The organism is Cytophagaceae bacterium ABcell3 (genome assembly GCA_030913385.1).
Taxonomy (GTDB): domain Bacteria; phylum Bacteroidota; class Bacteroidia; order Cytophagales; family Cytophagaceae; genus ABcell3.
The window spans coordinates 2,598,328-2,655,998 of the sequence record CP133159.1 but is presented as its reverse complement, the minus strand read 5'-3'; the positions used below and the strand labels follow the sequence as shown (position 1 = coordinate 2,655,998).

General features: G+C 39.1%; 60 protein-coding genes (2 of these 60 only partly in view). 34 read left to right on the top strand and 26 right to left on the bottom strand.

What is annotated here, in order from left to right; translation table 11 throughout:
• The 8 genes from bioB to RCC89_10785 all read left to right on the top strand — a co-directional run.
• Positions 1–423, top strand: the 3' end of a protein-coding gene (gene bioB, locus RCC89_10820; protein WMJ73651.1) for a biotin synthase BioB. Its footprint begins 546 nt before the window's first position; 423 of the gene's 969 nt are visible here — the last part of the coding sequence; its start codon lies off the left edge, out of view; it ends in the stop codon at positions 421–423.
• 2 nt (positions 424–425) lie between these two features.
• A complete protein-coding gene (locus RCC89_10815) occupies positions 426–1,829 on the top strand; it encodes a nitronate monooxygenase (GenBank protein ID WMJ73650.1) in 1,404 nt (467 codons plus the stop codon).
• Positions 1,830–1,972: 143 nt separating this feature from the next.
• Positions 1,973–2,920, top strand: coding sequence for a radical SAM protein (locus RCC89_10810; protein WMJ73649.1), 948 nt, complete (start codon positions 1,973–1,975; stop codon positions 2,918–2,920).
• Positions 2,921–2,947: 27 nt separating this feature from the next.
• A complete protein-coding gene (locus RCC89_10805) occupies positions 2,948–3,406 on the top strand; it encodes a hypothetical protein (GenBank protein ID WMJ73648.1) in 459 nt (152 codons plus the stop codon).
• A 413-nt stretch (positions 3,407–3,819) separates the two neighbouring features.
• Complete coding sequence (locus tag RCC89_10800) at positions 3,820–4,257, top strand: cytochrome c (protein WMJ73647.1); 438 nt, start codon at positions 3,820–3,822, stop codon at positions 4,255–4,257.
• 25 nt (positions 4,258–4,282) lie between these two features.
• Positions 4,283–5,680, top strand: a complete 1,398-nt coding sequence (locus RCC89_10795) for a cbb3-type cytochrome c oxidase subunit I (protein WMJ73646.1) — start codon at positions 4,283–4,285, stop codon at positions 5,678–5,680.
• A gap of 78 nt (positions 5,681–5,758) precedes the next feature.
• The gene (locus RCC89_10790) at positions 5,759–6,541 is read left to right on the top strand and encodes a CbbQ/NirQ/NorQ/GpvN family protein (GenBank protein WMJ73645.1); all 783 of its coding nucleotides are present in this window, start codon (positions 5,759–5,761) and stop codon (positions 6,539–6,541) included.
• Entirely contained in the window at positions 6,541–8,319 is a 1,779-nt protein-coding gene (locus RCC89_10785) for a VWA domain-containing protein (protein ID WMJ73644.1), read from the top strand. Before RCC89_10790 ends, RCC89_10785 begins: the two co-directional genes overlap by 1 nt.
• A 228-nt stretch (positions 8,320–8,547) precedes the next feature.
• Here RCC89_10785 and RCC89_10780 read toward each other — a convergent pair whose 3' ends face one another.
• On the bottom strand, positions 8,548–9,249 hold the full coding sequence (locus tag RCC89_10780) for a Crp/Fnr family transcriptional regulator (protein WMJ73643.1): 702 nt from the start codon (positions 9,247–9,249) through the stop codon (positions 8,548–8,550).
• Positions 9,250–9,470: 221 nt separating this feature from the next.
• Here RCC89_10780 and RCC89_10775 point away from each other — a divergent pair, with 221 nt between their 5' ends.
• Entirely contained in the window at positions 9,471–10,271 is an 801-nt protein-coding gene (locus tag RCC89_10775) for a hypothetical protein (GenBank protein WMJ73642.1), read from the top strand.
• Positions 10,272–10,320: 49 nt separating this feature from the next.
• Here RCC89_10775 and RCC89_10770 read toward each other — a convergent pair whose 3' ends face one another.
• Entirely contained in the window at positions 10,321–10,962 is a 642-nt protein-coding gene (locus tag RCC89_10770) for a hemolysin III family protein (GenBank protein WMJ73641.1), read from the bottom strand.
• A 369-nt stretch (positions 10,963–11,331) separates the two neighbouring features.
• Here RCC89_10770 and RCC89_10765 point away from each other — a divergent pair, with 369 nt between their 5' ends.
• From RCC89_10765 to RCC89_10755, 3 genes are read left to right on the top strand one after another with little or no spacing between them, the layout of a single operon-like run.
• Positions 11,332–13,074, top strand: coding sequence for a sterol desaturase family protein (locus RCC89_10765; GenBank protein ID WMJ73640.1), 1,743 nt, complete (start codon positions 11,332–11,334; stop codon positions 13,072–13,074).
• A gap of 17 nt (positions 13,075–13,091) precedes the next feature.
• The gene (locus RCC89_10760) at positions 13,092–14,018 is read left to right on the top strand and encodes an SDR family NAD(P)-dependent oxidoreductase (GenBank protein WMJ73639.1); all 927 of its coding nucleotides are present in this window, start codon (positions 13,092–13,094) and stop codon (positions 14,016–14,018) included.
• A complete protein-coding gene (locus RCC89_10755) occupies positions 14,008–14,466 on the top strand; it encodes a hypothetical protein (GenBank protein ID WMJ73638.1) in 459 nt (152 codons plus the stop codon). Before RCC89_10760 ends, RCC89_10755 begins: the two co-directional genes overlap by 11 nt.
• Before the next feature lie 77 nt (positions 14,467–14,543).
• Here RCC89_10755 and RCC89_10750 read toward each other — a convergent pair whose 3' ends face one another.
• The 12 genes from RCC89_10750 to ric (RCC89_10695) all read right to left on the bottom strand — a co-directional run bounded on the left by RCC89_10750 (position 14,544) and on the right by ric (RCC89_10695) (position 24,743).
• On the bottom strand, positions 14,544–15,158 hold the full coding sequence (locus RCC89_10750; GenBank protein WMJ73637.1) for an SCO family protein: 615 nt from the start codon (positions 15,156–15,158) through the stop codon (positions 14,544–14,546).
• A 19-nt stretch (positions 15,159–15,177) separates the two neighbouring features.
• Complete coding sequence (locus RCC89_10745) at positions 15,178–15,972, bottom strand: formylglycine-generating enzyme family protein (GenBank protein ID WMJ73636.1); 795 nt, start codon at positions 15,970–15,972, stop codon at positions 15,178–15,180.
• A 25-nt stretch (positions 15,973–15,997) separates the two neighbouring features.
• Positions 15,998–17,464 (bottom strand): copper-containing nitrite reductase, encoded by a 1,467-nt coding sequence (gene nirK, locus RCC89_10740; GenBank protein WMJ73635.1) that lies wholly within the window; start codon positions 17,462–17,464, stop codon positions 15,998–16,000.
• Positions 17,465–17,782: 318 nt separating this feature from the next.
• Positions 17,783–18,244: a hemerythrin domain-containing protein gene (locus RCC89_10735; protein ID WMJ73634.1), complete on the bottom strand. Its 462-nt coding sequence runs from the start codon at positions 18,242–18,244 to the stop codon at positions 17,783–17,785.
• 36 nt (positions 18,245–18,280) lie between these two features.
• Positions 18,281–18,853, bottom strand: coding sequence for a molybdenum cofactor guanylyltransferase (locus tag RCC89_10730; protein ID WMJ73633.1), 573 nt, complete (start codon positions 18,851–18,853; stop codon positions 18,281–18,283).
• A gap of 57 nt (positions 18,854–18,910) precedes the next feature.
• Complete coding sequence (locus tag RCC89_10725) at positions 18,911–20,287, bottom strand: alginate export family protein (protein ID WMJ73632.1); 1,377 nt, start codon at positions 20,285–20,287, stop codon at positions 18,911–18,913.
• A gap of 31 nt (positions 20,288–20,318) precedes the next feature.
• Positions 20,319–20,561, bottom strand: a complete 243-nt coding sequence (locus tag RCC89_10720; protein ID WMJ73631.1) for a twin-arginine translocase TatA/TatE family subunit — start codon at positions 20,559–20,561, stop codon at positions 20,319–20,321.
• A gap of 240 nt (positions 20,562–20,801) precedes the next feature.
• Positions 20,802–21,239 carry an Rrf2 family transcriptional regulator gene (locus RCC89_10715; protein WMJ73630.1) on the bottom strand — a complete coding sequence of 146 codons (438 nt, stop codon included), beginning with the start codon at positions 21,237–21,239 and terminating at the stop codon, positions 20,802–20,804.
• Positions 21,240–21,260: 21 nt separating this feature from the next.
• Positions 21,261–21,584, bottom strand: a complete 324-nt coding sequence (locus RCC89_10710; protein WMJ73629.1) for a metal-sulfur cluster assembly factor — start codon at positions 21,582–21,584, stop codon at positions 21,261–21,263.
• A gap of 82 nt (positions 21,585–21,666) precedes the next feature.
• On the bottom strand, positions 21,667–22,956 hold the full coding sequence (locus RCC89_10705) for a hypothetical protein (GenBank protein WMJ73628.1): 1,290 nt from the start codon (positions 22,954–22,956) through the stop codon (positions 21,667–21,669).
• 43 nt (positions 22,957–22,999) lie between these two features.
• Positions 23,000–23,791, bottom strand: coding sequence for a DUF2249 domain-containing protein (locus RCC89_10700; GenBank protein WMJ73627.1), 792 nt, complete (start codon positions 23,789–23,791; stop codon positions 23,000–23,002).
• A 4-nt stretch (positions 23,792–23,795) separates the two neighbouring features.
• Positions 23,796–24,743 carry an iron-sulfur cluster repair di-iron protein gene (ric, locus tag RCC89_10695; protein WMJ73626.1) on the bottom strand — a complete coding sequence of 316 codons (948 nt, stop codon included), beginning with the start codon at positions 24,741–24,743 and terminating at the stop codon, positions 23,796–23,798.
• Between the two features lie 244 nt (positions 24,744–24,987).
• Between ric (RCC89_10695) and RCC89_10690 the strand changes: the two genes are divergently transcribed.
• Together RCC89_10690 and RCC89_10685 are read left to right on the top strand one after the other, a co-directional pair.
• A complete protein-coding gene (locus RCC89_10690) occupies positions 24,988–26,160 on the top strand; it encodes a COX15/CtaA family protein (GenBank protein WMJ73625.1) in 1,173 nt (390 codons plus the stop codon).
• Positions 26,161–26,341: 181 nt separating this feature from the next.
• Positions 26,342–27,031 (top strand): hypothetical protein, encoded by a 690-nt coding sequence (locus RCC89_10685; protein ID WMJ73624.1) that lies wholly within the window; start codon positions 26,342–26,344, stop codon positions 27,029–27,031.
• A 194-nt stretch (positions 27,032–27,225) separates the two neighbouring features.
• Here RCC89_10685 and RCC89_10680 read toward each other — a convergent pair whose 3' ends face one another.
• The 5 genes from RCC89_10680 to RCC89_10660 all read right to left on the bottom strand — a co-directional run bounded on the left by RCC89_10680 (position 27,226) and on the right by RCC89_10660 (position 30,463).
• Complete coding sequence (locus tag RCC89_10680; GenBank protein WMJ73623.1) at positions 27,226–28,185, bottom strand: rod shape-determining protein; 960 nt, start codon at positions 28,183–28,185, stop codon at positions 27,226–27,228.
• A gap of 50 nt (positions 28,186–28,235) precedes the next feature.
• Entirely contained in the window at positions 28,236–28,736 is a 501-nt protein-coding gene (locus RCC89_10675; GenBank protein WMJ73622.1) for a hypothetical protein, read from the bottom strand.
• Between the two features lie 79 nt (positions 28,737–28,815).
• Positions 28,816–29,667 (bottom strand): hypothetical protein, encoded by an 852-nt coding sequence (locus RCC89_10670; protein ID WMJ73621.1) that lies wholly within the window; start codon positions 29,665–29,667, stop codon positions 28,816–28,818.
• A 29-nt stretch (positions 29,668–29,696) separates the two neighbouring features.
• Complete coding sequence (locus tag RCC89_10665) at positions 29,697–29,852, bottom strand: hypothetical protein (protein WMJ73620.1); 156 nt, start codon at positions 29,850–29,852, stop codon at positions 29,697–29,699.
• 95 nt (positions 29,853–29,947) lie between these two features.
• A complete protein-coding gene (locus tag RCC89_10660) occupies positions 29,948–30,463 on the bottom strand; it encodes a hypothetical protein (protein ID WMJ73619.1) in 516 nt (171 codons plus the stop codon).
• Between the two features lie 433 nt (positions 30,464–30,896).
• On the opposite strand from RCC89_10660, the gene RCC89_10655 reads away from it, so the two are divergent.
• The 3 genes from RCC89_10655 to RCC89_10645 are packed head-to-tail and all read left to right on the top strand — an operon-like array spanning position 30,897 to position 31,724.
• On the top strand, positions 30,897–31,061 hold the full coding sequence (locus tag RCC89_10655) for a hypothetical protein (GenBank protein WMJ73618.1): 165 nt from the start codon (positions 30,897–30,899) through the stop codon (positions 31,059–31,061).
• A 60-nt stretch (positions 31,062–31,121) separates the two neighbouring features.
• Positions 31,122–31,268 (top strand): hypothetical protein, encoded by a 147-nt coding sequence (locus tag RCC89_10650; GenBank protein WMJ73617.1) that lies wholly within the window; start codon positions 31,122–31,124, stop codon positions 31,266–31,268.
• A gap of 12 nt (positions 31,269–31,280) precedes the next feature.
• Positions 31,281–31,724, top strand: coding sequence for a hypothetical protein (locus tag RCC89_10645; GenBank protein ID WMJ73616.1), 444 nt, complete (start codon positions 31,281–31,283; stop codon positions 31,722–31,724).
• 74 nt (positions 31,725–31,798) lie between these two features.
• On the opposite strand, the gene RCC89_10640 is transcribed toward RCC89_10645, so the two are convergent.
• The 4 genes from RCC89_10640 to RCC89_10625 form a co-directional block, all read right to left on the bottom strand.
• Positions 31,799–32,275 (bottom strand): cytochrome c, encoded by a 477-nt coding sequence (locus tag RCC89_10640; GenBank protein WMJ73615.1) that lies wholly within the window; start codon positions 32,273–32,275, stop codon positions 31,799–31,801.
• A gap of 46 nt (positions 32,276–32,321) precedes the next feature.
• Complete coding sequence (gene moaA, locus RCC89_10635) at positions 32,322–33,305, bottom strand: GTP 3',8-cyclase MoaA (GenBank protein ID WMJ73614.1); 984 nt, start codon at positions 33,303–33,305, stop codon at positions 32,322–32,324.
• A gap of 244 nt (positions 33,306–33,549) precedes the next feature.
• The gene (locus RCC89_10630) at positions 33,550–34,893 is read right to left on the bottom strand and encodes an MFS transporter (protein WMJ73613.1); all 1,344 of its coding nucleotides are present in this window, start codon (positions 34,891–34,893) and stop codon (positions 33,550–33,552) included.
• A complete protein-coding gene (locus RCC89_10625) occupies positions 34,893–36,374 on the bottom strand; it encodes an MFS transporter (protein ID WMJ73612.1) in 1,482 nt (493 codons plus the stop codon). Before RCC89_10625 ends, RCC89_10630 begins: the two co-directional genes overlap by 1 nt.
• Before the next feature lie 154 nt (positions 36,375–36,528).
• Here RCC89_10625 and RCC89_10620 point away from each other — a divergent pair, with 154 nt between their 5' ends.
• The 7 genes from RCC89_10620 (at position 36,529) to RCC89_10590 (ending at position 42,924) form a co-directional block, all read left to right on the top strand.
• Positions 36,529–36,846, top strand: a complete 318-nt coding sequence (locus tag RCC89_10620) for a transposase (GenBank protein ID WMJ73611.1) — start codon at positions 36,529–36,531, stop codon at positions 36,844–36,846.
• Positions 36,846–37,700 (top strand): IS3 family transposase, encoded by an 855-nt coding sequence (locus tag RCC89_10615; GenBank protein WMJ73610.1) that lies wholly within the window; start codon positions 36,846–36,848, stop codon positions 37,698–37,700. The genes RCC89_10620 and RCC89_10615 overlap by 1 nt, the downstream gene beginning before the upstream one ends.
• A gap of 501 nt (positions 37,701–38,201) precedes the next feature.
• Positions 38,202–39,257 (top strand): MFS transporter, encoded by a 1,056-nt coding sequence (locus tag RCC89_10610; protein WMJ73609.1) that lies wholly within the window; start codon positions 38,202–38,204, stop codon positions 39,255–39,257.
• A gap of 15 nt (positions 39,258–39,272) precedes the next feature.
• Positions 39,273–41,489 (top strand): molybdopterin oxidoreductase family protein, encoded by a 2,217-nt coding sequence (locus RCC89_10605; protein ID WMJ73608.1) that lies wholly within the window; start codon positions 39,273–39,275, stop codon positions 41,487–41,489.
• Between the two features lie 36 nt (positions 41,490–41,525).
• A complete protein-coding gene (locus tag RCC89_10600; protein WMJ73607.1) occupies positions 41,526–42,101 on the top strand; it encodes a 4Fe-4S dicluster domain-containing protein in 576 nt (191 codons plus the stop codon).
• A gap of 16 nt (positions 42,102–42,117) precedes the next feature.
• Positions 42,118–42,648, top strand: coding sequence for a Rieske (2Fe-2S) protein (locus RCC89_10595; GenBank protein WMJ73606.1), 531 nt, complete (start codon positions 42,118–42,120; stop codon positions 42,646–42,648).
• 3 nt (positions 42,649–42,651) lie between these two features.
• A complete protein-coding gene (locus RCC89_10590) occupies positions 42,652–42,924 on the top strand; it encodes a hypothetical protein (GenBank protein ID WMJ73605.1) in 273 nt (90 codons plus the stop codon).
• A 60-nt stretch (positions 42,925–42,984) separates the two neighbouring features.
• Here RCC89_10590 and RCC89_10585 read toward each other — a convergent pair whose 3' ends face one another.
• Together RCC89_10585 and RCC89_10580 are read right to left on the bottom strand one after the other, a co-directional pair.
• Complete coding sequence (locus RCC89_10585) at positions 42,985–43,416, bottom strand: Rrf2 family transcriptional regulator (protein WMJ73604.1); 432 nt, start codon at positions 43,414–43,416, stop codon at positions 42,985–42,987.
• 93 nt (positions 43,417–43,509) lie between these two features.
• On the bottom strand, positions 43,510–44,379 hold the full coding sequence (locus RCC89_10580) for a hemerythrin domain-containing protein (protein WMJ73603.1): 870 nt from the start codon (positions 44,377–44,379) through the stop codon (positions 43,510–43,512).
• A 450-nt stretch (positions 44,380–44,829) separates the two neighbouring features.
• Here RCC89_10580 and ric (RCC89_10575) point away from each other — a divergent pair, with 450 nt between their 5' ends.
• Together ric (RCC89_10575) and RCC89_10570 are read left to right on the top strand one after the other, a co-directional pair.
• Positions 44,830–45,555: an iron-sulfur cluster repair di-iron protein gene (gene ric / locus RCC89_10575; GenBank protein WMJ73602.1), complete on the top strand. Its 726-nt coding sequence runs from the start codon at positions 44,830–44,832 to the stop codon at positions 45,553–45,555.
• A 5-nt stretch (positions 45,556–45,560) separates the two neighbouring features.
• Positions 45,561–46,340, top strand: coding sequence for a methyltransferase domain-containing protein (locus tag RCC89_10570; protein ID WMJ73601.1), 780 nt, complete (start codon positions 45,561–45,563; stop codon positions 46,338–46,340).
• A gap of 61 nt (positions 46,341–46,401) precedes the next feature.
• On the opposite strand, the gene RCC89_10565 is transcribed toward RCC89_10570, so the two are convergent.
• Positions 46,402–48,702 carry a nitric-oxide reductase large subunit gene (locus RCC89_10565; GenBank protein ID WMJ73600.1) on the bottom strand — a complete coding sequence of 767 codons (2,301 nt, stop codon included), beginning with the start codon at positions 48,700–48,702 and terminating at the stop codon, positions 46,402–46,404.
• Positions 48,703–49,093: 391 nt separating this feature from the next.
• Between RCC89_10565 and RCC89_10560 the strand changes: the two genes are divergently transcribed.
• The 8 genes from RCC89_10560 to RCC89_10525 all read left to right on the top strand — a co-directional run.
• A complete protein-coding gene (locus tag RCC89_10560) occupies positions 49,094–49,330 on the top strand; it encodes a hypothetical protein (protein ID WMJ73599.1) in 237 nt (78 codons plus the stop codon).
• A 13-nt stretch (positions 49,331–49,343) separates the two neighbouring features.
• Positions 49,344–51,668 (top strand): molybdopterin-dependent oxidoreductase, encoded by a 2,325-nt coding sequence (locus tag RCC89_10555; protein ID WMJ73598.1) that lies wholly within the window; start codon positions 49,344–49,346, stop codon positions 51,666–51,668.
• Positions 51,669–51,680: 12 nt separating this feature from the next.
• Positions 51,681–52,382, top strand: coding sequence for a nitrate reductase cytochrome c-type subunit (locus tag RCC89_10550; GenBank protein ID WMJ73597.1), 702 nt, complete (start codon positions 51,681–51,683; stop codon positions 52,380–52,382).
• Positions 52,375–53,019, top strand: a complete 645-nt coding sequence (locus RCC89_10545; GenBank protein ID WMJ73596.1) for a hypothetical protein — start codon at positions 52,375–52,377, stop codon at positions 53,017–53,019. Before RCC89_10550 ends, RCC89_10545 begins: the two co-directional genes overlap by 8 nt.
• Positions 53,020–53,036: 17 nt before the next feature.
• Positions 53,037–54,074: a 4Fe-4S dicluster domain-containing protein gene (locus RCC89_10540; protein ID WMJ73595.1), complete on the top strand. Its 1,038-nt coding sequence runs from the start codon at positions 53,037–53,039 to the stop codon at positions 54,072–54,074.
• 14 nt (positions 54,075–54,088) lie between these two features.
• Positions 54,089–55,342: an NrfD/PsrC family molybdoenzyme membrane anchor subunit gene (gene nrfD, locus RCC89_10535; GenBank protein WMJ73594.1), complete on the top strand. Its 1,254-nt coding sequence runs from the start codon at positions 54,089–54,091 to the stop codon at positions 55,340–55,342.
• A 37-nt stretch (positions 55,343–55,379) separates the two neighbouring features.
• Positions 55,380–56,360 carry a GTP 3',8-cyclase MoaA gene (moaA, locus tag RCC89_10530; protein WMJ73593.1) on the top strand — a complete coding sequence of 327 codons (981 nt, stop codon included), beginning with the start codon at positions 55,380–55,382 and terminating at the stop codon, positions 56,358–56,360.
• Positions 56,361–56,576: 216 nt separating this feature from the next.
• A protein-coding gene (locus RCC89_10525; GenBank protein ID WMJ73592.1) for a glycoside hydrolase family 5 protein crosses the window boundary here: on the top strand, positions 56,577–57,671 show its 5' portion. Its footprint extends 18 nt past the window's final position; the window shows 1,095 of its 1,113 coding nt (coding positions 1–1,095); the start codon lies at positions 56,577–56,579; the stop codon falls past the right edge of the window.

Below are 57,671 nucleotides of genomic sequence, written 5' to 3'. Positions count from 1 at the left end.
GCAGGTATAAATATTTGCTCTGGCGGGATCCTTGGCTTAGGAGAAAGTAATGAAGACAGGATATCTATGATCCATACTTTTGCCACCATGCCTATTCACCCAGAGTCTGTACCGGTCAACATACTGGTACCCATAAAAGGAACACCACTCGAGAATGTAGAAAAAATAACGATTTGGGAAACCCTGCGGGTCATTGCCACCATGCGGATGGTCATGCCCGCTTCAAGAATCAGATTGGCCGCAGGAAGATCGTCGCTGTCGGAATCTGAGCAAGCTCTTTGTTTTATGGCCGGAGCCAATTCAATTTTTTCCGGAGAAAAACTTTTAACAACACCAAATACCAAATTAACAAAAGATCAGGAATTATTTAAAAACCTTGGATTTCAAAATGCAAAACCTGAAACCACGGAAGAACAAATCTGAATATGAAAAAGCTACAAAAAATAAAACTCTCAGGCGTCGAAGTCTATCCGATTATAGAAGGTGGGAAAGGAATAGGAGTCAGCAACGGGCAAACCGCAGGGGCTTTTGCCGCCGCTGATGCCGTAGGAACATTGTCTGGCGTGATGCCTCCCGCAAGAGACGAAGAAGGAAACAATTACCACCTCGAATTTTCTGGAAAAACCCGTAAAGACCGCAGCGCAGAAATTATACAGCACTCCATCAACGGAAGTGTAAGAGAAATCAAGACTGCATATAAAGTCTCTGGCGGAAAAGGTCGGATCCATATGAACATCCTGTGGGGAATAGCAGGTGCAGAAACCATCATACACGAGGTGCTAAAACAGACCAAAGGCATGATCCACGGAATCACCTGTGGTGCTGGCATGCCATATCGTTTGGCTGAAATTGCCGCTAAATACAATGTATACTACTACCCTATCGTTTCCTCCGACCGGGCTTTTACTGCCTTATGGAACCGTTCATATAAAAATGTGCCAGACCTTCTTGGTGGAGTGGTTTACGAAGACCCATGGAAAGCAGGTGGACACAATGGTTTGACCAATAAAGAAAACCCTGCACAACCTGAACCGCCTATAAACCGCATTATCAGTTTGAGAAAAGCGATGAACAAACTGGGTAGAGAACACGTCCCTATTATTATGGCTGGAGGAGTTTGGGACTTAAAACCTTTTGAGGATTGGATAGACAACCCTGAAATTGCACCAATAGCTTTTCAGTTAGGAACCAGACCTTTGCTGACAAAGGAAAGTCCCATTTCGGAACAGTGGAAAGAAAAACTTCTTTCATTGCAAAAAGGTGATGTCGTACTGAACAAGTATAGCTCAACAGGATTTTACTCTTCGGCCGTAAAAAATCAATTTATGACCGAGCTACAGGAAAGAGCTTCAAGGCAAATAGAATATAAAGAACAAGCAGAGGAGGGCTTTGTTGTTCCTTTCTTCTATTCTAAACATAAGCCACAGGTTTATATCCGTGACAAAGATTATCTGAAAACACAAAGCTGGGAAGCTTCTGGCTACAACAAAAAGTTAATAACCCCTGATGAAACTTTACTTTTTGTTACCCAAGAAAAAGCTTCCGAAATACAGAAAGACCAGACCAATTGTAAAGGCTGTCTGGCAGCATGTAAATTCAGCAGCTGGTCAGCAAACCCTGAAACGAATTACTCAACCGGGCGTAGGGCTGACCCAAGGAGCTTTTGTATATTCAAAACACTAGAAAACTTGATTTGCGGACATGATATAGAACAAGAGTTGTTATTCTCAGGACATAACAGCTACAATTTTGCTCATGACCCTCTATATAAAGATGGAAATGTACCCACTGTCAAAGAACTTATAGATACTTTCATTTCAGGTAACTGATGTATGACTTAATGTTTTTCAGAACAAGGGTCAGGTATTTTATGGCATTTTTGCCATACCTTACCTGTCGAAGGCTTATGCTCTTAACCATAAGCCTTTTTTCTTTTCTGACACGTCGAAAAACTTCAGCAAAAATACCACCTGTGCTTATCCTAATCCTTACCTATAAGTGCAATTACGCTTGTATTATGTGCCGAAAAAGCTCGCTGGATGACAATGAGTACAAAAGACCTGGTGAAATGGACTATAAAAAACTAGAAGAAACATTAAGGAAATACAGAAAGGATTTATGTTTGGTACAACTGTTTGGAGGAGAACCCATACATTATAAGCAGTTTTTAAAGACAATAAAACTCCTTCAAGAGCTCAAAATCCCCTATTGTATTTGTACCAATGGATACTTGTTAAGCCAAGAAATTTCTCATGAGTTACTCAAAGGCTGCCTGTGGGTTAGCTTTTCTTTGGATGCGGCAGACCCAAACTTGTACAAAAAAATAAGAGTTGGCGGAAACTTACAAACTGTAAGCAGTAACATCATGTTCCTCAACCAACTCAAAGAGCGAAAAAAGCAGCATACTCCAATCCTCAATGCAAACACAACTGTATTCTCATATAATATCCATGACGTTCCCAACTTACTATATTTCTGTAAACGACATGGCATATCCTCACTGTCTGTAGGTGGAGGTCGCTTATACAACTCACCCAAAGTAAAAGAAGAGCATCTAATTAAAAACAATAAGGATAAAGCGGTCCATTATATCGCAAAAGCGAAAGAAACAGCTAAATCACTAGGTATTGTCTTAAGGGTACGCTTGAGAAGTATTCAAAACACTACCCCTAAACCCCTAGAAACCAAACCAAAACACCAGACTTCTTTTCTGAGAAAATTTGGACTCTATTTTGAAACCACCTTACAACCGGACTTTAATGTCGTGGCCGCTAGTGAAAATTACAAAACCATGGGAAACATGTCTACAGAAAGCTTAGAAAGTATTTGGAATGGAGCGAAAGGTAAGTATAGTAATATAAGAAGCCGTATACCTGTCCAGGAAGAAAACACCAAACACCTGTATTACAAGCAACGTTAGCTTATAACTAAATAACAAAATTTAAATATGAATCCAATTTTTAAAAAACTCAATTACAAAGAGCAAAGCAAAGTATTTATAATAAATGCCCCTGAGTCCTTTGAAGAAAACATAAAATCCATTTCCGAAAAAGCTGAAGTCCACCGAAAGGCAGCCAAAAACATTGAATTCGCCATAGGGTTTGCCACAAAACAAAACGAGCCTAATAACATCATTAAGGAAGTAGCTCCACAACTAAAAGGTGATACTATCTTTTGGGTATGCTACCCTAAAGCATCTTCAAAAAAATATAAATGTGAGTTTAACCGAGACTCAGGCTGGCAATCAATGGGGGAATATGACTTGGAAGCTGTTAGGCAAGTTGTCATTAATGAAGACTGGAGCGCATTGCGTTTTAGAAAGGTAGAATTTATAAAAAACCTCACACGAAGTGATAAAATGACCCTTTCTAAAAAAAGTAAAGAGAAGAAACACCAAGGTACTTAAGATAAAAAAACACCCAAACGAGCTATGGTATCATCTTCCGAATCTTGGCAACATCACCCTCATAATAAATTCTTCCATAAGTACAATATTTAAAAAAAATCACCTACATAAGATTTACATCATTTTTTAAGGTATTTTTTTCACCTTCACCAAACCTCCTTTTCCCTAAAAAATATAAACATCCTACCACCCTCCTTTTTTTTCATTATTTTTTTAAAGAAAAACACACCAATAATCTGATTATCAATACAAGTCACCCTGTACATATAACACTATAAATCAGAAATAAAAAAGATAAAAAGGTATTTTTTTCTTTTTATTATGACAAATATCATCATTGTAAAATGATTTAGATCATTAGTTTATAGACTTTCTTTCCCGACTTTTATATCAGAAAACAAACAAGAAAACCCATGTTATCGAAAAACCAAGCACGAATTTTCTTCTTGTCGGGAACAATCCTGTTTTCGGCAATATTCCTTGCTCTGTCCTATGACTCCATCATGTCGGAGGTTCCAAAGCTGACCAAGGAAGAAAACATGAACGAAGCCGTAATCAGAGGCAAGCACATCTTTGATGAGAACAATTGTATGGGTTGCCATACCATTCTTGGGGAAGGCGCTTACTATGCTCCGGAATTGACCAAAGTTTATGACAGGCGCGGGCCGGTCTGGATCAAAGTCTTTATGAAAGACCCTCAAGCCATGTACCCTGGTCAGAGAAAAATGATTCAATACGACTTTACTGATGAAGAAATCGAAGACCTTACAGAATTCTTCAAATGGATTGGCGAAATGGATCTGCAAGGCTTCCCTCCTAAACCGAAGTACAATCAGGTAAGCTCTAACTAAACCACAGACTTAAACTTCAGACGTTATGAAATACAAATCGCAAAAAGTCGCCTACTGGTTCTTTGTATCCTGTATGGCATTATTAGCACTGCAAATCATTTATGGCTTTATCATGGGATTTGCCCGTATTGGTTACGATGTCCTCCACGATTGGGTACCGTTCAATGCAGCGAGGGCAACACACACCAACTTACTAGTCGTATGGTTACTGACTGGCTTTATGGGGGCCGCCCATTACATTATCCCTGAAGAATCTCAAAGAGAAATATGGTCGGTAAAGCTGGCTTATGTACAACTTATATCACTTCTTGTGGTTGGTGTCATTGCTATTGGGGGTTTCCACTTCAACTGGTGGGAAGGTCGTAAATTCTTAGAAATACCTCGTCCGCTTGACTATCTGGTAGTGGTCAATGTGTTGGCATTCCTGTTCAATATATTGATGACCGTCTGGAAAGGAAACAGGTTTACCACCACAAGTATCGTACTTACTATGGGTCTTTTATTTGCAGCCCTTCTTTACCTGCCGGGCATGATCTGGTTCGACAACCAAACAGTAGACTCTTTCTTCAGATGGTATGTTGTTCACCTTTGGGTGGAAGGTGTATGGGAGCTTATTATGGGTGGTATCCTTGCTTACCTTCTTATCAAAATTACCGGGGTGGACAGAGAAGTTATTGAAAAATGGCTTTATGTAATTGTAGGCCTTACTTTCCTTTCTGGCATTTTAGGTACAGGTCACCACTACTATTATATAGGTACTCCGAGTTACTGGTTATGGATTGGGGGTATATTCGGTTTTCTTGAGATATTTGCTTTTCTGGGCATGGCCGTCTTCGCAGTGGTTATGTACAGCAAAAGTGGCAGAAACCATCCAAACAAGCTAGCACTATTCTGGACACTAGGTTGTGCTATTACCTCTTTCATCGGCGCTGGTCTTCTTGGTGCAGCACATACCCTGCCTCAGGTAAACATGTACACGCACGGTACGCTAGTAACTGCCATGCACGGACACCTTGCCTTCTGGGGAGCTTATGCAATGCTGGTTCTTGCCATTATTGCTTATGCTATGCCTCTAATGACAGGAAGAAAGATTTACTACAACAAAATAGGAATTTTTGCTTTTTGGCTATCTAATATCGGCATGTTTGGCATGACTGCCGCACTTGCAGTAGCTGGTGTGGCTCAAGTTTACCTTGAAAGAATAATGGGTATGGATTTCCTTGTAGTTCAGAAAGAAGTGGAAATTCACTTTGTAGTAATGCTTATATGTGCAGCCATATTTACAACAGGTATCACTTTATATATCATTAACTTCTTCAAATATGGAAAGCCTAACGAAGAAGCATTGGAAGGTCCAGACCCTATAGAGTCTGACACCCCAAAAAAGTCCTTCAACTCTGACGTTGAAGTTGCTACAGTTTAAGTCTGTACAGGGCATTACCAGGTAATGCCCTGTTACTTACCTTTCACAAAACACCACACACCTAAAGAAACAACCGAAATGAAAATCACACAGAGACCATATTATAAGCAGACAGGCAAAGAATCGGAAGTATTTAGACATGCCTTTACGAATAAACTACCGGTACTTATAAAAGGCCCAACAGGCTCTGGCAAATCCAGATTCATTGAACATATGGCCTGGGAGCTGGAACAAGAACTGTTCACCATTGCTTGTCACGAAGAAACATCAGCCACTGACCTTATAGGCAGATATATTATAAAAGGTGCGGAAACCGTATGGATTGACGGCCCGTTAACCAAAGCAGTAAAAAATGGTGCCATTATTTACCTCGATGAAATTGCAGAAGCCAGACCTGATGTAATTGTTGCCATCCACTCCCTCACGGACCACAGAAGGAGCTTGTTTATTGACAAACTTGGAGAAGAGATACAAGCATCGGAAAAATTCATGCTAGTAGCATCATACAACCCGGGCTACCAAAAAGGCATGAAAGAACTAAAACCTAGCACACGCCAGCGGTTTATAGCCATGCATTTTAACTATCCAGACCCTATTACGGAGGCTGAAATTATCCAAAGAGAAACACAAGTTTCTGAAGAAACAGCTAAAAAACTGGTAAAAGTAGGTGCTAAAATCAGAAACTTGACTGAGCTCGGTTTAATGGAAACAGTATCAACCAGACTCCTTGTAGATGCTGCCAAACTAATGAATTCAGGCCTTCCGCCACGGTTGTCGGCAGATGTATCTATCGTACAACCTTTAACGGATGACGACACTACCGGAACTGCTTTAAGAGACATCATATCCCTTTCGTTCTAATGGAATTTGATCAGGTAATATTCAAAAAAATATATGATGTTTACAAAAGCATCAGATATAAAAAGGATCCTGCTGAAGAGGCACGTACTGTATTGCTTGAGCCTCTAAAACCTAGGCTTACCTTACTGGCACGTGCCTTGACAGGAGTTCCTGTAAACATTTATTCTGCCGAAAGAGAAGGCGGCTGGAAAAATGACATCATGCTTCTGCCCGTGAGCTACAACAGATGCGAAACCATTGAGCAAAACACGGATTTCTATATTTTCAGGACTTTTTACCTTGCCAAACAAAGGGAGATCGGATTAAACTGGCAAAAACCTGGGGAATATACTCCTGAAGAATCAAGAAAAAAAGCGCTAGAATCTTCTCCAATGGTACTGGAGGCTTTGTTTGACGATTTTCCAAACCTTGTCCCAATACATAAAGTTATACAAAAAGCTGAAGACGTATACGCTCAAAGCAAAGAAGAGCCTGTTGACTATTCATTCCTTTATGGACGATGGATGTATGCAGAACCACCTACTGTTGTAGAAAAAAATTATATCCCAGATGAACTAAAAAAACCTGAACCGCAGGACGAGGAATCAAAAAAACCGCTCACTGAAATTAAAGCAAAACCTTCAGATGACGTCAAAACAATAGAGGTAGACAGAGAAAAAATGGACGACTACTGCCTCACCCATAACTTTGAGAAAGTTGAAACTGCCGACGAGTTTGATGGTGTATGGCGACAAATGGACGGTGATGATTCTTTGCAAGAAGACCAGGAAGCCCTGAACGAGCTAAACCTAAAGTTTACGGTTAGGGTAGACGATCCTGCGCATTCGGTTTATCAGGCAGAGTTTTCTTCGCATGGGGTGATGAACGAAACGGTAACGATCCACCCAGAAGACATTGTCTATAGTTATGATGAATGGAATTTCTCAAAAAGGAGCTATAGAAAAGATTATTGTCAGGTGTATTACAACTACCACTCTGAGTCATCTCCGGACTATTACAACGGCACATTAATGAAAAGTCGCAACCTCATTGAGCAAATGGTAAGGTTGCTTAACAAAATAAACAACGAGTATGAGGCGGTAAAAAACCGGAAAGATGGAGAAGATGTAGATTTTGATGCAGTAGCAGACAATTACTCCGAACTGACCGGCAGGCGTTCTCCTTCTGAAAACTTATATATTTCAAAGAGCAAAAAGAACAAGGATGTATCTGTGTTGCTTTTATTGGACACAAGTCTTTCCAGCGATTCCTATACTGGCGATAGAAGGATTTTGGATATAGCCAAAGAGTCTGCCATTGTTTTGGGAGAGTCTTTTGAGCGGCTAGGTATCGAGTTCCAAATAGACAGCTTCAGCTCAAGAACGCATAACCACTGTACCTACAAAACGGTTAAGGACTTCAAACAACCGTGGAATGTAGGAAAAACAAAAGTAGCTTCATTAGAACCAGAAGGCTATACTCGTATTGGCCCGGCGTTAAGACATGCAGGAGCTCTTATGAAAAAAGCTTCCGGCACTAAAAAATGGATCATCCTTTTTAGTGATGGAAAGCCTAATGACTATGATAAATATGAAGGACAGTATGGGATTGAAGATGTAAAAAAATCTCTTCAAGAACTAAACAATGATAAAATATATACTTCGGCATTGGCCATCGAAACTCAAGCCAGATATTATCTGCCTTTAATGTTTGGGCACCAGTGCTATGATATTTTGCCATCACCCAACTGTTTACCAATATCTATGGCAAAGTTCTACAAGAAGTTAATCAATGTGTAATCTACAGTTCATGTATAATCGGCCGGTGTGGAAATTTTTCATGCCGGCTTTTTTTATTAATCAAAAAACACGTCCATACAAGAAGAAATTACAGCAATTGACAAAGAATTAGAACAACTGATTTTTCTGTGTTGCAATTTGCTCCCTCTCTGCTTTACAGCAATAATAAGACAAAAAAAAGACTGCTCTAAAAAAAAGCAGTCGTATAGACATAAAATGCGTTAACAGTCAGTCATACATTTTACTTATTTGAATCAATCTTTCCAGATCTAGTATGACAATATTGCTCCCTCTGGAAGAAATTATTTTGTCATTTTTAAATTCAGAAAGAAACCTTATCGCTGTTTCTTTGGTGGTTCCAACAATATTGGCCAGGTCTTCACGAAGGATATTTATAGAAGTACACTCTGTATTGTCTTGGCTAAAAGTCCGGTGCAACAACAGAAGTGCTTCAGCCAACCGCTCCCTAACCGGCTTTAGAGCCATGTGTGTCATACGTTCTTCTGCCTTACCTAACTCCACAGACATAAGTTTGGAAATCTCCATACTTACAGGAGATGTATACAATAAATTATTTTCAAAGTATTCTTTAGAAAAGAAACAAACCAAGGCATCTTCCAGGACAACGCCAGAAGCAGAGTATGGTGTACCTGCAACCAATGAGCGATAACCGATGATATCACCTTGTTTTGCAAGCCTCAAAATTTGCTCTTTGCCTTCGCTGTTGCTCTTTGCGATTTTTACTTTGCCGCTATGAATACAGTATAATCCCGAAGGGAAGCCATCCTCATGAAAAATTATTTGACCTTTCTTATACATAAAGCAGGATTTATGTTGATCCATATCGGCAACTTTCTCTATATCGCACCCTTTGAAAACAGAATCTTTTCTATGCTGACAATTTTCACATGTTTGAAGAGGAGCTTTCATATAAATCCTTTTTTTTACAAAGATCACATGAATATCAATTTTTCGGTAGAATGAAGATCATTGAAAAAACTGATTCATATCACTTTTTTGACACTTTTTAAAATCCAACCCCAAAATACTTAAAACGGAAACCAGATATGACCTTACCGATTTAAAACAATTCCCTATATCCTTACTTATAAACATATTACCATGAAGGAAAATTCAGAATAAAGTTAAAAATGAAGCATAAACTCATCTTCGTAGCAACATTGGGAGTTATTTTAATATTATCCTATAGTTATTACTATAGGCACACCTTGAGTTCTTTGCCTCCGAAGAAATACCCAGACATTAGCACAAACACAAATAAGAAGGCCAGCAAAAATGACCTATTGAAGGAAAACTTTGATTCGAAAGTATGGGCCCACCAAATCAATACCATTGAGGATCTTAAGGAGGTAGAATGTGTTTATAATGGTTTTGAGATAGATGTTTTTTTTAAAGTAAAAGAAGACTGTTTCGATGTCCACCATCCATCAGAACCGTCCATAAACTTAACGCTTGAAACACTTATAGATGCACTTGAAAACCCAAAAAACCACTACTACTGGTTAGATTTCAAAAATTTAGACTCATCTTCCTGTACACCAGCTTTGACGCATCTACAAAAACTATTGACAGATTTTTCAATACACAAACAAGTAATTGTAGAATCGCCAAACCCTAAACATTTATCTCATTTTACAGAGGCGGGTATATACACATCCTACTACATACCTAGCTTTTTGCCAAACAGGAGATCAGATGAAGAAATAAAAGATTATGCAGAAGAAATCAATCAAAATTTAGAGAGATATCCCGTCAATGCAATTTCTGGCTATCATTGCCAATTTCCATTTATGGACAATTATTTCTCTGATAAAGATATTTTGGTTTGGCACATTTATGACAGCAACAAGAACTTGTTTAACATGCTTTGGAGAAGAAAGCTGTTGAGCAATGAGAGAGTGAAGATTATTTTAGAAAGCAAATCTAAATAGGGCCTACTGAATAAGAAATCAGTATAACAAAGGCATTTTTCAGTACTTCCTAAATAACATAAACAGCTATGAGCAAAAAATGAAGGGCACTACCGGTCATTACCATGAGATGCCACACAAAGTGACCAAAAGGAATTTTATGATCAAATAAATAAAACACTATACCAAAAGTATACACCAGGCCTCCTGAAACCAACAACCAAAACCCTGTATCGGGAAGCTCTGCATATAAATAGTCTATTTTAAACACGATCATCCACCCCATTATAGCATACATAACTACAGAGGCTATTTCAAAGCGTCCAGTAAAAAACAGTTTCAGAACAATTCCCACCAAAGCCATTATCCATTGAATGGCAAAAATCACCCATCCAGTTACCCCTCCAACAACAAGCAGCACAACGGGTGTATAAGTACCAGCGATTAACAGGTAAATATTTGCATGATCTAAAATTCGAAATTTATGTTTAAGTTTTGCCTTTCGAACTGCATGATAAACCGCTGAAGCGCCAAATAACGAGAGGAGGCTAGCACCATAAATTACAGAGCTTAAAACAGCATACTGCTCACTGCTCTTTACGCCACAATAAACTAACAACACCAAACCTGCCACCGCAATCAAAGCCATTATCCCATGGGAAATGCTATTAAATAATTCCTCTATATTAGAGCTATGCGGCAGGTTATTCATAAGAAATCATTTAAATCCAATCAACCATTATCAACCCTGTTCATGCGATAAGTCTTTCCTTCACCGAAACCAATTTAAACAAACTGAATTATCATTTTCCAGAAAGCTTATCGCACTTACCAGGGTGGAAACAACCACAAACATTAAACCCGAAATACACACCAAAACTTCTATATAAGCAATATTTAACAAAGCTCTAAAGCCTTGTCTTTATTCTCATCATGCGAAATTTGCTGTACAATGAGGGTTCAAAGCCATTTGATAAATAATATATATAAATGTCACCATAAAAAACCTCCCTTTCAATGATACAGATCATTGTATGAAGTTCATTTAACAAAGAAGTTTGGGCTTAGAAAGCAAAGAAATATGAAAGAAGCAAAAGAAAACACCCCTACCTTACTTCACCCATACATTTTAAGCTATCTTGGCCCACTTTCTTTCTTTTCAATTTCCTCGTTAGTTTTTTTAATCCAACACGGATTCAGCCTTATACAAATTGGCGCACTGTTCTTTAGTGGTCTTCTTATTTGGACTTTACTGGAATATCTAATCACACGATATACCCTTCACACTAGTAAACCCGGAGCTATATGGAGCATCGTACATCATCACATTATGCACCATAAATACCCCCAAGAGATAAAGTACATATCCATGCCACTTTCTGTCATAGGCATTGTCTTTTTGACATTATTTATTATCGCATTGCTGACTTTTCAAATAGCGGGTCTAGCAATGGTAAGCGGGGTGGCCATGGGGTATTTTCTATACATTATCATTCATTTTTTATCGCATTTCAACACATTGCCCGAAAACGGTTTGCTAAAACCAATTTTATCGAGCCACTTTCTCCACCACGCAAAATATCCTCATAAATCCTTTGGGATAAGCACCACCCTTTGGGACTATGTTTTTGGCACTTTAGCCCCTAAAGAAATTTTATACAATCCAGATCCAGCCTCTGTAACAGTAAAAGAAAAATCTTATCAACTAGTTGAAGTATGTGATGCAGAGACAGAGCGTGCATTCTTATCTGTACCAAAAGTTATTTATCAAAAAGACCCCAACTGGATACCTCCCCTAGCCTCTGAAATAAAAGCAATTTTCGATCCTTTAAAAAACCCATATTTTACACATGGCGATATTTGCAGGTGGATACTAACAGATCAACAGGGGGTTGTATCGGGAAGAATAGCGGCATTTATAGATTTTAATAAAATGCATGAGGACGGAAAAACGATTGGAAAAATAGGTTTTTTTGAATGCATAAATAAATATGAGGCAGCCGAAACTTTGTTTAACAAAGCAACAGCATGGCTTCAAGAACACCATCAAGTAAAAATCATTGAAGGCCCGGCAAACTTTGGTGAAAATGACAAGTTTTGGGGTTTGCTAACGGAAGGGTACACCCCACCCTCCTATGGCATGAATTATAACCCGCCTTATTATAAAGACTTGTTCGAAAAATACGGTTTCAAAACAGCATACAACCAATTAACAAATCACCTGGATTTGAAAAATGGGCTACCAGAACGATTTAAAAAAATAGCAGAACGAGTTAATCAAAATCCACGTTATACTTTTCGCCATTTTGAATATGAACACACAGACCGATATGCTAAAGATTTTGTAAATATATACAATGAAGCTTGGGCTGACTTCCAAAATTTCAGCCCTATGTCTGAAACTTACCTTAAAAACTCCCTAAACGAAATCAAAGCAGTGGTAGAACCATCATTTATATGGTTTGCCTATGTAGATGAAAGGCCGGCCGCACTACTAGTGGCCATGCCAGATGCCAACGAGGTGCTCAAATATGTAAAAGGCAATTTGAATACTATAGGGAAGCTAAAGTTCCTATTTTATAAAAAACTGAAAGGATTCACCTGTGCAAGGGTAATAATAATGGGCGTGATACCTCAATACCAATGCTTAGGCCTAGAGTCAGCCCTTATATTAAATGCTTATAAAGCAGGAGAACGACTGCCCCAATATAAATCCGTGCAGCTAGCTTGGGTGGGAGACTTCAATCCCAAAATGATTGCTATACATAAAGCTATGGGAGCAATTGCAGACAAAAAGCATGCAACATTGAGAAAACACCTTTAAAACTAGATTGAAAAAGAATGACAGAACAGAAATATGCGGTTATAACAGGTGCAAGTCAAGGAATAGGCAAAGCTATGGCAATGGAGCTTGCAGCACGTTCGTACAACCTTATACTGGTAGCTTTGCCTGCATCTGGTTTAGAGGAAACTGCAAAAACGATAGAAAAAAGATATAGAATAGAAACAATTCTATTTGAAACAGACCTTTCGGACATTGCCAATGTGCATAGTTTTTATAAATCAGTATCAGCCCTGAACCTGAGCATACATGTTTGGGTAAACAATGCCGGTGTAGGATACCAAGGTGAACTATGGGATATAGATCCGACTTTTTTCAACAAATTATTGAGTCTGAACATGAACTCATTGGCAACACTTAGCCGTTTATACATCAAAGATTTGAAATTGAAAAAAAACAAAGGATATTTGCTAAATGTTGGAAGTTTGGCATCATTTTTTCCATTGCCATACAAAGCCGCCTATGCAGCTTCCAAATCATTTGTCCTTAACTTTTCAAGGTCTTTAAAAGAAGAAGTGAAAGGTGACGGCATTCATGTAAGCTGCATATGTCCAGGACCGGTTGTTACTAATGAAGGTGTAAAAGAAAGGATTGGCAGTACACAAAAAGCGAAGTACTTTATGACTACTCCAGAGAAACTTGCACAAACAGCCATAGAAGGCATGTTCAACAAAAAAGGAGTAATTGTTCCAGGATTTCTCAATAAGATACTGGCTTTTATTTCCAAGGTAGTCCCTCACTTCATTATTCTTTTTGTCACACGCGATCTATTTGCACGTAACAAAGAACCTAAAAAGTTCGAAGAACCTTTAAAAGAAAACAAAGTTTCAAACAGCATCAATCTTTTAAAGGATAACCTTGAACGGCGTCCTGCTTTACGGCAACAAAGAATGAAATTAAATACCCGAAATAACTATGATAAGTAAAAATCTTCTTATTGTTGGCTCAATGTTTTTGGCTACAGCATGTTATAATTTTGAAAAGCCACAAAACACTCGTCAGGGCAATGCCAATGTTGCACAACAAGACGATTCCAAAGATAATGATGTCATCAACTTAAATGGCGACAAAAAATGGAAAATACCTGACCATATGATGACGCATATAAATCTCATAAAAGAAGACATTCGCAACTTTGAGGGGAGGTCAGAAGAAGATTACGCACTGTTGTCTCAAAATATAGATAAGAACATAGATGAGCTTACAAAAGAGTGTAGCATGGAAGGGCAAGCACATGAAGAACTGCATAAATGGCTAGCACCTTTTATAAAAAGCACTCAAGAACTTTCTTCAGCTCAAGACATCCAACATGCATCACATGAACTTAGAAGACTACGCACTGCTTTGGAAGAGTTCAACTTTTACTTTGAATAAAAGTACACATCATAAAAATAAAGCCCGGCAACATGTAAAGTTTTCCGGGCTTTTTATTTCTATAAATATGCACCCTTTCATAAGGATAGTTTTCTTATATGAGACACAAGCTTAGTAATATCTTCTCCAAGTCCTTCCTGCTGAAAGACAATTTCTCCCTGAGCATCCAAAAGGGTCAATATATTTGAGTGTGCATAATCATCCCCTTCTTTCTTAAACTTCACATTGAGCAAGTGAGAAAGCTCAAGTATGTTATGTTCTGTCGATGTAATCAACATATATCTGTCACTCAACTTATTCCTTTTAGAATATTCAGTCATTTGTGCAGGTGTGTCATTTTCAGGATCCATGGAAACAAGTACAATACCAAGGTCTGACGAAGAGATATCTTGAATTTCTTCTTCTACCCTTTTTAAGTCAGCAATGAGCCTAGGGCAAGCATAAGCACACTTGGTATAAATCATCACCATTATTTGGGCCTTGCCTTTCAAATCTTCCAAATGTAAAATCTGGTCATCTTGAGTTACCCACTCCGATTCAAGGTTATAAAGAGACAGTTCTGATATATCTTCAGAAAAGCTCACTTCTGCATCGGCGCCCTCTGATTTTGAACAACAAGAGGAACTGTTTTTTTTGCTACATGAAAAAAACACAAGCAGAATGGTCAAGCATGTTATTATATTAGTTTTCATACCTACAGGTGTTTATGGGTTAATTTACAGGTACACCTGACGCACACCTAAAACCAAGATTAGATACAGAGTATTTGGCTTTAAGACTAGAACGGAAGGCATATCTCATATAAGCTACATAATTAGAAACATCAGATGAACCACTAGACCCTGCCCCACAAAACAATTGTCTGTCAAGATCTTCGTTGGCCCTGGACTCACCTTGGAGCAAAGCGGAATTAAAATCACTAGTCCACTCCCAAATAAGGCCTATCATACCATGTGCACCATAGTAGTTTTTAAAACCATCTGTAACAGGCGGCAATACCTTAGGGTTTGGTTTACTGTACCAGTCTAAAATCCGCTGATAGAATTCTTTGTCGCGTGCTGCATTTGCCTTTGTTTCACTCGCCAAAGCGGCATATTCCCATTCGGTAGTAGAAGGGAGAGACTTTCCTTGACATTCACAATAAGCCTTTGCGGCAAACCAGGAAACATTGACCACTGGACGGTCATCTAACATTTCACGTTCTTTTTCAGATAGTGTATCTGAAGACCAATGCTTCAGATAACTTTCATTAGCAAAAACCCTCTTAACTTGGCTTTTTTTCCAAACAGGATTTTCCTTTACAAAAGCTTCAAACTGTGCATTGGTGACAGGAAAAGCATCTAAGTAAAAATCCTCAACTTTTACCGGAACGGAATCACTTCCATAAAGTGGCACAAAGGTTCCTCCCCCGACAAAAACCATGTCAGGGGAAGGGTTAACCTGTGCAAACAACCGAAGATGAAAAGTTGTAAGGATTAATATGCATATGAAAGTTATCCGTAGCATAGTCAGGTTATTTAAAATGTATCAATTAGTGTTTATAAGCAGCTTTTGCTTTTTTCACCCTTTCAGGGGTCACCTCGCCACCTTTATTATCCCAGTTATTAAGGATATAGGTCATTACGTTGGCAATTTCCTCATCAGAGATTTTAATGGCCGGCATGGTACTGTTATATATCTCACCATTAACCTTAATCTGTCCTTCCAAACCATGTGCAATGACACCAATGGCCCTATCTATATCAGCATTTAAGTAATCAGATTTAGCAAGTGGAGGGAAAGCCCCTTTGATACCTTGTCCTTCTGATTGGTGACATGCTTGACAGTTCGAAGCATAAACTTTTCTTCCAAGCTCCATTCTCTCAGCCTTATTGGTAGCTACACGAGGCTTGTTCTCTCCTTTAGAAGGCATTTCTTGTACAGAAGAACCTTCTGGTTGATAAATACCTTCTGAAACCAGTCCAGAATATATAGTTAAGTCTTCAGGCCCTTCCACTTTTAACATACCCAAGGCACCTTTATTAAAGGTTCTAAAGATAGAGTGGTCTACTAGGATATATGTTCCAGGAACATCAACTTTAAACTCAGTAATAGCCGATCCACCCGCTGGAATTAGAGTAGTTTGAACATCGGTATTGATGTTAAAGCCTCCTTCAGGATAAACCTTGTCAAATATTTCACCAATTACGTGGAATGAAGACACCAGATTAGGACCTCCGTTACCAACAAACAATCTTACTGTTTCACCTACCTTAGCTGTAATGGCATTGTCTCCGGTAAGTGCTCCAACAGATCCATTGAATACTACGTAAGAAGGTCTTTCATCCAAAGCTTTTTGCATATCAAACGGCTGAAGCCCTTCTTCGCCAAATTCACCTTTTGTATAAAAGTCACCCTGCATGACATAGTATTCTTTATCAACAGGAGGCAGACCACCTTCTGGCTCTACCAAAATAAGCCCATACATACCATTGGCAATGTGCATACCCACAGGAGCAGTCGCACAGTGGTATACATAAAGACCAGGGTTCAATGCTTTAAAATTAAAGACTGTTTTATGCCCAGGAGCTGTAAATGAAGAAGAAGCACCACCACCTGGTCCAGTCACCGCGTGCAAGTCAATATTATGCGGGTTTTTGCTGTCAGGATGGTTCATTAAATGAAACTCTACTTCGTCATTCTGCCTGATCCGGATAAAGCTGCCTGGAACGGATCCACCGTACGTCCAGAAAGTGTATTCAACACCATCAGCCATCTCCATTACTTCTTCCGTCACTTCCAGCTCTACTACAACTTTTGCCGGATGATCCCGGGTAATTGGAGGAGGCACATGTGGCGGAGCCGTTAACTGAGCTTGAATGGTTGGAAGCTCTTTAGGTGCGGAAGACTTTCCTTCTTTCACCTGAGCATTTGGTTTCGAATTACAGGAGATCAGCCCTCCTATAAGTGCTACTGCAAGCACTTTTGCAAGAGCACGGGTTAATATTTTTCTGTCCATGTCTGTAGTGGTTTAAATATTTATTTAATCCAAAGTAAGCACCTTTTCAAGTCATAAAAAATGAGAGGCATCATCTAAAAAAAGTGATACTAATTAACTTTATCATTTTATTTAGAAAACAAATAATCCAAATTATAAAACAATGACTTTCATCACCAAAACACATTACATATACATGGAAATATTAAAAAAGCAAAGACAAAAAAGAAAGCATGCCTATCTATAAAATTTTAAAATTATATAAACAGACATGCTTAAAGTAAAAAGATAAGAATATTCCTAGATTACTCAGACAGCTTTAAGAGAATAGTATTTTTATCACTTCCAGAACTCATCTTCTGGCTGTGGCATTTGCTCTGAAACTACCTCAGGCTTCATTGCATAAAGCTCCTCTTCTGTACACTCATCTTGTATTTTTGTAAAAAATATTCTTTCCTCAAAACGAATATGCTTCTCCAAATCATCAGTTAATTGAACCAAAGCCTCTTCTACACCCTGCGACAAGTTACCTAACCCTTCAAACTGCTTTTGTAAACTTTTATGGTCTTCAATGATCTTTTTCACATCTTGATCTTCTGAAGGAAACTTATTCAGAATCAAATGCTCTTCATTCTTCATATGGGGCAACAGGCATGATTCATAAAAAATTTGACAGTAATTTACCATTCTTTCCGATGGCACTTTTTTAGCTATTCCTTGAGAAATTTTCCACCCCAAGAGCAAGCCTAAATGATGTTCCCTAGAATAATCCTGAAGCGCTATATGTCTTTTTAACGGCATTGTATTTTTTGTTTTGTGTTACTTCAAATTTATCATTTATGCACTAATTAAATAATCACCACCTCCAAAAAGATTCAACGAATCTGCTTTGACTACTTTACAATTCAAAATATTCACCAAGCTATTCAAACGAGATTCGCCTCTTTTTATAAGGTGGTTAATTTTATTTAAACTACTAATATTATAGCAAGCACACAAAGGATATAATTTATCATTAACCTGAGGCAAAACCAAATCATATTCATTGTACATTGTTAACTGTTTCAAAAATTCAGAAGAAACCATTGGGATATCACAAGCCACCAACAAATTTCTAGAAGTACTGGAAACAGTAAGGGCTGTATAGATTCCACCTAAAGGACCTAGCCCTGAAACTAAATCTGTGTATACTGGCAAAGCCAAATGGTTGTAATCGTTAGTGTTTGCACTGATCTTTATTTCCGATGTAATGGTTTTTAACTTATCAGAAATATTCTCAATATAGCTTCTCCCCTGCGACCTCAACAAACCTTTAGGAAAGGCTCCGGGGCTAAGCGTATCATAACCGGCCAATATAAAAGCAGTGATGTTATCTGCCTCCGTCTGCCTATCCTTGGTTTTAGAGATCATAACAACAGGTTTTGATTTAAAATATTTTGCCACGCAATAGAAATTCTATTACTTAGGTTAAATGGTTACATTAAGCATAAGATATGCCCAGTGGCCTATATTGTTTCTTTCAGTAAAAGGAGGCTTTACAACTTTTAAAGATTCAGTGGCAAAGAACATAGCGTATCCTCCTTCAATATTAAATCCAGGCATAAGCTGATAATTCAGGATTAAGTCCACCTCAGTCCCTAACCTCCTACCATATTCTGTTTGCCCTCCTTCGGCGTCTGCCCCAAAAATTCTACCATAAGAGTGAAACTCGTGAACATCTACAAAAGCAAAAAACTTTTCTGAGAATTGATATTTTGTACGGAAATAAAAGTCATTGAGACCTACCCGAGCAAATGGATCAGCCACATAGAAGTAGTCCATTAAACCCCAAAACTTATGAGGCGTACCGTACAAAGGGTCAAAGGCACGGTTTACCCCTGAGGTTTGCCCTCCATCATTACCTGAAAGAATGTCAACCCCAGGCCCAATACTTAATCCTCCGGCAACCTTATAATTTGAATATACCGAAGCCATCCAGGCACGGAGGTTATTTCCTAACATATCGCGGCCACCTTGTGCATATACACTAGCGTTCAGATACAAGTCATTGTTGAAAAAACGCATTTCTGAGTTAAGACCAGTTGTCATCCTACTCCAGGTATTTTCTTGAAAAACAAGGTCGCCCCCATCCCGTTCAAACCTGTTAAAGTCGTCTTTAAAGAAGAGGAAGTTCACCTGTCCAGGCTTAATGGTGCGATTAACATATAAAAACTGTGCTGACTTATACATAGTCCCAATCTGATTTGTACCTGGAGGATAACCAGGCACAAACCCTAAACTAGGATCAGGAATACCTGCATATACCGTCCCATGTTTCCTTTCATTATTCTGGTTATAGGCCACACCTGCATGCAAATACCATTTTGGGAAATGAGTTTTAAACAGGAGCATATCATGCCTTCTACCTTGCTGTAACCAGTCCAGATTACCTAACAAACGGTGGTCATTATAAACGAGCTCCTGCCGGCCAATTTTAAAAGCGGCGTTTTGAATAAAAGCAGACGTGTCGGACAACTGGATTTCAGCGTAAGCTTGGTGCAACATCAATCCCATGTTAAAATCCATGGTATTTCTATTGATAGTGGACACATCCTGTCCCCAAACCCGTACATCTTGCAAGCTAGTATAAAAAGTAATCCTATCTTTTTTATAACCGACATTGAACCTGGTTCTCTGAGACGTAAAAAAAGCAGGGTCAGCTCCTGTTATAGGTAGCGTACCCTGCCCTTGCCTCAATTCGGAACGAGTCCTTAATTGTCCTGAAAATTCAAATTGGGCTTCTGCATTATATGTTAGCAGAAGAAGCAAAACCATAGTTATGCTTAGATAAAATGAGGGTCTCATGATAATGAAAGTTTAAATTATAATAAATAGGCTAATGATTGGTGGTGGTTTCACTACCAGCATGCTTTGTGCTTTCTTGCTCTATTTTACCTACTTCCTTATCTTCTTCACCTTCACCACTCATACCCTTTTTAAACTCTCCAATCCCCTGCCCTAATCCCTTCATCAGTTCAGGAATTTTTTTTGCACCAAAAAAGAAAAATAAAATAACCCCTATAAGAAGTAGCTCGCCCATTCCAGGCATACCGAATAAGAAAATTGTGTTGTATATCATAAATCAAATATTTTCAAGTCTGACGACTGCTTGTTTATGATATAAAGGTCAGCAAAACACGGGTCAGCTCAACTGATGTAGCTTAGTTAGAAAAATGATATTAAGCATCTGTTGACAAAGGGGTATATCACTAATTTAGACAAAGTATACTTTTGCTACTTTACCCCTAGGTCCTAAAAATAAAAAATCCTCTAGCATCTACCAGAGGATGAAATCACATTAACAAGGAATAACTATTGCCTATTTATGAATAAAAACTTTGTTATCATTAATTTCATTAATAATAACATCTAAAGTACGCATTGAAAATGCCAGCTTTATATTATCCCTATACACTTTGAAAGAATCATGTAACGGACAAGGTCTTTTATCAGAGCACTTTTTAAAACCCATACCACATTCCTTAAAATATGCCAATCCATCTATTGCTTCCATAATGTTCAACATGGAAATTTTTTCGGGTTTTTTCTCAAGAAAGAAACCTCCATTGGGACCTTTGGTAGACGCAATAAGTTTATGTTTTACAAGGGACTGAAGTATCTTAGCAAGGAAAGGAGCCGGAAATTCCAAAGATTCTGCGATATCTTTAATACCCACTTTATGATCTTTTGAGGAGTTGAGGGCTATATATACAACAGCCCGCATACCATATTCACACGATTTAGAAAGCATAAGCATGAAAATAAATGGGTCTTTAAGTTATGAAAATCTAAGTAATTTCTTACCCTCTTCTGTGATAAAATCAGGATTCCATGCTGGTTGCCAAATCAAAGACAAAGATATGGTTGCGTCTGAAAATTCCTGAGCAAGACGTTGTTCAGTAACATTTGGCAATATTTCTGACATGGGACAAGACGGTGTAGTCAACGTCATGTCTACTTCCAACTTATTCTCTTGCTCAAAATATTCTATCCGGTAAATTAAGCCCAGGTCTACCAGGTTTACGTTCAATTCAGGGTCATACACCTCTTTCAATACCTCTTTTGCCCTTGTTTCTATTTCAGAATAGTTATTCGTTTCCATAACTGTAATATTTAAATACTGCCACTAATTAATTAACTACACCCTATTTAACAGAAGGCATAGAAAATAACATTCTTATATACTACCTCATATTTTTCAAGTATGGTTTATGTAAAATTGCCTTGAACATATTGATATTATGAAGCAGTGCTGTCACTATCAGCACACCACAGGAAAGACTCATCAACAAAGAGTATCCAAACACTATGGACGCAAATACACCAAGAAGCCCTATGAGCAAGCCACCCATAGTATAACGCGAAAGTCGCTCTGACACCAAATCTTTAGGCAATGGCACTCCTCCTTTTCCTGCCAGGTCTTTATACTTATAAGTCCAGATAATGAAAGGAAGAATTTTAATCCCCTGCCCCACCACCAAAACTCCACAAAAACCAAGCAATACAGCAAATCCAAAGGCGACCCTTACCAACATCATGTATTCTTCTTTGAGAAAACTAAAAGGCGATAGACTTCCAAGGACTATAGATACTCCTAAAAAGATAAAAGCATAGAAGGTTAATTTCATTCCGGTATCAAGGCCTTTCCTAAACCTTTTCCGGTAAACTTCTAGCATAAAGAAAATGTAAAACACAACAGCCGCAACCACAAACAAACTACATACAAAGATGTAAGCAGCCGGCAGCTCAAAGTAGAACGCTACAGCCAAGGCTGCCAGACCGGCATTGCCGGTATACCAGGTAAACTTCAGTTTGTCAGTGTTTACATTATGAACCAGTAGAAACATGGGAATTAACCGGGAAGACACACCTGCAATGAGCATGAAGAACCACCCTGCAAGCCCTAGGTTGGCATGTATTTTCAACATTTCCAGATGTGAAACCGGGATAAAAGCATAGCTAAAATTAAACACCAGCAAAGTTCCGATCAAAGCTGTTATAAACAGCCATATGACAGAAGACGAAATTAAGTCTGCTTCAATTTTCCATTTTTGACAATCCCTAACAGACAAAAAGAAATTGATACAAAAGATCGATAAAGAAAGAAAAACCATAACGCCCCCGACCTGCATAACAGGACCAGCTTGAAAATTCCAAAAGGCATAGGTCAATAAAGGCAAGCCAGATACAAGAAGTATAAAAGTAGCAGCAGACAGTTTTTCACTGTACACGCGCACCTCTAACACTACAGGAAGGATCATCAACAGAGATCCGAATATTATTGGCGTAATCAGACCCAAAGTGGCCACATGTGTTACTGCCAATAACTTAGGCTGAAAATAATGTCCTCTTACTTCTGTACCGGTATAATAGAGCAACACCATTACTACCAATAAGGATAAGGAAGACAACACGAAGTAAGGCAATATTGCGTACAACGATGGTAATTTCTTATTTTCAGTTCCCTGTAGCATAACCAGGCATGTTTAATGGTTTACATAACAAAATCCATAAAAATTATCGGTAAATAATAAGCTTCACATTGTTTTCGTCTGCAACTTCATAAGCATATTTAAAACCTTTTTCTTCCAGCTCCGGCAAAAGCAGGTGCGGAACCTTCTTATGGTGAACGAGCAAGGCTTTATCAGGCAAAAGCTTTTCCAGCTCTGCCAATATGGCCATCATAGGCCCCGGCATTTCCAACTTCTTCACATCTACTTCTACCATATTATCCTGATAAGTCACTACCAGTTCCATAAAATTACCATTCTCTCCACAAGTATCTTCTCCAACAGAATCTGGCAACTTTTCAAACTTGAACGAGGTGTAAAACAACCCATCCTTCTGTTCTGTCTTATATTTATACCCTTGCCTTGAGAGCAGGTTTATCAAAGGAACAGGTTCGAAGGTGTTGATAATTACCAGAACTTTATCCTTGCCTAATTCTTTCAGTTTTTTAAGTATATTCTTTAGAGGGTCTCCGCCAGCAGATAATACAGCCCTTACATCCATTTCTACAAGCTCCCCATCCCAAGCTTCAGGCTCCTGCTCAGTTTCCACTTCTCCCACAGGCACTCCTGTAGGCATTTCAACCACAAACCCGACTTCTTTCAGTTTTGCCAAAATAGAATCAGGCGTAGTTTTGCCTATACCGGCTGCTTGCTTCACAGTAACTCGTGAAGCAAGCAACTTTCTCAGTATAGGGTTTTTCAGCTTTTGAAAATGAGGGTTTACAGAAGCAATAGCCTCTATAGCCAGCTCATTTTCTTCTATAATGGATGATATTTTGGTATTTTCAGTAACTATCATCTCTTTAAGGGAAAAAGCGTTTCTCCATTTCTAGTGCTTTAGGAAACAAAATATTGTTTTCCAAGTGCACGTGATTGATCAAGTCTTCTTCAAAATCCTTAAGCAAGCCAAAAGTCATTCTAAAGCTGTTACATGCATACTCTGGTGGAGTATAGTCATTAGTCAGTTCCCTTATCTTAGTTAAGAAAGACGATGCTGCTTCGTGTTCTTCTTCCATAACGGCTACAGGATTTTTTACCGAACCGAAATGAGGCGGGGCAATCGCTCCATTGTTCCTATTAGCTATAGCCAGCTCTTTAATATATGGGAACAAAACCTGCTCTTCTTTAAACATATGGCTGGTCAGTTCATCAGAAAGCTCTACCCAATAGTTTCGTATATCGATCAGTTCAGGATGAGAATCACCGTGTACCCTAACTACTTTATTTAGAATTTCATTGATTTGAGGAGAAATCTCACGAATAAACTGGTGGTGGGTACTTTCAATATGCCTAATCAACTCATCAGCTTCGAGTTTATTGAACACATCAAAGTCTCCAACATCTGTAGCAGAAGCTTTTTCAAGTTCGGCTTCGACCTCTTCCTTACTTAAACCCTTTTCCTTTATAGCCTCATCTAGTGACTTTTTACCCCCACAGCAAAAATCAATACCCAACTTTTTAAACACCAATGCTTTTCTGTGATCAGAAGCAGCAATCTCCCCGACAGTCTTTTCCCCGGCGGCATTTTTTCCAATGCGAACTTGCCACTCTTCAGGCCCCTGCTCTAAATATTCCCAATTAAACTGGTCTGGACGCTCTGCCAGGAACTGGTAGAACAATGGTTTTGGATCATGATCGTTTAGAATAACAAAAGATTCACCTGGCTCAAGTCCATCAAAAGTTTCAAATATGGTAGGATGTTTTAACCTTGGTTCTATCACCCGTACATCTAGCACTTGTATTGTGTTCATAATTAAATTGTTTTATAGATTAATAGACCTTTTTATCTTTAATTTTCCATTATTCTCAACTGCATATCAAAGGTATGCATTAAAAAATTCAGATAAACTGATCTAAATCATTTATAAAAGTGATTTATGAAACTAGCTTTAATTTTAAGAAATAAGCTATTTAAAACTTGAGATATGCAATAGAATTAGCATGGCAGCAAAACAACTTTAAATCAATAGCTTTGCTCATATCTGTGCTTAAAGCATGGTTAGAGCCATAAGTTTAGACCGAAAAGTGCTTATTTTTCGTTATTTTGCTGCTTATGACAAAATCTACCTCTTAAACCAGGTTAAAAAAGGAAAAGGAAGAAAACATTTAACAGACGTAATGAAAAAATCAGACAAACTTATTCGCCTTTGGCTAATATCAGGCGCTTTTTTCGTGTTGACCATGGTAGTCATAGGCGGCATTACCCGACTTACCGGCTCAGGACTATCTATAGTAGAGTGGGACCTGGTTTATGGCATCCTCCCTCCTCTTAATGAACAGCAGTGGAACATAGCTTTTGATAAATACAAAACCTCTCCAGAGTATCAAAAAATTAATTACAACATGGATTTAAGCGGGTTTAAACAAATATTCTTCTGGGAGTATTTACACCGTTTAATCGGTAGGTTTACAGGATTTTTATTTATAATTCCCTTTGCCATCTTTTACGTTAAAGGCTATTTCAGCAAAACTATTTTAAAAAAAGTATTACTAATATTTACCCTAGGACTTTCTCAAGGCGTAATGGGTTGGTTGATGGTTAAAAGTGGGCTTTCGGACATACCCCATGTAAGCCACTATCGGCTGGCTGCACATTTGGTACTTGCTTTCTTTATTATTGCCAGCATTGTATGGGCTATCAACAGTTTGCAGTCAAATAAAAATAAAAAGGGGCAACTTTCTCCTATCGCACTCCTACTTTCAGGCTTACTGTTATTACAAATTATATATGGAGCATTTGTAGCAGGGTTAAAAGCAGGGTATTTTTACAACACATACCCAGATATGGGCGGGTTCTTTATCCCTCCTGGCATTTTTGATAAAACCCCGGCACTTATCAATTTGCTTGAAAATGCTGTTACTGTACAATTTGTCCACCGCTGGATTCCATTATTTATCGTAGGCTTGCTCTTATATATGAAGTTCGGGACAAAAGAATTCAAAAAGTCCTATAAAATCACAGAAACTACAAATTACCTATTTTTCACCATAGTTGTTCAAATCGCACTAGGAATAAACACGCTATTGTCAGGCGTGAACATTATATCTGGCGTACTCCATCAGATTATGGCGGCAGTGATATTTATGCTTTCAGTACAGCTCATTTACCAAACAAGGGAGGTAAATGAAAAACAGGAGGAAAAACAAACGATTTTGGAGCCTGTCTAACAAACAAAACCTTCCGCCGCAAATAAAAAATACTGCGGAAGGCTTTATTATATATACAAAAGCACTGAACCTATCAGATATAACAAATCAGCACCGCTTTCGTTTATTAAAAAGTTGACCCAAATCATTTACTTCCAAATAATTTTTAAATATTTTTAATGCATATTAGTTGATACAGGATATGATAACAAGATTGCTCTTTCTTCTTGCGATTGCTTTGCCAGCAACGCTCACAGCGTGCCCTCCAGAGGCTAAAACAAGGTTAGCATATCATTTATCTTTTGCCAAGCAACTTTATGAAAACAAAGGGCACTCTTTCCATGTAGTATTGCCATTAGCCACTTATGAGAACAACTATAGTTCTCAACTTGACTTTAGCCATTTAAATAACCCTGTTGCGCATTATAGAATAGAGAAAAAAGACTTTTATGCAACCGCTGGAGTTGTTGTACCTGCACTTTTTCTTGGCAACGAGCGTGACTACAACTACTCCTTACAGTTTGCAGGGTCAGCGGGCTACGCTTATGACATAGGCAAGTTCACTTTCCGCCCAGGGGCTGAGTTTATGAATACACGTCACGATATGTTTTTTGGAGACTTTACAGCACTATCCATCCCACCAACATGGGCAGCAGAGGAAAACTTCAAGATTAATGTTATTACAAACTTTATGGTGCGCAGAAAAACATTTTCTAACATTGACCCACACCAAAAAGACAGGCACCACACAGACTTAAATCTTAGGGTTGCACTTGAGGCAAAAATCCGTCAAGTATCCGTGGTAGCAAACTCTATAATAAGTTTACAAAGAGAAGAAACACTCTCTACTCCGAATCAAACTTTTAGCTTAGGTTTGGTATATAACCTTTAACCATATCAAAACAACGGCTAACTACTTTTAAACAGCAGGAACCAACACCAGAAATAAACAAGGCACAACCTGTTCTGTTTATCAAGTAATGCAATGTAAAAAGCTATTTAGTTCTGGAAACTTAAGAAAGCAAAGCGAGGGACAAATTAATATGCAAGAACAGACTTACAGCTAAAATAGCCTCAACAATTCTTTTAGGTAAACAGATATTTTTTGTACTGTTCAAAATTTTTCATTATTTCCCCGATACCTTTTATATTATCATTAAGCGGCTCATTACTGATGGCATAATCCATATCAACACTTAAAGCAAGTTGTTTGCACAGTCCTGAAACTAAAGCCCCACCTCCCGTAAAATACATACCATTAGCAGCAACCTTATCCATGTCACAACAATCTGTCGCCTGCTCTATTATCTCTAGCACCTTATCTTCAACAACCTTATAGAAAATATCCCAAACAGGTGAAAGCTGCTCTTGCTTAATAACTGATTTCTGAACATAGAAACCGGGAGAAGAGACGGGCTGCCCTAATGAAGCGATTATTTCATCCAGCTCTTTATCTGATGCACGTAAACCAAAGTTCCGAAAAATGAAATTCCGCAGCATTCGCCAAAGTTTACATGTTCCAAAAGGAATACCGCCTTCACAAACCAGCCATGAATTTGAAAAAACAGTAACTTCTGTTTTTGAAGCACTTATATCCACAATCACAAAATCTTTTTTCCTCTGTAAAACACCCAAACCGATAGCAGCACTTACCGGCTGCCAAGTCATATAAACCTCTCTTGCACCTGCGTGCAACCCAGAATCTCGGTATGCCCTTTTTTCTACTTCTGTAACATTAACAGGAATACTAAAATACATACTATGAGCAGGGGTTAACCATGAAGTTTCATTAAGCCCTTTGTTTACCCCATGTCTCAAGAGGTTTTCAAATGCATGAAAGTCACCGATAACACGATTAACAGGCCAGATAGTTTCGTGACGTGTATTTTCCAGCGCATTGAACCCATGTCCGGAAACCTCACCACTTTCCGGAACTACAGACACCACTGAAGGTTCGTTAAAGATAATCTCCCCTTCGCAAACAAGCCGAAGATAATAACTACCCGGATCAATACCGATGGTTTTAGAAAAATTAAAAAGTCCCATAAGCTATTATAAAAAGGATGGAAGTTAAGTTAATCAAAACTTACATGGTCTTATGATTTTGAATACATCAACATCTTAAATGCAAACAAGGAAAACAAAAGCAAGAAAACACCCCACTCTGCAAAAAGCATAAAAGTCGGATATGAGACATGAAAGACCCTCAGAAAAACAGGAACAACAAACAACCAGACCCACAGTACCTTCAGGTGATCAAGAAGTTGTTTGACCTCCTTGCTCAGATAATGGACAGAGTACACCAAAGGAAGCCCGGCAAGACCAGTTGTGATAAACACATCTGCCCCCGGCCAGTGCATAATTTCAAGAAGATTGCCAAGGACAAAAATTCCAGCAGATACTATCATTAAGCTATAGAAGACTGTCCTGCTACGCAGGCTGCCATAATACAGCAGCAATCCAATGGCAGCCAGACGCCCCACGCCCAATATGTTCCGCGTTACTTCCTGAACATTATAAATACCAGTCAGAGACAGGATTTCGCCCGCTATTCCCACAACCAGCATTATCAGTACTGCTAGTATTGCTATTTTCATGAAAAACCTCCAGGTAACTTATATTATTTATTCCCAAAGCTCATTAGCCAGATAAAGCTGCTAAAACTTTCTCAAAACATCATTTTTGCAACTTATCCAAATAAGGAGAAAGCAGCTCCTCAAGCTCAACAAACTTTTTATGGTATATTTCACCAACATGACTTAAATACTTATTCATTTCGCGACTATAAAACATTAAAGAATATGTTAAACTATAATTAAAATCCATCTTGCCAATAAACCTATCACCCCTATCTACAAACACCAGCGAAAAATCATAAACACCACTAAGCGTAGGTATATAATTAAAAGAACAATTGTCTAAAACAAGATTCAGAACTTTTTCTTTCAAGGAGTCATTCAGAATTTCTGCTTTCTCTATATACCTGAAAATAGTATCTTGAAGCTTAAAGTCTTGTATATCTGAAACATCTCCACTTTGATAAACTAAAAAATAAACTTTAGCAATATCAGGTACAACAGATTCAAAAGAGTAAGAATGGCCGGAGATTTTTTTTGAAAATTCTTCCTGATCATTAAGAAGTTGCCCATAAACTTCACATTCACACCCTGCAATCATAATTTTCACCAGTTCTGCCTTATTAATCATCCGGTTTCCTGACGATCTGAAGTCGAAGTATTTTAACTGAATGCTTGTTTTTCCATCTTGTCTGGCTATTTTGTATCCTTTCCTGAAGAAAAATTTGAGACTGTCACAGTAAACATGGCCATATCCAGGCCAGCTTATAATAAACTCATCTTGCAAAAGATCGTTTATCTGACTATTTGAAATTTCAGGAACGATATCTGTATAAATGTTTTTTCCTTGAAAAAACATATTACCACTATAATCAGAATAGCCAAAGTGTAAAACTTGAGTTAACGCCTGATACTGGCAAAAAAGAAGCAACAAAAAAAAGATACTCTTCATAACCTTTAACAAAAAATATTTGGAGACCTTTAAAAACCAGTCGCAAAAAGTCTCCTCGCCCCGTTTATACCACATTTCTGATACTTGTTATAAGCCTGCGCAGCCCTTTCCCGGATTTCATTGCCCGACTCCTCTCCTATCCACCCGTCAATTGCGGCTTTCAGGACATAAGCCTCAGGAGCCATCAGGTTTGTTGTCCACAAAACCGGGTTTGCACCAGCCTTTTTTATTTCTGGAGCATAATATGACTGGCTGATACATGCTAAAATGATTGCATCCCTTATCTTGTCGGTGCTTCTGCGTAAGAAATATTCACTCCAAAATCCATCAGACCATCATGACCTGTATAGGCAAGCAGATCTGACCCACCGCCGAAGCTAAGCTTAAGATCACCTGAAGTTATTTCCAAAGGCTGCTGTCCATTTGCCGCTTTCAGAAAATCTTCGGTACATACTTTTATCTGTTCTCCGTCATAGGCATCTGCCAGCATATATACATCTTTCTCCTTAAGCTTGAAAAGCAGTCTTTCAAGCACAAAGGGACTTTTACTTTTTATTTCTTTAATTAGTTCCCACTCCGGTGACTTATGTTGAAAATAGGTTTTTACACCATAGGAAGCTCCCCAATACAAATTGTTGCGCGGATCCTTTCCGTTGCCTATAGATGCAGGAACTGGAACGATGCCCTGATGCTCATTGTCACAAAGGGCTACAAACACATGAATGTTTTTAACTTGTCCTGAAACGGCAGAGGCATAAAATACAAAAAGCAATAAAAGAAAAAAGGCATTTTTCATGTTGTATGATTAAATTTATCCTGAAAGCATCCTAAGAAAAGTATATAAAAGCACCTCCTTTTAGCAGCGCCTTGCTAATACAAAACAAAATAAGAAAATAAACGGGCAACCTCTAAAAAACACCAAACATATAACAAGAAACCTTATATCAACAACTGAACCTGACCTACATCATTGATAGACTTGATGATGCTCATTGCTCCAGGCCATGTCCCTTACTATTTTTACATTATGAGGGGCAAAAGAGCAAAAAATAAGCGTATTTGGTATGCAAAGCATAGTGGTTCTATGGTTAAAAATCAAATGCGAGCGAAGCGTCTGATTTGAAGTTATTTTGCCACGCAATAGAAAGTTATAATGCATATTTCAGGTTTAAAATGAAACCGCAAACATTTGTTGTCTATAGGAGATTTTAATGGCAAAAACATTGATTATGCAACAAGAAAAGAATACAGCACCAAGCCTTTCAACATTCGACCTTACAAAACTTGTCACACAAATCAGACAGGAAGGAAAACTGGAAAACAGTGGCCGTAATGCAAAAACGCTATTGAAAACAGATGAAATAAGGGTTGTATTGAATACAATGAAAGCATGAACAACAATAAAACCGCATCAGGCAAACGGTCCTATAACTGTCCAGTGCCTGGAAGGAGCAATGAAGTTCAATACTGATAAAAACTCAGCAATACTAAACAAAGGAGACCTGCTTTCACTAGAGGCCACCGTACGTCACAGTGTGAAAGCTATAGAAGATACTGCATTTTTATTGACAATAGCTTCATTTAACAAAACAGAAAACTAAAACTAATATATAATGAAGAAACTCCCCTTACTGCTGGCACTTGTACTGACTCTGACTATTATGAGTTGTGGACAAAAAAACGATAATGCTAAGGCACATCAATCAGAACAAACGAACACTCATAAAGAAGACATAAAACTAAACGATGGCAAAAAATGGAAAGTCAATGAAGAAATGGCTTCTCACATTGAGTTTTCAGAGGAGCTGGTCAAAAACTATATAAAGTCGGGCGAAAAGGATTACCTGAACCTGGCAAGGGAACTAAATGAATCCAAAAAGAATCTGGTTTCCAGTTGTACCATGAAAGGCGAAGCGCATGACAACCTGCATACTTGGCTACACCCTTACATAGGTTTGTTACAAAAACTGGAAGCTTCAAAAAATGAAAATACAGCCCAGGAGACCGTTCTGGAAATTGAAGAAGCCTTTAAGACCTACAGAAGGTATTTTGAATAATTAGTTTAGGCACAACAAATATATGAATGAAAAAAGTTAAGGAAATCGTCCCTTAACTTTTTTCATTCACTTTATCAGTCAAGCTCCTCTACTTCACTTAGGGTCCTAAAGTATTCTAAGATACTCCTTGCCTCTTGTTGTGTCAAGTTCTGGTTAGGCATAGGAGAAAGGTATTCTTGCAGCAGTTGCCGGGCAATAGGATCTTCTCTCACCATACCATCTGGGTTTAGGATCATGTTCATAATCCACTCAGGGCTTCTTCTAGCAGTAACCTCTTTAACAGCGGGGCCAATGTACCTTTGCTCTACCTTATGACATGCGGTACAGTATTGTTCAAATAATTTCTGGCCTTCACCAGCCATTGCCTGATCGATTTCCGCCTCAAGTGCTACTTCGTCAATAGGGCCTACACCTTTTACGCTCATTGGGTCAGCCAATGCATCAACTTCTTCCTCTTCCTGAGGATGTTCCCTGTCGCCATTACATCCAGCTTGAAATATAACAAGCATCAAAAAAAAACCTGTTACTCTAAACACTAACTTGTTCAGCATAATATTTGATTTAACTTAAGACTAAATTGGATATGAGGGTATAAAATCACCCTCCTATAACAGACATAGATTCTTTATTTTTTTTCCCACTTTCTTTCTCAGCAGCAAACCCATTGATAGGCTTTTTGGCAATAGCATTATTTATTAACTTCAATAATGCATTATCATCAATCCCTTGCCTAAGAGCCGTTTTCAGGTTCAATGCAGGATCTCCATACAAACAAGTACGGAAATCACCGTTTGCAGAAATTCTCATACGGTTACAAGCTCCACAAAATGTCCTTGAAAATGCTGGAATCACCCCAATACTTCCCTTAAATCCGCGAACCTGAAAATTGGTAGAAGTAGAGTTAGGTGCATTATTCATTTTTTCCAGCTTCCCAAAGTGTTGCGACAAAAAATATAAAATTCTTTTATAGTCCCAATGCAAGATTGCATCCTGTGTTCCACTAGCATTGAAAGGCATTTCTTCCAAAAAACGCACCTCAACATTATGTTCCTCAGCTAATTCTGCAAGAGGGATAATATCACCAATATTCCTCCCCTTCATGACCACGCAATTGACTTTTATATCAAAACCGGACTTGATCAAGTCGTGCAGGTTCTGATATACTTTATTGAAATTATCCCTTCGGGTAATCCTGAAAAAATTCTGTTCATTCAGACTGTCGAGACTTACATTAATAGATTTAACCCCTATGGACTTCAATATATCAATGTATGGCCCAATCAAGGCGGCATTGGTTGTGATACTGAGCTCAGGAACATTCTTAAGAATACTTAATTCCTTCAAGAATAAATGAAGACCTTTCCTGACAAATGGTTCCCCTCCTGTAATTCGGATTTTATTGACCCCATTATCAGTCAAAAGCGAAGAAATTCGCAACAACTCTTCATAAGAAAACACCTCTTTTTTAGGCAAATGTGGGATACCTGCTTCCGGCATACAATAAAAGCACCTAAAATTACACTTATCGGTTACTGAAAGCCTGAGATAATTTAACTTCCTATTATACTGATCCGTAAACATTAGCGATGTGCAATTGATAAAAGTAAAAATCAACCTAGATTATGCATTAGCTTTCGGGGCAAAAGAACAAAAAATCAGGTATTTGTTTTGCAAAGCATAGTGGTTCTGTGGTTAAATACCAAATGCGAGCGAAGCGTCTGATTTGAAGATATTTTGCTACGCAATAGAAAGCTCTAATGCATATTTCAGGTTTAAACAACTTTCAAGTCGCTATATTGTTTGCACTTGGATGCACATACCAGTATCAACTAGGCTTCTCACAACCCTTTCTAGTATAGTACCACCAGTTAATAAAAGTGGCTATAATGCAAAACAGGATAAGTCCGACAAAAAAAGGAATAACAACCCCAGTCTGTTCAGCACTTACTCCAATCAAGACATTGTATACAAAGGGGCCAAAAGCAGCAATAGCAGCAGTCCAACCAATTACACCAGCTGCTCGTCTCGGAGAGTCAGAAAATATTACTGGGAACTGACGGAAGGTCGCGGCATTTCCCACTCCAGTAAAGAAAAAGATCATCAAAACAGCAGCTACAAAATACGGGAACTGCTCCAGGGAATCAGGGGTAAACAACCCCATAAACAACATAAACCCTAGGATAATGACAAGAGCTATGCCAGTTATATGTGTTAAAATAGCCCCCCCAAACTTGTCAGCTACAGGGCCAAACAAAACACGTACGGCAGAGCCAATCAAGGGACCATAAAAAGCATAGTCCAAAGGATTTGGGGCATTTGCAAACCCACCATAAATAGTTGAGATCAACAACGGGAAAGCTGCAGACATGCCTGCAAAAGTACCAAAAGTCATAAAGTACGTAATGGTGCAATACCAGGTGTGTTTACTTTTAAAGATATCAATTTGTTCTTTAAATGAAGCATTCATACGAATGCTCCTCAATCTAAACCAAGCTAGAATTCCTAAAATAAGCAGTGGCAAGATATAGATGTATGCAATGTTCTGCAGCCAGATTTCTCTTCCTGTTTCTATGATGACCTGAGGATGACCTCCCAGCCCAAAAAATATTGAAAAGCCCAACAACCACGGAGAAATAAGCTGAACAAGACTAACTCCGAAATTTCCAATTCCTGCCTGAATACCCAAAGCTGTACCTTGGAGTTTTTTGGGAAAGAAAATACTGGTACTAGGCATAAAAGAAGAAAAGTCACCTCCTCCAAGTCCTAAAAAGAAGGCAACGACCATAAAAAAAGTAAAAGAGGTTTGCGGGTTGGTCACTGCATATCCCAAAGCTATTAGAGGTATTATCTTTATAAGCGTGGCAAATGTAATCACTTTACGTGTCCCGAATATTGGAATGAGAAAAGTATGAATAATCCTGAAGATTCCCCCAGCAAGCCCAGGCATGGAAGCAAGCCAGAAAAGTTCCATTTCTGTAAAGGCAAACCCAACTTGAGGCAACATAATCACCACCACACTCATCAAAAACCAAGTTGCAAAAGAAAGCACTAAGGAAACTGTTGTAATAGTCAGTGTGCCCCAAGCAATCCTTTTACCGGTTTTTTCCCAAAACTCAACAATTTCAGGAGTCCATTCGCTAAGAAAATCTTTTACGTCCTTCTTATCCATTATCTTTTTGGTTTTCTTTCAAATTGATCCGCAATATTAGGAGCTTCTTCTTTAGACATTTTAACAACTACCCTATGCATCCAGGCCAATGATATGGCCGAAACAATAAGCATCAACATCCAAGAGCTTGTCCAAATACCTGTTACTGATAGCAAGTAGCTAAAAAGGATGGGACAGAAAAATCCGCCAAGCCCACCGATTAAACCTACCATACCTCCAACAACTCCTACTTCTTTAGGAAAATATTCTGGTATATGTTTGAAAATAGCGGCTTTGCCGATTCCCCAGACAATGCCTATCAAAACCACTAGAACGGTATACACCCACATATTTGCTTCAAAATGGATATAGGTAACCCCTCTTGCCAAAAGTTCTCTCTGCTGCACCTCTTGATTTTGCTCTACGACTACCTCCTGCCAAGATCTCCTCTCCGGTAAAAAAGAACCATGTCTAGGTTTTTCAGCTCGAGGCTCTATCAGATATACTGTGCCGTTTACTTCTATCTTTTCTTCTGTCACTTCCTCAACCACACCAGGCTGTTTTGCGGAAACACCTGGCCCTGTAGTATAAACTTCCATTTGAGGAATCATCAGAAGGGCACTTAAAATCAGAGATGAACTGAGCACCCAGTACATTACGCTCCTTGCACCGAACTTGTCAGACAAATACCCTCCAAATGCACGGATTACTCCCGAAGGAAGACTGAAAAAGGAAGTAAAAATCCCCCCAAGCACCAATGTGGTGGTATAAACATTTACATAGTATGGAATCAACCATTGTGAAAAGGCTACGAAACAGCCAAAAACAAGAAAATAATACAGGCCAAACCTCCATACTCTCATGCTCTTTATTGGCCTTAAGAGCTGATTGATGGATTTGGGTTCTGTTTCCACTTTTTTATGTTCTGCAAAAATCAAAAAAAGCACACCTATCACCACCAAAATCAATGCATATATTATAGGCAGCCATTTCCAGCCATTTATAGGATCTCTTTCTGATAGGAAATTCAATAAAGCAGGTGCAAAAAAAGTAGTCAGTGCAGCACCTGCATTGCCCATGCCAAAGATGCCTAAGGCCCTACCCTGCCAATGCCGTGGATACCAAGCTGAAGTATAGCCTATTCCTATAGCAAAGCCTGTACCTACCATGCCAATAAAAAAACTAAGAATAGCATAAGAGTAAAAACCTGTGGCCTGTGACAGCAAGGCCAAAGGAACCGCACAGAAAAACAGGAGGATGACGAACATGGGCTTACCTCCATACTTATCTGTCAATATACCTAGCGGAAGCCGCATCACTGACCCTGTAAGTATTGGAATGCCTAGCAGCCAGCCAATCTCAACTACGCTCCAGTCAAAAATGCCATGATCGACTAGAAAGGTTACAAGTACCCCATTAATAGTCCAACACGCAAAGCAAATGGTAAAGGCAAATGTACTTAACGTAAGTGCTTTATGAGATCTTGATAAACTAGGCTCCATGTTAACTCTTTCATTACTTTTTAACTCAACCAATTAAAAGAGTAAGAGTTTATATTTTTTTTAACATCTAAAAGCCACCTGTCTAAAATCACATATTGGAATGTGTATATTTGATAGGACAGTAAGTTAAGCTCTTTTTCTTAAATTTGGAACGATGAGTAAAAGAGAAAGAAGGTCATATGACCACGAATTTAAAACAATGGCTGTAGAGCTGCATTTAAGCGGGAAGACCAGTACCGCTGTTGGGAAAGAATTAGGCATTGGTCCTGATTTAGTAAGGAGATGGTCACGTGAAATGAAGACGAATGGCGCTGCCAGTTTTCCAGGAAATGGGAAACAGAACCTTTCAGAAGAACAAAAAGAAATTCATGCCTTGAGGAAAGCCTTAAAGGAATCTGAGCTTGAAAGGGAAATCCTAAAAAAGGCGGTAAGCATCTTTTCCAGGGGAGACAGCAAATATACCAATTCATAATGGATCATAGAAAAGAGTATGCTGTTGAAAAGATGTGTAGGACATTTAATGTTGCCAGGAACAGCTTTTATGAGTGGAAGAAGGAGAAACAACTCAAACTGGCTCAACAAAGAGCGATATTGCTAAAGGAAATCAAAACAGTGCATGAGTTAAGCAATGGTACCTATGGAAGTCCTAGAATTACATTAGATCTTAGAAAAAAGGGTTTTGCAGTATCCAGGCCAAGGGTTGCCAGGATCATGAAAGACCACGGAATCAGGAGTGTTGTAAGTAAAAAATTTAAAGTCTGCACAACTGATTCAAACCATGGATTTAGCATCAGTCCTAACGTTCTTGATAGATCTTTTAAACCTGAAAGCCCTTCAAAATCATGGGTATCAGACATAACTTATATCCGGACAAATGAGGCATGGTTATACCTGACCATGATTATGGACTTATATGATAGGAAAATAATAGGATGGTCTATGTCCACTTCGATGCATGCATATGAAACAGTAGTGCCTGCATGGAGGATGGCACTGATAAACAGACCTGTTTTTCAAGAGCTGGTTTTTCATTCAGACAGAGGCGTGCAGTATGCATGCAAAGAGTTCAGGGATGAGCTTGGTAAGCTAAATGTTACTCAGAGCATGAGCAGAAAAGGGAATTGCTGGGACAATGCAGTGGCTGAAAGCTTCTTCAAAACCCTGAAATCTGAAACTGGTTACCGGAAATATGAATCAATAAAGCAGGCAAAAAAGGGATTGTTTGAATACATTGAGATATGGTACAACAGGACCAGAAGACATTCCTCTCTTGGATATCTTTCTCCTGAAGAATTTTATAATATTCATAGAAAAAGTGCTGCGTAAAAGAAGCATAAACCTCGAAATCCTCCTATGATTTTTCTTCTAAATCATAGGAGGATTTGAGGAGCCCTGCGGCAGGCATTAATTAATCAAAAAAAGGGCTTAATTATTTGTACGGTTTTTTGTTGCAATTCCATATAAACCCCTACATGTCAAAACCCTACAATTACATAATTTATAAACCAGGGTTATTTAAAACCTATAAAAGCTAGCCCAAAATCATAGGTTTTAAGCAAGACCCTCAATAGCTTTAATGGGTGAAAACTAACAGTGCCAATTCCCCAAGGCCACTTTTTAATAGTCCGCTTCAAATCAGCTTCCAAAGCTTATCAGTTTTCTTGTCTACTAAAAGACTGCTTTATCCAATGCAGAAAACCACCAAAATTAGTCAAAACAATAATCAAACTTGTAAGTTATCCTAACAGTCGGCATACTCACTATAATTTAAAATACTGACAATCAACATAAAAAACAAAAAAGTAGATATATACTAAACAAGGATTTATGTTCAAACTGTTTACTACTTTAAACAAAAAGGCATTATTTCATGCCTCTATAGCTTTTATTGTGGTTATCCTGTTGGTTTATACGGGGTCAAGAAACCTGCAAAACTTTGACGCAGCACTAATATCATATCTTTTCGGAACCATTTTTGCCGTTTTCGGAATCGTTTACAGGTATTCGGTATGGGTACAGAGACCCCCTACAAGACTATATTGGAGAAGAACGTGGCGATTTGCTTTCAGCAGAAGTTTTCCGCCTTATGTATGGTATACAATAAAACAATTTGTAAAAAACATCCTGTTCCAAAGGTTTATCTACCCCCGTGGTCGGACAAGGTGGGTAGGTCACTTTTTGCTTGCCACTGGATGCATGTTAGCTTTTGCGATCACATTTCCACTTACCTTCGGATGGATACATTTTACCCTCAAACCAGATACTTTTGATATTTATGTGGCAAACTTCTTTGGTTTTCCAGTTATGGAGTTTCCTTTAGGTTCCGTTGGCGCCTTTATAATTTTCCATGCACTAAACTGGTGTTCTTGGTTGGTTATTGTAGGCGTTGTTTTAATGTTCCGAAGAAGAATGACCAACGCAGGACTTATCGCAACCCAGACTTTTGAAGGAGATCTACTGCCTCTTATTTTATTGCTCATTATTTCCATTACAGGACTCGGCCTGACTTATGATTATGCTTTTCTTCAAGGAAGAACATTTGAGTTCATGTCTGTAACACATGCGATCTCAGTCATATTATTCCTAGTATGGCTGCCTTTTGGAAAGTTTTTCCATATTTTTCAACGTCCTGCCCAATTGGGCACCAACATCTATAAAAAACAAGGTGCAAAACTAGGAATGGCCGTATGTCCACACACAGGCGAGGAGTTTGCATCTCAATTACATATAAACGACCTTAAAACAGTCACAAAACAGCTTGATTTTGATTTTTCTTACGAAGATGGCAAAAATCACTTGGACCTAAGCCCTGAAGGGAAACGTTCAGCATTGGCCAAGGCACAGCTAGCTGCAAGAAATGAAACCGGTAAATTTTTCGGATAATATATATAGTTTTTTATGGCAAAGTTACCCACCTCTGTAAATGATATCATAGAAAAGTATGGCCCTCACAAAGCCTATGCCCCACAACAAGGCTTTCATGGACATGCTGAACCTGACAAACTTGTAAAGACACACTGCTGCTTTTGTGGAATGCAGTGTGGTGTACAACTTAAAGTTAAAGACAATGCTGTAGTAGGTTTTGAACCTTGGATGGAGTTTCCCTTCAATGAAGGAAGAATGTGCCCCAAAGGAGTAGCCAGATATCTCCAGAATAACCACCCGGACAGGTTGCTAAGCCCTATAGAACGGGCAGAAGGTGAAGGTTTCAGAAATATAGACTGGGAAACTGCATATACCAAATCCGTATCAGAAATAAAACGAATCCAGAAGACCTATGGGAACGATGCAATGGCTGTGCTTTCAGGTGTATCGCTGAGCAATGAAAAGAGCTACATGGTAGGGAAATTTGCCAGAGTTGCCCTGAAGACAGCAAACCTGGATTATAATGGACGGCTATGTATGGTAAGCGCAGGCGCCGGAAACAAAAAGGCATTTGGTCTCGACAGAACTTCCAACAGCTGGGAAGATCTGAAACATGCTGAGGTTATTATGATATGTGGCGCCAATGTCAGCGAAACTTTTCCAACACTAATACATTACATATGGGAAGCACGTGACAACGGAGCCAAACTCATTGTGGTTGACCCTAGGGTTACTCCAGTTACCCGCACAGCAGAACTGCACCTTGCGGTAAGACCAGGTACAGACTCCGCACTTTACGGGGCTATGTTAAACTATCTGGTAAAAAATGATATGCTGGACCATGAGTTTATAGAAAACCATACCAGCGGTTTTGAGGAATCTATAGAAGCTGTAAAGGATTATACCCTGGAATGGGCAGAAGAAATAACAGGCGTGCCTGCTGAAAACATCAAACAAGCAGCAGAACTATGGGGAAGAGCAAAAACGAGTTTCCTTATGCATGCACGGGGCATTGAACACCACACCAAAGGGGTGGACAATGTGGTGAGCTGTATTAACCTAGTACTTGCTACAGGGCGTATAGGTAAACCTTATTGTGGATATGGAACTATTACCGGGCAAGGAAACGGCCAAGGAGGACGAGAGCATGGGCATAAATGTGACCAATTGCCCGGAAACAGAGATATTACAAACCCAGAACACCGGAAATATATAGCTGATGTTTGGGGGATTGAAGAAAAAGATATGCCAGGCAAGGGCTTATCAGCTTTTGAGATTATAGAAGCCATACACAGAGGTGAAATTAAGGGACTGATCACCATATGCTTTAACCCCCTGGTTTCCTTGCCAGACAACAACTATGTAAGAGAAGCTCTTGAAAAACTTGAATACTATATTGCCATTGACTTCTTTTTGAACGAAACCGCAAGACATGCTGATATTGTGCTGGCAGGATCCCTCCACGAAGAAGAAGAGGGAACCGGAACCACTGCCGAAGGACGAGTTGTAAAAATAAATGCTGCTGTAACCCCTCCAGGCAATGCACGAACAGATAGCTCTATTTTGATGGAGCTGGCAAAAAGACTTGGTGCCGGAGATAAATTTGCTTTTGAAAACAGCGAAGCCATTTTTAACGAATTGAGGGTTGCATCGAAAGGCGGGACCGCAGACTACTATGGAATTACTTATAAAAAAATAGAAGAAAACTTTGGAGTCTTCTGGCCTTGTCCATCTCTAGACCATCCAGGCACCCCCCGTTTGTGGGAAGACAGAAAATTTGCTACACCAGATGGCAAAGCACATTTCAACGCTGCCAAATTCCGCCCATCCGCAGAGGTACCTGATGAAGAATATCCAGTTATTCTTACCACTGGCAGAGTCGTCAGTCAATACCTAAGCGGTACACAAACAAGGCGTATAGGAAAACTACAAGACTTTTACCCAGAACCGCTATTGGAAATCCACCCCGATATGGCTACTAAATACGGAATAAAAGACAGAGAAATGGTCAAAGTTGTTACCCGTAGAGGAGAAGCAGAGTTTCCGGCTCAAGTTGTTACCACTATACGGCCTGACACAGTATTTATACCTTATCACTGGGGAGGTAAAAAATCGGCTAACCAACTCACAAACAGCGCACTGGATCCAACTTCAAAAATCCCGGAATTTAAAGTTTGTGCTTGCGAACTGGTTCCACTCCAGAAAACAGCTCCCCCATCTAAAGAATCAAAAGCATATCAGAGCGCTTAACATTAATTCATAAGTATTTTTAACAAAGAGAAATATATGGCAGAACCAAAAGAAAACTTTAATTCTGAACTCGAATTTTTTGTGGACATGCAAAGGTGCATAGGTTGTCATGCGTGTGAAACAGCTTGTGCTGAATGTGAAACCAATGGCCAAGAGTCAATGATCCACGTCAACTATGTAGACCGGGCACATACCGTACAAACAACTGTTCAGGTCTGTATGCACTGTGAAGATCCGGCCTGTGCCAATGTTTGCCCTGCCGACGCTATAACAAAAGATAGCAATGATGTGGTACACTCTGCAAATACAGCCAGGTGCATTGGGTGTAGCAATTGTGTCCTTGCCTGCCCTTTTGGCGTACCTAAAAAAATGGAAAGCGCAGAGTTGATGATGAAGTGCAATCTTTGTTATGACCGCACAAGCGTAGGCAAAAAGCCTATGTGCGCAACTGTATGCCCAAGTGGTGCTCTTTTTTATGGAACAAAGGAAGAAATCCGAAAAAAAAGACCTCAAAGTGACCCTGTAAGGACATTTAAATTTGGAAAACAAACTGTCAACACAAAAGTGAACGTAATGATGCCAAAAGGCACCAAAGAAATAAGGGTATATTAAGCAAAAGAAAAACCATATGGCTTATAAACCAAAAGAAAAGAAAGAGCCTCATTGGAAAAGGGATTTTCCCATAAGGCAAGATGATGCCACAAAAATAACGCGTAGGGAGTTTGCAAAATTCCTATGTCTGCTATCAGGCGGATTTGCTGCAGGAAATGGATTTATTCTTGCCAACTATTTTGTCAATGGTAAAGAGCCGGTAAAAGATCATTTCGTATGCAATGTACAGGATGTCCCTGCTGGTGAAATGATTGAATTTTCCTTGACTGGCGTAAGAGGTACTAGAGAAATCCCATACATCCTTGTACATCTAGAAGATGGTCAATGGAGGGCTTTTGATCAAAAATGCACACACCTTGCTTGTGCTGTCAGATATGTAAAAGAAAGAAATCAGATACAGTGTCCATGCCATAACGGATGGTTCAATGCTGAAACAGGAGACGTAATTCAAGGCCCTCCCCCTCGTGCATTGCCTCAGTTGAAAGTAACCATAAGGGACGAAAAAGTATTTGTTTCACATTTTTCAGAACATGAAAACAATAGTTAAGTAATGGCAAAGTATACCAACTTTCAAAACCAGGCGCACCCTAATAAAGCTAGTAATCTTTTACTTGGTATTATTGTATCATTGATTGGTATCATAAGCATTCAGATATGGCTACTGTATGTGGCACTGAACAATGCCCTGGAAGGTCATCCAGATATTGCAGCTGCTGCTTTTATTGGCTCCTTAGTCCTTTTTCTGATAGCTCTTTGGCTTATAAAATATTTGCCAGAAAAAAGAACAAAGCATGAAAAGGATCAGGAAAACAAATATGAATAATTATTGAAAAGTGCACCGGAAAAGTTCTAACATGATACTTTTCCGGACACTGCTCAATTACTAATCGGAAAGGTATGCAACCCCTTTAAAAACAGATTCATCAAGATCTCCTATTTTCTTTTCATGACAGACACTCCTGTACATATCCCTGATTGGCTTGTAAAATTTATGTATAGGGCAAGGATGCTCGTCAGAACACCGACTCAACCCTAGACCGCAACTGTTAAAAACCTCTTTGCCATCAACAGCTTCAATAATTTTGGAAATGGGCTGTTCTTTCTGTTCTGGCGTAATATAAAAACCGCCCCCAGGTCCTTTGGCACTTTTAACTACATCATCCTTGACGAGCTTTTGCAGGGTCTTTCCTACCGTATGTTCACTTTCATTAATAAAACCAGCTATTTCCTTAATGCCTGATTTTCTTTCGGACATATATCGGAAACCGATAAATATTACTGCCTTAATAGCTACTTTACATGTGATACTCAACATAATATTAAGTTATAAAGATATATATCCATAAAGAATTCTAGAGTGACATGAATTTCGTGCAATGGAATTTACTTTTGATATAAATCCTGTTTTTCAATAAGACCAGAAATGGTCAGGCCAGGCATCATCCAATGTTCTCTTTTTTTCTTCAGCCTTTTCTATACACAACAATTCTTTCTCTGAAAGTTTTTGCTGAATATGATTGAAAAGTATTCTTTCCTCAAACCTTATATGATCTTCTAATAATTTTGCAAAGTCATATAAACTGCTGGGATCTTCAGTACTTAATGCTGTAATTTGTTGGTGAATCTGTTCGTGATCCTTTACCGCTTTTCCACATAATTCATCATTTTGAAAATATTTATAAAAAATAAATTCTTCTTCTTCAAAATGCTCCTTCAAGTCTTCATTATATACATAAAAAATATAATCAATTATTCGGTTAATTTCAGTTTTGTTTTTAAGGCCTTGCCTTATTTTCCATACAAGCAGTAGCCCGAAGTGATGGTCGCGTGACAAATGAATCAACCCTTGGTGCCGCTTTATCGGGTCTTTCTTTATTTGTTTTTCTTTCGCTTTCTTTATTAATTTCTCCACTATTTCAGAAGAGGCTGCATCTGCGTACATCCCATAGGCATTTACTACTATTCCCTTCACTCCAAATTTAGTGGAAGATACTGCAAAAACAATCATCGCATCGCCGGGATCAGATACCCCCTCAAAGCGGTAAAAACCATCAATCTGAAAATCATCAGAAGGCAACCGAAGCTGTTTTTTCTGACAAACAAGACAATCCTGCCCTGCCACTATATTGAAGTCATAGGTATAGCCTTTCTTTACCAAATAGTTTACAGCTTCGGTCACAGTTTCAAAAGAATCTCGTTTCTTAGCAGCTATTGCCCCTATTTTTTTTACGTTTCTGGATCGCTTCTGCTTTATTACTGGTTTTAATATACTTTTCATAGTTGTAGGTTTTATTGGTTGTAATACAAAGTTAGAATATTTAAACGCAAATAAAAGTATTTAAATACTTTTATTTATTCAACGTAGTTCTATTCTCGATTGTTTCAAAAGTAGACCTAAATTAAAACTGGACGAAAAAGAGACTGAAATAATCAGAAGGCGGTATCAGTCCAAATAACAACAGTAGTACCCAAAAAATAAAGATGATACTTATTAGAATTAGAAGTGACAATCATCAGAAATTATGTATTGAAGAGTATTTACCTTTACCACTTCATTGTAAACCAAGAAAAAAGCACCGATCAAACTACAGTACACCAATAATTTCTCGAAAAAAATTGACATAAATCATAATAGCATAGATAAAGGAACATTGAGAGATAATACCCGTGTTTGATCATTAAAGATAAAAAGAAACTTGTCAACATATTGCACTTAAATAAAAAATATATGAACATCACTGAGGAAAAAACAATAGGCCAAATAGTAGCAGATGATTATAGAACTGCAGCAGTATTTGAAAAATTCGGAGTGGATTTTTGCTGCAAAGGCAACAGGACTATTTCAGAGGTTTGTGAGAAAAACAACCTAAGTCATGAAAAACTGTTAACTGACCTAAACAAAGTTACGCTAGAGAAAGAAAGCTCAAACTCAGATTATAAATCATGGCCTCTAGATTTACTCGCAGACTATATAGAAAAAAAGCATCACCGCTATGTTGCTGAAAAAATTCCTGTAATTCAACAGTACCTTAAGAAGCTTTCATCAGTACATGGGAAACAGCATCCCGAATTGTTTGAAATCTACGATTTGTTCAACCAATCAGCAGGAGATTTGACAGCACATATGAAAAAAGAAGAGTTTATTCTTTTTCCATTTGTAAGAAAAATGGTAGAAGCAGAAGTATCCGGCACACCACTTTCCGCTCCACATTTCGGCACAGTAGAAAATCCGGTTCAGATGATGATGCATGAACATGATGCTGAAGGAGAACGATTTCGTAAAATTGCGGAGTTAAGCAATAACTATACACCACCGGCAGACGGCTGCAATACCTATAGAGTTACACTGGCCTTAATCAAGGAATTTGAAGACGATCTCCATTTGCATATTCATTTAGAAAACAACATATTGTTCCCTCAAGCCATTGACATGGAGAAAAGACTTAATGGATAACAAGTATGTTTGACAAATATGAAGTCAGCAAAATGCCAGGGCATTGGTTGCTAGCCAGGCTCGGGAAAAAAATCCTGAGACCTGGCGGCGTGGAGCTGACAAACCTGATATTAAAGCACCTGAACATCCGCAGGCAGGATACGGTAGTAGAGCTAGCCCCAGGCATTGGCGCTACTGCCCATAAAATATTAGCAGGCGAACTGCACAGATACTATGGCATTGACCAAAACAAAGAAGTTGTAACTACGCTTTCCAAAAAATATCCTGGCAATTATATACAGTTTATTAATGCCAATGCGGTCAATACAGGGCTTCCTGATGCATGTGCCAGCAAAGTAATTGGTGAAGCCATGCTGACCATGCAATCTAAAAGCAACAAACAGCAAATTATAAATGAAGCTTATCGACTGCTAAAACGAAATGGCAAGTACGCTATCCATGAAATATGTTTGGTTCCTGAAGATATATCAGATGACAAAAAAAATATGCTTAGCAAAGGCATATCTGGAAATATCCACGTAAATGCCAGGCCTCTTACATTAAACGAGTGGACTTCATTATTCGTCAAAGCAGGGTTTAAGATTAAAAAGGTACTTTATTCACCAATGCATTTACTGGAAACCGGCAGACTGGTGAAAGATGAAGGAGTGACCGGTGTATTAAAAATAGGTTTTAATGCTTTAAGAACCCCTGGTGCACTAAACAGGGTCTTAAGCATGAGAAAAATGTTCAGAGCTCTAGAACCCAATATGAAAGCAATCTCTATTATAGGAATAAAACCTTGACAAATTGAATATAATATAGCTGTACCTGAACTGGTACAGCTATATTAGTTTTTTATAAAACCTATACTTCCTCCTCCTTAATGGATGGATAGTTGTTTTGTGTAAGGTCTTTCTCTTTTTCTAACGTCCATCCTGTTTTTAAACCTATTACAAAATACCCCAAAGCCAAGGCACCTATTGAAAAAACAGTATCCCCGATAACCCTCAACCAGCGGAGGGTATCCATAATTGGCTGCTCCATAAACTCTAGGCTACGCGCATACCACATTCCATGCCGCACACTAGCAATTGTCTGAAGAAGACCAATCGGAAGCAGGCTTAGTAAAACCATGGCCATTAGTCCTATATTTATGGACCAAAACGCTAAACGTATAGATCCTTCTTTCCAAACATTTTTTGCAGCCAACCCTTTGAGCACAAAAAGCATGAGACCTATTCCCAAAAAACCATAAACACCAAACAAAGCAGTATGCCCATGTACAGGAGTTGTATTCAGCCCCTGCATATAATAAAGTGCTATAGGAGGGTTAATGACAAATCCAAAAATACCGGCACCTAGAAAATTCCAAAAAGCTACAGCAATAAAGCAGTAAATAGGCCATTTATACGTTTTTATCCACTCTGTGGCCCGGCTAAGTTTTAGATTATGATAGGCTTCAAAACCTATTAAAATCAAAGGGACACATTCCAAGGCGCTAAAAGTTGCTCCAAAAGCCATTACACCGGTAGGTGTTCCTGTAAAATATAGGTGATGAAACGTACCTATAATGCCTCCAAATAAAAAAACTATGGTAGAGAACAAAACAGTAACTGTAGCAATCTTTACACGAAGAAGTCCCATTCTGACAAAAAGGAATGCGATAACAACAGTGGCAAATACTTCAAAGAAGCCCTCTACCCACAAATGGACAACCCACCACCTCCAATACTCTACAATGGCAAGATTGGTACTTCTCCCCCACATCAAACCTGCACCATAAAACAAAGCAATAGCAGCACAGCTTATAGAGAACATAGCCAGCATATGCCTGCTTTCTCTTTCTTTTGTAAAGGCCGGAGCAATAGCCCTGACCATCAAAAACAACCATAAAAACAGTCCCACCAGAAGGAATATCTGCCAAAACCTTCCTAGGTCAACATACTCATACCCCTGGTGACCAAACCAAAAATTAGCATCATGACCAAACTCCTGCATTACTCCATACCACTGCCCTATCAAGGACCCAGCAACAATTATCAGAAGACAAATAAATAAAAAGTTCACCCCTGCTTTTTGGAATTTGGGTTCATGACCTGAAACTGCCGGGGCAATGAAAAGCCCTGTGGCCAGCCAGCTAGTGGCAATCCAAAATATCCCCAGCTGAACATGATATGTTCTCGTAAGAGAATATGGTAAAAACTCTGCAAGCGGGAAACCGTAAAACCCAGAACCTTCAACACCATAATGGGCAGTAACAGTCCCCAATAATACCTGAATCACAATCAGGGCAGCCACAACCCAAAAGTATTTGAGTGTAGCTTTCATAGAAGGCGTAGGCTTTAAACCTAACAGTGGGTCTTTATCCGGAAAGGTCTCATGATCTAACTCTTCTTCTTTTTGGGCAGCATAATAATAGGCAAGCAAACCTATGCCAAAAAGCAATAATATAACACTCACACCTGTCCAGACAACAAGCTCCCCGGTAGGTCTATTGCCAATTAGTTCATCAGGCGGCCAATTATGGGTATAACTAATTTCCTGACCAGGTCGCTGGGTTACACATGCCCAGGAAGCCCAGAAAAAAAAGGCATTCATCTGATTCATTCTATCAGAATCTTTGATTGTGTTTTCAGGAATAGCATAACCCTCTCGGTAATTTTCAAGAGCAGGGTCATCCATAAAAAGTCCCTGATAAAAAGAACCAACATGACCAATAGCTTCTGCCCTTAAATCTGATATGGTTAAGGTTCCTGTTGCTGCATCATAAGTATTTTCTCTTAACAAATCTTCAAGACGGGATCGAAGCGCAGCCTGTTCTTCTTTTGGCAGGTTTTCATAATCAGGAGCACCAGCACCTACAGCCCATTTATTCAATATAAACATTGCTTCTCTATGCAACCAATCGGCAGTCCAATCTGGAGCTTGATAAGCCCCATGCCCCCATATGCTGCCAACCTCCTGTCCTCCTATTGATTGCCACACATTTTGACCAGTCTGAATATCTTCCTTGGTAAAAACAACCGCCCCATCAGTAGTTACAACCTGCTCAGGAATAGGAGGCGCTTCCCTATAAAGACGAAAACCATAATAACCTAAAACGGAAAAAGAAACTATAATGACCAGAAAAAACCCGATCCATAAATTTCTGTGGTTGGATAACATAAATAAAAAAACGCTTAATACTTTACATAAAATCAACATAACCTGCATTATTAGATAATGTTTACAACAATGCTCTTTGAAAGAGCATAAAAAAATTCCTACACCACACTTATAAAGAGTTGCTATCCTAGAGCCTGTGACAGATCAAAAAAAATAAACTTCAGACAATTCCTTAGCCAAACAGGCAAAAACACACACACATAAACCTATGTATCATATACTTACATAAACAAAAGTAGAAATTGACAAGATTTAAAAATTGATATAGATCATTTTTTCCATTGATACACCTCAGAGCATCAGGAAAAAGCACGTCTTACTTTTGTATCAAGTGGAAACCTGAAAGGCTTTTCCCACTCATAATTTAGAAAAAAACAAAAGACAAAAGACTATGCCGGTAAAAAGCTATATACTTCTCCCTACAGAGGGTAAAAAAAATGAGCTGATACAAGCCCTGAAAAAATTCAACTCGTGCAGTTCATATCCTGCCGAAAACAGGGACATTGTGATAGTCGTGACAGACACTGCAGATGAGGCACAAGAGGAAAAGTTAATGGAGCATATAAACGCTATTCCAGCCTTAAAGCATATCACTCTTGTATCCGGATTTATGTCTAACCAAGCTTAAAAAGAATTAACCCATGATAACCAATCCTATAGACCGTCGAAACTTTTTAAAAGCTGTAGCCAGAGTTTCTGCCATGACCGCAGCAGCATCGCTATTTCCAGGAGTTATTTTTTCAAAAGAACAAGAAAACAATATACCTCCAGGAATAATGGACTGGCAAAAAACACCATGCCGTTTCTGCGGAACTGGCTGTGGTCTTTTAGTCGGCCTCCAAGGTGGAAAAGCAGTAGCTGTTAAAGGAGACCCTGCAAGCCCAGTAAACAAAGGCCTTTGCTGTGTCAAAGGTTACCATTCGGTAATGGCACTTTATGGCAAAGATAGGTTAACAAAGCCTTTGGTAAGAAAGAATGGAAAATTTGTAGAAACCAGCATGGAAGAAGCTTTAGACTTAGTAGCTTCTAAAATGCGCGAAACCATTAAAGAACATGGCAAAGACTCTGTTGCCATTTATGGTTCCGGGCAATGGACCATTCCTGATGGCTACGTGGCTTCTAAATTTATGAGAGCGGGTATAGGAAGCAATAACATTGAAGCCAACGCAAGGCTCTGTATGGCCAGTGCGGTTACTGGTTTCATGACCACCTTTGGCAAAGACGAGCCTATGGGATGTTATGAGGATATAGACCACGCAGATGTTTTTGTCCTTTGGGGAAACAATATGTCTGAAATGCACCCGGTGCTTTTCTCTAGAATGTTGGACCAAAAACAAAAAAGGAAAAACGTACGGATCATAGACCTGACCACCAGAAAAACAAGAACCAGTGCTGCATCGGACAAGGTCATGTACTTCAATCCTCAAACAGATTTGGCCATTGCCAATGCTATATGTTATGAGCTTGTAAACAACGGTTGGGTCAATAATAAATTTGTAAAAGATCATTGTGTATTCAAAAAAGGCAAAACCAATATAGGCTATGGTCTGGAAGACAAGTTTGCTTTCACCGACCAAGACGAAAACATGTCTTTCGATGAATTCAGAGAGTCTCTAGAAGATTACAGGCCTGACAAAGTAGCGAAACTAAGCGGTGTTTCTGTTAAAGACCTGAAATATTTGGCCCACTTGTACGGAAACCCTAATACGAAAGTAACTTCATTCTGGTGTATGGGCATGAACCAGCATACCAGAGGAACATGGATCAACAACTTGGTTTATAACATACATTTATTAACAGGAAAAATCTCTACGCCTGGCAACAGTCCTTTTTCTCTCACCGGACAGCCAAGTGCGTGCGGTACAGTGAGAGAAGTGGGCACCCTTACCCATAAACTTCCTAAAGGTGTAGTAACCAATGAAGAGGATAGAAAATTTGCAGCCAAAATCTGGAATGTGCCTGTAGAAAGAATCCCAGACAAGCCGACTTTGCATACAGTGGAGATGTTTCGTGCGCTAGACCGTGGCGATCTTAAGTTTATGTGGATACAGGTAACCAACCCAATGGTGACCATGCCTAAACTTAACCGTTACCGTCCAGCTACTGAAAAAGGATTTGTAGTAGTGTCTGATGTCTACCCTACCCCAACCACAGATGTAGCCGACGTAATCTTGCCTTCTGCCATGTGGATAGAAAGAGAAGGTATGTTTGGCAACGCTGAGCGGAGGACCCAACATTTCAACAAAATGGTGGAGCCTGTAGGAGAAGCGATGAGTGATTGCTGGCAATTGATTGAAGTAGGTAAAAGATTGGGCTTTGGAGAACTGTTCCCTTGGACACAAGAAAACCATATTGAGAAAATTTGGAATGAGTACATTCAGTTCCATGAAGGACCTATTCACGGTATGGCACCATATAAGTTACTCAAAGAAAGACCTGGCGTGCTATGGCCTTTCTATGAGGGCAAAGAAACCAAGTGGAGATATAATGCGGAATATGACCCAGCAGTAAAAAATGGGAAAATAGAATTCTATGGTAAGCCTGAAGGAAAAGCCTGGATATGGTTCCGTCCTTATGAGCCTGCTCCCGAAGAGCCTTGCGATGACTACCCGTTCTGGCTCAACACAGGTCGTGTAATAGAGCACTGGCACTCTGGAAGCATGACAAGAAGGGTAAAAGTCTTGCACCAGGCAGTTCCGCATGCTTATGTCGAGCTTAATCCTGATGATGCTAAAAACTTGGATATAAGAAATGGTGAAAAAGTAAAGCTCACCACCAGAAGAGGTACATTAACCCTTCCTGCATCGATAAACGAGCGGGCCGTTCCTACAAGAGGACAAGTTTTTGTACCATTTTTTGATGAACATATGCTAATAAACGACCTTACACTAGATGCTTTCTGTCCTATTTCTAAACAACCGGACTATAAGAAATGTGCAGTAAAAGTAGAAAAGGCCGTCAGCTAAAACCTGTAGATTATGTCAAATACTAGCAGAAGAAATATAATCCTGATTTTTGCCCTTTTAGCAGCTTCATTCTTATTTATACTCAATGTCAGTATTGTATCAGAAATTGAAGAAGCGGATGAAGCATTTCCTGCAACGGACAAGACCGCATCCATTCCAATTGAAGAAGGGGTGTTCAGGCGGTCAGGGTTTGATTACCTAAACATGCCTGAAGACCATTTGCACAACAGGGTATTAGAAGAGTACCACCAAAACCGTGCTTATTCAGGAGCGCCACCAGTAATCCCCCACCCTGTGGTTAACCCAGGGATAAGTATAGGGGAAAAAGGCTGTCTTCAGTGCCATGAGAACGGTGGCTATGTGCAGCAGTTCAAAGCTTATGCGCCAGTAACACCGCATCCCGAGCTGGTCAGTTGCAACCAGTGCCATGTACCGGCAAATACAGACGAACTGTTCAGGGAAAGCAGGTTTAAAGGAGCAAAAGCGCCTTCTACTGGCAATGCAGCCCTTGAAGGATCACCTCCGGTTATTCCGCATACATTGGAAATGCGTTCCAACTGTTTGTCATGCCATGCTGGTCCAGCGGCACCAAAGGAAATCAGGGTTTCGCACCCAGAAAGGTCTAACTGTAAGCAATGCCATGTACCAGCAAAGACCCCAGAGGAATTTAAAAGGATAAAGGATTTTACCAGAAAAACTGAAAGCAATGACTAAGATAGATTCAACATTAAAACTCATATCCTTCTTTGGACTGCTGCTGTTCATTTCTGGCTGTAATGGAGGTGGCCACCACCATACCATTACTCAGGAAGTAAAAGGGCATGATCGGGAAATAACCTATTCCATGACCTCTGAAGACCATTTGGAAAACATCAGAACACTTGTAGCCGAGGTTAATACCAATGACACCTTTCTTATTACACAAAGGTCGCATAGGATCAACTCTCACCCTTGTTCCAATTGCCACACTTCTTCTTTAAAAGAATTAAAAGAAGAAGCAAAGTGCGAGGAAGGGAAGAAAAAATCCCACTGGAACATCCACCTACAACATGCGTCAGCAGAGAGTATGGATTGCAATACCTGCCATAATACCAAAGGAGACATGGATGAGCTGGTATCTTTAACGGGAAAATCTATAAGTGTAGACCATAGCTACAAACAATGTGCACAATGCCATTCACCTCAGTATAAAGATTGGCTGGGCGGTAGTCATGGAAAACGGCTAGGTGGCTGGACACAGCCCAGGGTCATCAACACGTGTGTAGACTGCCATAACCCGCACAAACCTTCTTTCGAGCCAAGGTGGCCAGCAAGGATTAACACAAACACTCTATATCCTAACAAGAAATAGATTAAAAGATATTGATTATGCTATTTGATAGATTTAAAAAGAAAAAAGATACACCTTCAGACAAAGAGCAAGCGCAGGGATGCGGTTCCGGCAACTGTTCTTGTGAAGGCAAAAAAAGCGGATACGACCAGGTCCTGGACAAAAAAACAGACCGTCGTGATGCATTGAAAAAGCTGTCTGCTGGCTTATTGGCTGGTGCCGGACTGGTCAACTCTTCTTGCAGTGTTTTATCTAGCGGAGAAACCAAAGAAAAAGCCCAGATCGAATGGGAAGAGTACTTTAAAGGAAACTACAAAGTAATGACAGAGGAAGAAAAAAACGCTACCGTTGAGCGTTTGGAACGTCATTATGAGTTAAAAAATGGCAGAAAAATCAAGGTTTCTTCCAAAGGTGCCGTAGAGGATGTGCTTTATGGATACGCATTTAATATATCACAATGTAAAGGATATATGGACTGCGTCAATGCCTGTATTGAAGAAAACAACCAGGACAGGGCTTCTGAAATGCAGTATATCCGCATCCATGAAATGGAAAAAGGAGCCATCAACTTCGAAATGGCCGATGACCAATTCTATCATGAAGTACCAGCAGCCGGACATTTTTACCTTGGCACACAATGTTTTCATTGTCAAAACCCTCCATGTGTAAAAGCATGTCCAGTACAAGCGACCTGGTTAGAGCCGGACGGAATAGTAGTAGTTGACTATGACTGGTGCATCGGTTGCCGTTATTGTATGGCCGCCTGCCCTTACGATGGTCGCCGGTTCAATTGGACCACGCCACATGTTCCTGAAGAAGAAGTCAATAAAAATCAGCATTACCTTGGTAACAGGCTTCGCAAAAAGGGGGTAATGGAAAAATGCACCTTTTGTATCCAAAGGTCTAGGGACGGCAAGAGCCCTGCTTGTGTAGAGGCTTGTCCTACTGGAGCAAGAATATTTGGAAACCTGTTAGATCCAAAAAGCGAAATACGCTGGATTCTGGACAACAAAAAGGTATTTAGATTAAAAGAGGATTTAGGTACTGAACCTAAGTTCTGGTATTTCATGGATTAAAAAAAGTCTCGTATATGAAAGTTTTTATAAGCCTGGTCAAAGACAGCTTTTCGACAGTAATCAGAGGTAACACGCCTTATCATATATGGATGAGCATCCTGACATTTCTTATGCTCACAGGGGCTTTTCTATATTATGAACAAATCACAGAAGGGTTGATTGTAACCGGCATGCACGACAAAATTAGCTGGGGACTCTATATTTCAAACTTTACCTTTCTGGTAGGTGTTGCCGCAGCGGCTGTTATGCTTGTTTTGCCAACTTATGTTTTAAAAGATATTGATTTTTCAAAGGCAGTACTCATAGGTGAAGGTCTTGCCGTAGCAGCCTTGGTCATGTGTCTAGCCTTTGTTACCGTTGATTTGGGTGGCCCTGCTCGTTTTTGGCACCTTATACCTGCTAAAGGAGGCATGAACTGGCCGGATTCCATGTTGGCATGGGACGTAATCGTCCTGAACGGATACCTCTTTATAAACATAACTATACCAATGTATATCTTATACAGAAGGTATCAGGGCAAGACACCTAACAAAAACGTGTATATTCCCGGTGTCATGCTATCTGTTTTTTGGGCAGTGGGTATTCACTTAGTAACAGCTTTTCTTTATGCAGGTTTGCCAGCAAGACCATTCTGGAATAGCTCTTTGTTGGGGCCAAGGTTCCTTGCTTCAGCTTTTGCAGCAGGACCGGCATTGATTATTGTTGTATTGGAAATGATCAACAAGTTTTCTGACTATAAAATTGAAAACAAGACGCTCCATAAAATAGCTATGGTAGTAACAGTAGCAGCACAGATAAACCTTGTCATGCTTGCTTCTGAACTATTCAAAGAGTTTTATTTCCCTACGCACCACAGCAGCAGCGCCATGTACCTATTCTTTGGAGTAGACGGCCATGCACCTCTGGCGCCTTGGATTTACTCAGCACTTGCCATGAACATCTTAGCTACAGCTATTCTTTCCATACATATGTTCAGGAAAAACTTTAAATTCCTAACAGTAGCTTGTATATTGCTTTTTGTTGGTATTTGGATTGAAAAAGGTATGGGACTGATCATTCCTGGATTTATACCAGGTGCTTGGGATGACATATCAGATTATAACCCCTCTTTTCATGAAATTGGAATTACTATAGCTATTTATGCACTTGGAGCATTTTTATTTACTATACTTGTAAAAGCGGCCATAGCCATAGAGACAGGAAAACTTAGATACAAGCCCAAAAAGGATGGGAGTTCTCCTCAGGAGGTTTCTGAACTTGTTTCTTAATAATTATATTTATCATTAAATAAGAATAAATTAACACATGCTAAAAGATCAGCACCATAGGAACATAAATTATCTGAGATTATCTGTCACAGACAAGTGCAACCTACGCTGTTTCTACTGCATGCCTGAAGAAGGAATACCTTTTTGGAAAAAGTCTAAAGTGCTTTCATGGGAAGAAATGCTAAGGGTTTGCCATCTACTAACCTCTAACGGAGTAGACAAGGTGAGGATAACAGGTGGCGAACCCTTTGTCAGAAAAGATCTTATGTTTTTTCTTTCAGAACTTGCTACCTTGCCCAATGCACCAGAAATAAGCTTAACCACAAATGCTACATTGATTACCCCTTACATAGACCAATTAAAGTCTTTGGGAATAAAACATATCAATGTAAGCCTTGACACACTAGACAAAGACCGTTTTCTAAAAATAACACGTAGAGACGATTTTGAAACAGTATACCAAAACCTGAACCTCTTAATAGCAGAAGGCTTTAATGTAAAAGTAAACTGCGTGGTAATGGAAGGTAAAAATATTGAAGACCTTATACCTCTTGCTGAACTATCAAGAAGTAAAAATCTAAGTGTGCGCTTTTTAGAGGAAATGCCCTTTAACGCACAAGGTGGCACTCCTGACTTGACCTGGAACTACATCAAAATTTTAAATTATCTAGTCAATCATTTTGGAGAGATAAACAAACTTAAAGACCCAGCAAACGCTACATCCTTAAACTATAAAGTAAAAGGCTTTACAGGAAGCATAGGGATAATCCCTTCTTTTAGCCGGACATTTTGCGGAAGCTGTAACAGAATGCGCCTTTCGGCAAATGGAGATTTCAGGACATGTCTCTATGGATCACCAGCAGCCAACCTAAGAGACCTTCTCCGAAGCAATATTTCAGACCAAGGTTTGCTAAAAAACATCAAACAAGCTTTAGCCAACAAACCCTTAGATGGCTATGAAGCAGATGCTCTAAGCAATGAAGATATTAAAGATTCTATGGCCTATCTTGGAGGGTAAGGTATTTTCACCTTTGCCTCCCCTATAAAGTTATAGTTTACTGGGTGATACGCCTTAATTTGAAGCCTTTCAAACTAAGCCAATGCATTTTTCTTTCATTATTTTTATATAAAATGTACTTTTTGTTTTATATTTATAGTCTAGTTGTAAAAATTACACTATAAACAAATCAAGCATTTGCTGGTTATCAGAAGTGTTTCCCCTAAACATAGACAAATGAGAAAGCCTACTAATCCACTTATATATGCAGCTATATGTCTTATGGCCACTATAAGTCTAGCTTTACTGTTCCATAGTTGCAGAAAGCAGGAAGTAGCTCCTCGAGAGGAAGAAATAATAATCCCCACCAACACGCCTTCCGTGCAGCGCCATGGGCAGTTAAGTGTAAGCGGGAATAAAATTATTGGAGAGCATGGAGGCTACGTACAGCTACAAGGAATGTCTCTGTTTTGGAGCCAATGGAGTGATGGTGCCCCTTTTTATAATAAAGAAATAGTAAAATACCTACGTGACGAATGGCGGTGTACAGTTGTACGTGCTGCAATGGCCGTGGAATATGGGGGCTATTTAACTAACCCTGAAAGGGAAAAAGAAAAAGTAAAAACAATAATAGACGCAGCTATAGAAAATGATATATATGTTATAGTTGACTGGCATGACCATAACGCCCATGACCCAACAAATACAGAAGCGGCTAAGGAATTTTTTGCCGAAATAGCGCAAGAATACGGTCATTACCCCCATATCATCTATGAACCATACAACGAACCTCTTGATGTCTCTTGGTCTGCAACTTGTAAACCATATTTTGAAGAAATTATTGAGGTAATAAGAAAATACGACAAAAACAACATCATCGCCTGTGGCACTCCATTGTGGTCACAAAGAGTAGACCAAGCAGCTATGGATCCATTAGACGACCCTAACGTTGCTTATGTTCTACATTATTATGCAGGCACCCATAGAAACAGGGTTATGCAGTATGCCAGGGATGCATTAAGACTTGGTGTTGCTCTTATGGTAACAGAATATGGTACAGTAAACGCCGATGGGGACGGAAGCGTTAGTGAGGCGTGGTCACAAAACTGGTGGACCTTCATGAACGAAAACCATATTTCAGGCTGCAACTGGTCTATAACTGATAAAAACGAAGGTTCTGCTGCACTAAAAAGAGCACCTAACCCAGATGGTGGAGGAACAGTAAGGCCTGACCCTACTGGAGGATGGGAAGATTATCAAATCACAGAATCAGGACACCTGGTTAAAGCGTACCTCCGCTCTAGAAACCCAGTTCCTGAGGAAAATACAGAT

Excerpts from the sequence above, each read along its gene's own strand:
- RCC89_10795 (WMJ73646.1), top strand. The coding sequence starts at position 4,283 with ATGAAATACAAATCGCAAAAAGTCGCCTACTGGTTCTTTGTATCCTGT.
- RCC89_10570 (WMJ73601.1), top strand. The coding sequence starts at position 45,561 with ATGTTTGACAAATATGAAGTCAGCAAAATGCCAGGGCATTGGTTGCTA.
- ric (WMJ73626.1), bottom strand. The coding sequence starts at position 24,743 with ATGAACACAATACAAGTGCTAGATGTACGGGTGATAGAACCAAGGTTA.
- nirK (WMJ73635.1), bottom strand. The coding sequence starts at position 17,464 with ATGGACAGAAAAATATTAACCCGTGCTCTTGCAAAAGTGCTTGCAGTA.
- RCC89_10650 (WMJ73617.1), top strand. The coding sequence starts at position 31,122 with ATGAAGTTCAATACTGATAAAAACTCAGCAATACTAAACAAAGGAGAC.
- RCC89_10805 (WMJ73648.1), top strand. The coding sequence starts at position 2,948 with ATGAATCCAATTTTTAAAAAACTCAATTACAAAGAGCAAAGCAAAGTA.
- RCC89_10630 (WMJ73613.1), bottom strand. The coding sequence starts at position 34,893 with ATGGATAAGAAGGACGTAAAAGATTTTCTTAGCGAATGGACTCCTGAA.
- RCC89_10715 (WMJ73630.1), bottom strand. The coding sequence starts at position 21,239 with ATGCTTATGCTTTCTAAATCGTGTGAATATGGTATGCGGGCTGTTGTA.
- RCC89_10625 (WMJ73612.1), bottom strand. The coding sequence starts at position 36,374 with ATGGAGCCTAGTTTATCAAGATCTCATAAAGCACTTACGTTAAGTACA.
- RCC89_10735 (WMJ73634.1), bottom strand. The coding sequence starts at position 18,244 with ATGCCGTTAAAAAGACATATAGCGCTTCAGGATTATTCTAGGGAACAT.
- RCC89_10555 (WMJ73598.1), top strand. The coding sequence starts at position 49,344 with ATGATAACCAATCCTATAGACCGTCGAAACTTTTTAAAAGCTGTAGCC.
- RCC89_10545 (WMJ73596.1), top strand. The coding sequence starts at position 52,375 with ATGACTAAGATAGATTCAACATTAAAACTCATATCCTTCTTTGGACTG.
- RCC89_10560 (WMJ73599.1), top strand. The coding sequence starts at position 49,094 with ATGCCGGTAAAAAGCTATATACTTCTCCCTACAGAGGGTAAAAAAAAT.
- RCC89_10800 (WMJ73647.1), top strand. The coding sequence starts at position 3,820 with ATGTTATCGAAAAACCAAGCACGAATTTTCTTCTTGTCGGGAACAATC.
- RCC89_10540 (WMJ73595.1), top strand. The coding sequence starts at position 53,037 with ATGCTATTTGATAGATTTAAAAAGAAAAAAGATACACCTTCAGACAAA.
- RCC89_10565 (WMJ73600.1), bottom strand. The coding sequence starts at position 48,702 with ATGTTATCCAACCACAGAAATTTATGGATCGGGTTTTTTCTGGTCATT.
- RCC89_10750 (WMJ73637.1), bottom strand. The coding sequence starts at position 15,158 with ATGAAAACTAATATAATAACATGCTTGACCATTCTGCTTGTGTTTTTT.
- RCC89_10775 (WMJ73642.1), top strand. The coding sequence starts at position 9,471 with ATGAAGCATAAACTCATCTTCGTAGCAACATTGGGAGTTATTTTAATA.
- RCC89_10745 (WMJ73636.1), bottom strand. The coding sequence starts at position 15,972 with ATGCTACGGATAACTTTCATATGCATATTAATCCTTACAACTTTTCAT.
- ric (WMJ73602.1), top strand. The coding sequence starts at position 44,830 with ATGAACATCACTGAGGAAAAAACAATAGGCCAAATAGTAGCAGATGAT.
- RCC89_10720 (WMJ73631.1), bottom strand. The coding sequence starts at position 20,561 with ATGATATACAACACAATTTTCTTATTCGGTATGCCTGGAATGGGCGAG.
- RCC89_10725 (WMJ73632.1), bottom strand. The coding sequence starts at position 20,287 with ATGAGACCCTCATTTTATCTAAGCATAACTATGGTTTTGCTTCTTCTG.
- RCC89_10655 (WMJ73618.1), top strand. The coding sequence starts at position 30,897 with ATGCAACAAGAAAAGAATACAGCACCAAGCCTTTCAACATTCGACCTT.
- nrfD (WMJ73594.1), top strand. The coding sequence starts at position 54,089 with ATGAAAGTTTTTATAAGCCTGGTCAAAGACAGCTTTTCGACAGTAATC.
- RCC89_10700 (WMJ73627.1), bottom strand. The coding sequence starts at position 23,791 with ATGATAGTTACTGAAAATACCAAAATATCATCCATTATAGAAGAAAAT.
- RCC89_10645 (WMJ73616.1), top strand. The coding sequence starts at position 31,281 with ATGAAGAAACTCCCCTTACTGCTGGCACTTGTACTGACTCTGACTATT.
- RCC89_10760 (WMJ73639.1), top strand. The coding sequence starts at position 13,092 with ATGACAGAACAGAAATATGCGGTTATAACAGGTGCAAGTCAAGGAATA.
- RCC89_10705 (WMJ73628.1), bottom strand. The coding sequence starts at position 22,956 with ATGCTACAGGGAACTGAAAATAAGAAATTACCATCGTTGTACGCAATA.
- RCC89_10610 (WMJ73609.1), top strand. The coding sequence starts at position 38,202 with ATGTTCAAACTGTTTACTACTTTAAACAAAAAGGCATTATTTCATGCC.
- RCC89_10665 (WMJ73620.1), bottom strand. The coding sequence starts at position 29,852 with ATGGCTCCTGAGGCTTATGTCCTGAAAGCCGCAATTGACGGGTGGATA.
- RCC89_10730 (WMJ73633.1), bottom strand. The coding sequence starts at position 18,853 with ATGATCTCTAAAACCAAGGATAGGCAGACGGAGGCAGATAACATCACT.
- RCC89_10790 (WMJ73645.1), top strand. The coding sequence starts at position 5,759 with ATGAAAATCACACAGAGACCATATTATAAGCAGACAGGCAAAGAATCG.
- RCC89_10770 (WMJ73641.1), bottom strand. The coding sequence starts at position 10,962 with ATGAATAACCTGCCGCATAGCTCTAATATAGAGGAATTATTTAATAGC.
- moaA (WMJ73614.1), bottom strand. The coding sequence starts at position 33,305 with ATGTTTACGGATCAGTATAATAGGAAGTTAAATTATCTCAGGCTTTCA.
- RCC89_10710 (WMJ73629.1), bottom strand. The coding sequence starts at position 21,584 with ATGGAAACGAATAACTATTCTGAAATAGAAACAAGGGCAAAAGAGGTA.
- RCC89_10690 (WMJ73625.1), top strand. The coding sequence starts at position 24,988 with ATGGTTAGAGCCATAAGTTTAGACCGAAAAGTGCTTATTTTTCGTTAT.
- RCC89_10600 (WMJ73607.1), top strand. The coding sequence starts at position 41,526 with ATGGCAGAACCAAAAGAAAACTTTAATTCTGAACTCGAATTTTTTGTG.
- RCC89_10675 (WMJ73622.1), bottom strand. The coding sequence starts at position 28,736 with ATGAAAATAGCAATACTAGCAGTACTGATAATGCTGGTTGTGGGAATA.
- RCC89_10755 (WMJ73638.1), top strand. The coding sequence starts at position 14,008 with ATGATAAGTAAAAATCTTCTTATTGTTGGCTCAATGTTTTTGGCTACA.
- RCC89_10580 (WMJ73603.1), bottom strand. The coding sequence starts at position 44,379 with ATGAAAAGTATATTAAAACCAGTAATAAAGCAGAAGCGATCCAGAAAC.
- RCC89_10605 (WMJ73608.1), top strand. The coding sequence starts at position 39,273 with ATGGCAAAGTTACCCACCTCTGTAAATGATATCATAGAAAAGTATGGC.
- RCC89_10765 (WMJ73640.1), top strand. The coding sequence starts at position 11,332 with ATGAAAGAAGCAAAAGAAAACACCCCTACCTTACTTCACCCATACATT.
- RCC89_10670 (WMJ73621.1), bottom strand. The coding sequence starts at position 29,667 with ATGAAGAGTATCTTTTTTTTGTTGCTTCTTTTTTGCCAGTATCAGGCG.
- RCC89_10640 (WMJ73615.1), bottom strand. The coding sequence starts at position 32,275 with ATGCTGAACAAGTTAGTGTTTAGAGTAACAGGTTTTTTTTTGATGCTT.
- RCC89_10590 (WMJ73605.1), top strand. The coding sequence starts at position 42,652 with ATGGCAAAGTATACCAACTTTCAAAACCAGGCGCACCCTAATAAAGCT.
- RCC89_10620 (WMJ73611.1), top strand. The coding sequence starts at position 36,529 with ATGAGTAAAAGAGAAAGAAGGTCATATGACCACGAATTTAAAACAATG.
- RCC89_10615 (WMJ73610.1), top strand. The coding sequence starts at position 36,846 with ATGGATCATAGAAAAGAGTATGCTGTTGAAAAGATGTGTAGGACATTT.
- RCC89_10550 (WMJ73597.1), top strand. The coding sequence starts at position 51,681 with ATGTCAAATACTAGCAGAAGAAATATAATCCTGATTTTTGCCCTTTTA.
- RCC89_10595 (WMJ73606.1), top strand. The coding sequence starts at position 42,118 with ATGGCTTATAAACCAAAAGAAAAGAAAGAGCCTCATTGGAAAAGGGAT.
- RCC89_10780 (WMJ73643.1), bottom strand. The coding sequence starts at position 9,249 with ATGAAAGCTCCTCTTCAAACATGTGAAAATTGTCAGCATAGAAAAGAT.
- RCC89_10685 (WMJ73624.1), top strand. The coding sequence starts at position 26,342 with ATGATAACAAGATTGCTCTTTCTTCTTGCGATTGCTTTGCCAGCAACG.
- moaA (WMJ73593.1), top strand. The coding sequence starts at position 55,380 with ATGCTAAAAGATCAGCACCATAGGAACATAAATTATCTGAGATTATCT.
- RCC89_10585 (WMJ73604.1), bottom strand. The coding sequence starts at position 43,416 with ATGTTGAGTATCACATGTAAAGTAGCTATTAAGGCAGTAATATTTATC.
- RCC89_10785 (WMJ73644.1), top strand. The coding sequence starts at position 6,541 with ATGGAATTTGATCAGGTAATATTCAAAAAAATATATGATGTTTACAAA.
- RCC89_10815 (WMJ73650.1), top strand. The coding sequence starts at position 426 with ATGAAAAAGCTACAAAAAATAAAACTCTCAGGCGTCGAAGTCTATCCG.
- RCC89_10660 (WMJ73619.1), bottom strand. The coding sequence starts at position 30,463 with ATGAAAAATGCCTTTTTTCTTTTATTGCTTTTTGTATTTTATGCCTCT.
- RCC89_10680 (WMJ73623.1), bottom strand. The coding sequence starts at position 28,185 with ATGGGACTTTTTAATTTTTCTAAAACCATCGGTATTGATCCGGGTAGT.